Source organism: Duganella sp. Root336D2 (assembly GCF_001425005.1).
Taxonomy (GTDB): domain Bacteria; phylum Pseudomonadota; class Gammaproteobacteria; order Burkholderiales; family Burkholderiaceae_D; genus Rugamonas.
The window spans coordinates 735,062-790,871 of record NZ_LMDB01000012.1 but is presented as its reverse complement, the minus strand read 5'-3'; the positions used below and the strand labels follow the sequence as shown (position 1 = coordinate 790,871).

Below are 55,810 nucleotides of genomic sequence, written 5' to 3'. Positions count from 1 at the left end.
CAGGGTCACTTCCAGCACGCGGATGCCGCCTGCCACCAGGGCTTTCGCCAGTGGCACGGCGTGGTCAGGGTCGTCAATCGCGATCACAGGGATCACGGCCGAGGTACGCATAATTTCGAGCAGGGTCATTTCAAGCTTTCTTTGCGAGGAAATCTTCATCGGAACCGGGCACGGTATTGCCCACATTGTCTTCGCCGTGCAGCGGCACGGTGGTCGGGATCGGGGACGGCAATGGGAACATGGTCGCCCCCTGCTCCGCCGCGCAGACGCTGGTGCGGAACATGGAGAACAGCTCGCGGCCCATGCCGATCTGGTTTGGCGACAGGTCGGCCAGCGCCAGCGAGCGGCCATGCCATACGTCCGACGACACCAGCGCTTCCAGCGTACCGCTTGCCGCATCGAGGCGGATGATGTCGCCGTCGCGCACCAGGCCCAGCGGGCCGCCGGCCAGGATTTCCGGCGACACGTGGATCGCGGCCGGTACCTTGCCCGAGGCGCCGGACATGCGGCCATCGGTCACCAATGCCACCTTGCGGCCGGCATCCTGCAGGTTCGCCAATGCCGGGGTCAGTGCGTGCAGCTCCGGCATGCCGTTGGCTTTGGGACCCTGGAAGCGGAGCACCGCCACGAAGTCGCGGTCCAGTGTGCCGGCCTTGTAGGCAGCCATGAAGGCTTCCTGCGAATCGAACACCAGCGCCGGTGCTTCAACCATGCGGTGCTCTTCCTTCACGGCCGAGACCTTCATGATGGCGCGGCCCAGGTTACCCTGCACCAGCACCATGCCGCCGTCTTTCGAGAACGGATCGGCAGCGCCGCGCAGCACCTTCTCGTCGGCGCTCCTGAGCGGCGCTTCCTTGAAGATCACGCCGCTGGCATCGTCGCTCAGGAACGGTTCGGCGCAATGCGCGCGCAGGCCTTTGCCCAGGATGGTGTTCACGTCATCGTGCAGCAGGCCGGCATCCAGCAGTTCGCGAATCACGAAACCAGTGCCGCCGGCGGCGTGGAAGTGGTTCACGTCGGCATCGCCATTCGGATAGATGCGGCACAGTAGCGGCACCACGGCCGACAGCTCGTTGAAATCGTCCCAGTCGATCACTACGCCGGCCGCCTTGGCAATCGCCACCAGGTGCAGGGTGTGGTTGGTCGAACCGCCGGTAGCCAGCAGGCCGACCACCGCGTTGATGATGGACTTCTCGTCCACGATATGGCCAACCGGGATGTACTCATTGCCCATTTCCGTGATCTGCGCCGCGCGCTGTGCCGCAGCAGCAGTCAGCGCATCGCGCAGGGGCGTTCCCGGGTTGATGAACGCGGCGCCCGGCAGGTGCAGGCCCATGATTTCCATCAGCAGCTGGTTGGAGTTGGCGGTACCGTAGAAGGTGCAGGTACCGGCGCCGTGATAGGACTGCGACTCGCCTTCCAGCAGTTCTTCGCGGCTCGCCTTGCCTTGCGCATAGCGCTGGCGGATAGCAGCTTTGTCTTTATTCGACAGGCCGGAAGTCATCGGGCCGGCGGGCACGAACACCGCCGGCAGGTGGCCAAAGTGCAGCGCGCCGATCAGCAGGCCCGGCACGATCTTGTCGCATACGCCCAGGTACAGCACCGAGTCGAACATATTGTGGGACAGGCCGATCGCCGCCGACATCGCAATCGCGTCGCGCGAGAACAGCGACAGCTCCATGCCCGGCTGGCCCTGCGTCACGCCGTCGCACATGGCCGGCGTACCGCCCGCGTACTGCGCCACCGCGCCAACCTTGCGCACAGCATCCTTGATGATGGCCGGGAAGGTCTCGAACGGCTGGTGTGCCGACAGCATGTCGTTGTAGGCAGAGATGATCGCCACCGAAGGCTGCTTCACTTCCTTCAGGATCAGCTTATCGTTTGCCGGGAACGCGGCAAAACCGTGCGCCAGGTTCGTGCAGGACAGGGTGCCACGCTGGGTGCGGCCTTTGACGCGGGCCGCCTGGAGGTGCGCCAGGTAGGCGCCGCGGGAAACGCGGCTGCGCTGGATGACGCGTGCGGTGACTTTTTCCAGGACTGGATGCAACGGCATGATCGTTCCTTATCAATGAATTTCAGGAAATTTTACTACAAAATTTCCAATTGCGAGCGCTCCCATTGGGTCGAATTACACTGCAAAGCCCCTGGATATGCCGACGCACAAAAAGATTTGTAGTGAATTTACCTGTTTTTCCTGTATAGTTAAACACAATTCATAAATCCCTATGCCACAGGACATTATGCGCTTGCCCGCCCTGACCTCCACCGCCGCCTACCAAGCCCTCGAAATCCACGCCCACGATGCCCGCGAATGGCAAATGCGCCAGCTGTTCCAGAAGGACCCGGGCCGCTTCCCGCGCATGACGGTCGATGCGGCAGGCCTGTTCCTGGACTACTCCAAGAACCGCGCCGACGACGAGACCATCAATCTGCTGGTGCACCTGGCCCGCACGCGCGGCGTGGCAGAGCAGCGCGACGCCATGTTTGCCGGCGAAAAAATCAATATTACCGAACGCCGCGGCGTGCTGCACACCGCCCTGCGTATGCCGCGCGGCAAGGTGCAGAAAGTCGACGGCCAGGACGTGAACGGCAACGTGCACGCAGTGCTGGACCGCATCAAGGTGTTTACCGACAAGGTGCGCAATGGCGGCTGGCTGGGCCATACCGGCAAGCCGATCACCGACGTGGTGAATATCGGCATCGGCGGCTCCGACCTGGGCCCGAAGATGGCTGTATTGGCCCTGCGCTCATACTGCCATCCGCGTATGAAGATGCACTTCGTTTCCAACGTCGACGGCCATGATATGGATGCGGTGCTGGCGCAGGTCAATCCCGAGACCACCCTGTTCATCGTCGCCTCGAAAACCTTCACCACTGCCGAAACCATGCTGAACGCGCAAACGGCGCGCAGCTGGTTCCTGGCCAAGGCCAAGGAAGCCGACCTGCCGCGCCATTTTGTCGCGGTCTCCACCAATACCGACGCCGTGCGCACCTTCGGCATTGATCCCGAAAACATGTTCCCGTTCTGGGACTGGGTGGGCGGCCGTTACTCCGTCTGGTCGGCAATCGGCCTGTCGGTTGCGATAGCGATCGGCTTCGGCTACTTCCAGGCATTCCTGGAAGGCGCGCACGCCATGGATGAACACTTCCGCGAAGCGCCGCTCGAGGCGAACATGCCGGTGCTGCTGGCCCTGGTCGGCTTCTGGAACCGCCAGTTCCTGGGCGCGACTTCGCTGTCCATCGCCCCTTACCACCAGGACCTGAACCGCTTCCCGGCCTACCTGCAGCAGCTCGACATGGAAAGCAACGGCAAGCGCGTGACCAGGAACGGCCAGCCGGTCGACACGCCGACCTGCCCGATCGTCTGGGGCGAGTGCGGCACCAACGCGCAGCACGCCTACTTCCAGCTCCTGCACCAGGGCACCGACGCAACGCCGATCGACTTCATCGCCGCCCTGCGCGCAACCCACGACCTGCCGGGCCACCACGACGCCCTGCTGGCCAACTGCTTCGCCCAGTCGGAAGCCTTCATGAAGGGCAAGACCGAAGATGAAGTGCGCGCAGAACTGAAAGGCGCCAACGTGCCGCCAGCCGAAATGGAAGAACTGGTGCCGCACAAGACATTCCCAGGCAACCGTCCTTCCAACACCATCCTGATGGACCAGCTGACGCCGTCCACGCTCGGCGCGCTGATCGCGTTGTACGAGCACAAGACTTTCGTGCAAGGCGTGATCTGGAATATCGCCAGCTTCGACCAATGGGGCGTGGAACTGGGCAAGGTGCTGGCCAGGAAAATCCAGTCCGAATTGACCGGCAAAGTCGATCCGGAAGCCCATGACAGCTCGACCAACGGCCTGATCGTGATGGCCAAGTCGGCCCAGATCGAATGAACAGCTACCAGGTCGAAGTCGCCTGCAACGCCACCATGACCGTGGGCGAGAGCCCGCTGTGGGCGCCGGACGAAAATGCCCTGTACTGGGTCGATATCGAAGGCTTTGCCATCCACCGCCTGTGCCCCGCCAGCGGCCAGCACGAACAATGGAAAGTGGACAGCGAAGCGTCGTCGCTGGCGCGCGCTGCCAATGGCGGCCTGATGGTCGCCCAGCGCCGCGGCTTCTCCCGCTTCAACCCCGGCACCGGCGAATTGACACTGGTGGCGGAAGCGCCTTTCGACCAGTCCACCACCCGTTTCAACGACGGCAAATGCGACGCGGCAGGCCGTTTCTGGTGCGGCACCATCTACGAGCCGCGCGACAAACCGGCGGCGGAAATGTATGTCCTCGAACGAGGCAATGTGCGCAAGGTCTGGTCCGGCGGCATGGTCAATTCGAATGGCCTGGGATTCAGCCCTGACAACAAAACCATGTTCCATGCCGAAACAGCGAGCCACCGCGTCACGCGCTTTGCGTTCGACCTGCTGTCCGGCACCGTCAGCGATGAACGCGACGTGCGCCGCTTCAGCACCGACAAATCCGCCGCAGACTACGGCGGCCGCCCGGACGGTGCGGCAGTCGACAGCGAAGGCAACTACTGGGTCGCCATGTTCGAAGGCGGCCGCATCCTCAAGCTGTCGCCGCAGGGCGACCAGCTTGACGAGATCCGCCTGCCGGTACGCTGCCCGACCATGGTGGCTTTCGGCGGCCCGGACTTGCGCACCCTGTACATCACCACGGCCGGCAAACGCCCGGCCGAGGAACTGGCGGCCTTCCCGCTCAGCGGCAAATTGCTGTCGGTGCGCATGCCCGTGGCGGGCCGCATCGAGCCCGCTTACTTGGATTGAAGTACGTAGACCGAAGTAAACCCTGTAACTCACCTGAAAACGATTATGGCTCTCTCTGATTTCGACCTGGTTCTGTTTGGCGGCAGCGGCGACCTCGCAATGCGCAAACTGCTGCCCGCTATGTTTAGCCGCGATATTTGCGGCGACCTGCCGCCGACCGCGCGCATCGTTTGCGTCGGCCGCCAGGAGAGCACACAGGAAGAGTTCATCAATATGGTGACGACCACCTCGCGTCCCCATATCAAATCAGCCAAAGCTACCGACGAGAACTGGAGCCGCTTCACCGCGCGCATCGTCTATGTCGCACTCGATGCCACCGACTCAACCACCTACAAAGGCCTGGTCGAAGCGCTGCGCACCGATCCCGCAATTACCCGCGTCTACTACCTGGCCACCCCGCCGGCCCTGTTCTCGCGCATCTGCGACAACCTGAAGGACAACGGCCTGGCCACCGCCAACTCGCGCGTGGTGCTGGAAAAGCCGCTCGGCCGCGACCTGGCATCGGCCAAGCAGATCAACAAGGAAGTTGGCCAGGTCTTCGAGGAACAGCAGATCTACCGTATCGACCACTACCTGGGCAAGGAGACCGTGCAGAACCTGCTGGCCCTGCGCTTCGGCAACATCCTGTTCGAACCGCTGTGGCGCCGCGAGTGGATTTCCGACGTACAGATCACCATCGCCGAGAAACTGGGCGTGGGCAACCGCATCGGCTACTACGACACCTCCGGCGCGCTGCGCGACATGCTGCAGAACCACCTGCTGCAGTTGCTTTGTATCGTCGCCATGGAGCCGCCCACCTCGATCGCGCCGGACGCCGTGCGCGACTCCAAGCTGCAGGTGCTGCGCTCCCTGAAACGCTTCACCGCGACCACCCTGGCGCAGAACATCGTGCGCGGCCAGTACCGCGCCGGCCACGTCGAAGGCAAGGCGGTGCCAAGCTACCGCGACGAGCCGGAAGCGCCGCAGAATTCGAAGACCGAAACCTTCGTCGCCATGAAAGTGGAAATCGACACCTGGCGCTGGGCCGGCGTGCCGTTCTACCTGCGCACAGGCAAACGCATGGCCGACTCGCTGGCCGAGATCGTGGTGCGCTTCAAACAGATCCCGCACTCGATCTTCAACCAGCCGACCTCCAGCTTCCAGCCGAATTCCCTGGTGATCCGCCTGCAGCCGGACGAAGGCCTGCGCATGAACCTGATGGCCAAGACCCCGGGCGAAGGCATGCGCCTGAAACCGGCGGAACTGGAACTGGACTTCCGCGAAACCTTCAAGATGCCGCGCATGGACGCTTACGAGCGCCTGCTGCTGGATGTGCTGCGCGGCCAACTGACCCTGTTCATGCGCGGCGACGAGCTGGAAGCCGCCTGGGAATGGGTCGAACCGATCCTGAACAACTGGGAGCAGGACGATTCCGCGCCGCTGCCATACGCCTCCGGCACCTGGGGCCCGGCCGCCGCCAGTGCCCTGATCGGCCGCGACGGGCTACAATGGCGCGAAGAAGCACTGCCGGAAGACTAATGCTGCTCGATTCCATCCGCACCCAGCTCGACTCGCTCTCCAAATCGGAGCGCAAGGTCGCGCTGGCCGTGCTAGACAACCCAGCCCGCACCGTGGGTGCCAATATCACGGCGCTGGCCAAGAGTGCGCAAGTGTCCGAGCCGACCGTGGTGCGCTTCTGCCGCACGCTCGGCTACGACGGCTGGCATGAATTCAAACTGAAGCTGGCGCAAGGCCTGGCCCTCGCCCTGCCCGGACTGAACGACCAGCCGGCGCAGGACGACCTGGCAGCCGACCTGGTAAACAAGATTTGCAGCCGCTCCATCAACACGCTGCTGGACCTGCGCAATAACCTCAACGCAGAACCGGTGCAGAAAGCGCTCGACATCCTGTCGCGCGCACGCAAGATCGAATTCTACGGCCACGGCACCTCCGGCATCGTAGCCGCCGATGCGCAGCACAAGTTCTTCCGTTCCGGCGTGCCGACCGTGGCCTACGCCGACCCGGCCATCCACAGTATTTCGGCGGCATTGCTGCATGAAGGCGACGCGGTGGTGGCGATTTCCCAGCGCGGCAACAGCCCGGCGCTGGTGCGCTCGGCCAAGCTGGCGAAAGAAGGCGGCGCCGACGTGATCGTGCTGGCGCCCTCCGGCACCCCGCTGGCGGAAGCGGCCACGGTACTGATCCCGATCGACCTGATCTTCAACACCGACCCATACACACCGATCTCGGCGCGCCTGGCTTACCTGGTAGTGATCGACGTACTGGCCGTAGGCCTGGCCCTGAAACGCGGCCCCGAATTCCGCAAGAAAATGCAGAACGCCCAAAAGGCCCTGCAGGAATTCGACATGCAGTTCGACTCCTTCATCGGTTAACGTTTATTTCTGCAGCGAGCGCAGGGTGGCTTCGGCTTCTTCGCGCCATGGGCCGCCGAGCTTGATGGCGGTCTGCGCGGCGGTGCGCGCTTCGTCCATTTGGCCCAGCTCGCCCAGCACGACGGCCAGGTTGTTGAAGGCGGCGCCGTTGTCCGGGTGCGCTGTGGCGGCGCTGCGGAATGCTTCGGCTGCGGCCTTGCGGTCGCCGCCGGCGTACGCGCTGTTGCCGAGGCCAAGTTGCAGCGGCAGTGCGTCCGGCCAGCGCTGCAGGGCGGCGCGATACGACTTTTGCGCTGCCTGCGGCGGCGCCGACTTTTCAAAGGCCACCAGTGCAGTCTGCAGCTCCGCCAACTCGGTGGTGGCAGGCATCTGGCCTGGCGCGAGCGCCACCATGCCCCAGTAGCCGCTGCGTTTCCATGTGTGTTCGAAAGTAGAAAGCGGCATCGTCAGGCGCCGCGTAGTTCCTGAGCGCAGGATCACTTCGCCGCTGTCGATGTCATAGCCGATGACCACCGCGTAGTGCCACTTCGGGAAAATTGGAAGGCTCAGGTTTTGCAGTACCAGCACGGGATGGCCGGCGTCAAGTTCCGCCAGCAGTGCGTCCATGCGGGGCGGAATGCGTGCGGTCACAACGCCATGGCGGCGCCCGGCGGCCTGCAGTTCGATTTGCAAGCTGCCTTCACGTCCTGGCAGGTACACCTCGGGCACCAGGGCCTCGGGCGAAACCTCGGCGCCCGCTGCGCCCAGCATCATTGCCAGCGCGGCAGGCCCGCATTGATAGCGCTCCTGGGCGTGGAAGGGGGTCGAGCTGAGTTCCTGCTGGTGCGGCCCGGTGCGCGGCCCAGCGAGCAGCGCACGGGTCTGGGTGGCGCAACCTGCCAGCAGCAGGACTACTGCTGCCGTGGCAAGCAGGCGCCGTGTCATCAACGTGCGGAGCGGGTGAACGGGAAGACTTTGGTCAGGCCGAGGATGTCGGTCACCAGCAGCACCACGAAGATGAAGACCAGGGCGCCGATCAGGCCATCACCGCCGGCTGGCAGGGAATCAACCTGCTGCGCCAGGGATGCGGCTTCGGCATCGGTCAGCGCAGCCACGCGGGCTTGCGCTGCTTCCATGGTGATGCCGTTGCGCTCCAGTGCTATTTGCACGTCGGCGCGTTGCAGTTCAGCTACCAGGCGTGCGCGGACTTGCGCCGCTGCGTCTGCTGCTGCAACTTGTGCGGTGCCGATCATGGCGGCCTGGGCAGTTTGCTGGAAGCCCACGACGACGAAGGCCGACATCAGGAAATGTACGATGAATTTTTTCATTTAAATTACTCCAAGGATATAAATCTCACCAATTATATCCAAGGAGCAACTCACCTGACGCACGATTGATGAATTAGAGGCCTTCTCGCAACATTTTTTCCATGGCGACGCGCGACACGTGCGGCGTGTCCTTGCCGGATTCCACCTGCCACTGGCCGCCCTTCTGCAGAACGATGTACTCGACTTGCGCGCTACCGCCCTTCGGGTGGGGTACGGCCTGCTCCATATCGAGCCCGGTTGTCGGGGTGTAGGTGAAAGTGACGGTGGCCTTGCAGCGCGCGCCTTCGCAGCTCACGGCGTCAGTCTTCCAGCCGTCGACCAGGTGCACCTGTTCGTAATAGCCTTCGGTATCGTTGTGGAGGCGGCCGCCGTCCAGTTCGAATTTCAGGAAATGATCGAGTGCCGCTTGCGGGGTAGCTTCTGCAGCGTGCGCGGAGAAGGCGGCGCACAGCGCGGCCAGGATGGTAAGTTTTTTCATAGCGGTATTATATTTTTCTGTAGAGCAATTGCTCAACACTAAAATCCGACGCAAAACTCTAAAATCCATATAATGCCTTTCATGCAAGAATCGACACTATATGGCCGTGTTTTAGGCCTCGCCAACCTCGGCTTGATGGTGCTGGACGCCGACCAACGCATCGTTTTCTGGAACCAATGGCTGGCCAGCCGCTCCGGCATGGCCCCACCCCGCGTGCTGGGACTGACCCTGGTTGAAGCTTTCCCCGAATTGTCGGGCAAGCGCATCGAACAGTCGCTGCACACTGCCCTGGCCAACAATCTGCCGTCCGTGCTGCCGCAAAACCAGGACCGCACGCCCTTCCCGCTGTTTGCCGCCGGCACCTGGGGCGGCGAACGTATCGAGCAGTCCGTTACGCTCACGCCCTTCAACGAAGGCAAGGAGCGCTTTTGCCTGGTCGAGGTGGCGGACGTCAGCAATACCGTCGGCCGTGAACGCCAACTGCGCGGCCAGGCCGAAGCGCTGCGCGCGCAATCCTATGTCGATGGCCTGACCGGCATCGCCAACCGCCGCCACTTCGACGTGGCATTGGATCGTGAACTGCGCCGCGCCCAGCGCCAGGGTGCCAGTCTGTCGCTGCTGCTGATGGATATCGATTCCTTCAAGGCCTATAACGACCACTTTGGCCACCAGCAAGGGGACGCCTGCCTGACCATGGTGGCGGAAGCCTTCGCCTCGCGGCTGCAACGGCCGGCCGACCTGGCTGCGCGTTACGGCGGCGAGGAATTTGCAGCCATCCTGCCGGATACCACGCCGGAACAGGCAGCACAGCATGCGGAAGTGATCCGCGCCTACGTGGAATCGCTGAACATGGCGCACGCGCCCAATGCCGTTCACCCGCACGTCACGCTGAGCATCGGTGTCGCCAGTTTCGACAAGGATCACCTGGAAGACGCCAAGGCGCTGCTGGAAGCGGCCGACCGCGCACTCTATGCCGCCAAACGCGAAGGCCGCAACCGCGTGATCGTCGGGCAGCCCGCCTAACCTTTGTAGAAGTAAGGATCGAGCGAAGTCACCTGGGTGATCTTATCCACCGGCAGCTGGTTCATTTCCGCCGTCTCGCGGATCGCTTCCGGCGACGGGGCTTCATACAGGCAGTAAGTCTTGCGCAGGTCGTCGCTCACGTAGGAATGGATCCAGGTGACGCCGCTGCGGGCATTGGTGCCGATCACGGCGTCGCAGGCTTTGGCGCCATCGGCGTTGACAGGAATGTGCAAGCCGTCCGGGAAAGTGCGCTCAACAATATAGCGGGGCATGATGATCTCCTTGGGTTCCCTGATTCGCGGCCGAGCCGCCAATCTTCACCATAGACCATCCTGCCGCGCTGTCCAGTCACGCTGCCAACGGTGCGCGCCCGCGCTGCGCGCCCGGTTCGAGCGCCGCCTGCACCTGCCCGGCAATGATCTCAGCAGTAGCAGCCGACATGGTCCATCCCAGGTGGCCATGGCCCGTGTTGTAAAACACGCCCGGCCGCCTGCCCGCCCCGACACGCGGCATCAGGTCCGGCATCATCGGCCGCAAGCCTGCCCACGGCACCACCTGCCGCGTGCTGACGCCGGGAAAGCACTGCTGCACCCAGTTCACCAGCGGCGCGATGCGGTCGGCGCGGATGTCGCGGTTAAAGCCGTTGAATTCCGCCGTTCCCGCCACGCGGAAGCGGTTGCCGCCCAGCCGGCTGCTTACCAGCTTGGCCGCATCGTCCACCAGGCTGACAGTGGGCGCCGCAGCGCGGCTTGGCGCGTCCTCCAGCATGACCGTGATCGAATAGCCTTTTACCGGATAGACGTTGACGCGGTCGCCCAGCATGGCGGCAATCTCGCGGCTGGCCGTACCGGCGCAGACAACCAGCGCATGGAAGCAACGCTCCTCCTCCACGCCGTCCAGCGCGAACCTGAGCCGCGCACTATCGCCGCCCGCCCCTACGCTGCGCACGTCGGCGCCGTACACCATCTGCACGCCGCGCGCTTCAGCGGCTTGCGCCAGTCCCACCGTGAATTTGTGGATGTCGCCCGTACTGTCGCTCTCGGTAAAGAAACCGCCGTAGAAGCGCTCCTCCAGCGCCGGCTCGATCGCCCGCATCTCGTCCGGCGTAACGGCGCGCCGCTGCAAGCCGCCCTGCTCCAGCAAGCCGGTTACCCGCGCCGCATGGTCGAAACCGGCCTTGTCGCGGTAGACATGCAGGATGCCCTCATGCCGTGCGTCGAAATCGATGCCCTCTTCGCGCGCCCAGCCAAACAGGTGCTCGCGCGCCGCAATCGCCAGCCGCGTGCTGGTGATTGTGTTGGCTTCGTAACGGGGAATGGCGGCCAGGAATTCGGCGAACCAGGACAGCTTGTGCCAATTCGGCTTCGGGTTGACCAGCAGCGGCGCATCGCTGCGCAGCATCCACTTCAGGCCTTTGCCTACCGTGCTCCAGCTATTCCACGCTTCGGCATGGGAGGCCGAAAGCTGGCCGCCGTTGGCGAAAGAGGTCTCCATCGCGGGATAGCGATGGCGCTCGAACAAGGTGACCTGGAGGCCGCGGCGCGCCAACGCGTAAGCCGTCGTAACGCCGCTGATGCCACCGCCGATGACCGCGACTGATTTCATGAGGGTGCCAGCTACTTACTGCGCCGCCGTCCTTCCATGCGATGCGGCGCCGCTGGCGCCCAGCACGCCGGCAATCAGCAATACATACCACAGCGCACCGGTACCGCCGTGCAGCGCCATCAGAGCAGTAGCATCGGCCACCAGGGCTACAGCGCAGCCCAGCGCCAGCAGCAGCAAGGCGATCGACACGGCAAACGACAGCACGCGGAAATTGGCCACGCGTGCGCCGGTGGCAAACAACAGGTAGCCCGCTACGCTGAACAGCGGGAACATCAGCCACAGCGAAACGCCGGCCACCAGTCCACCGACGCCCAGCTGCGCCAGGACCAGCGCAGCTCCAGAAAACAGACCCAGCGCCAGCAGCAGCGCTCCAACGATTGCCAAAACCATGGCTAACTCCTCAGACCAAAATATGAAAATACTAATAGTCCCCATTGTAAACGCAACATGGCGGGCCGCGCTGATTTAGTACAATAGGTTTTTTGTCCCTCACGTATCCAGGACTGCAATGAACCAGCTCGAACAGCTCAAGCAATACACTACCGTTGTTGCCGACACCGGCGATTTCCAGTCGATCAAGGCTTATGCGCCGCAAGACGCAACCACCAATCCCTCGCTGATCCTGAAGGCGGTGCAGAAGGATGAATACAAGCCGCTGCTGGAAAAAGCCGTGCGCGACAACCCGAACGCTCCCACCGGCGAAATCATCGACAAGCTGCTGATCGCCTTCGGCACCGAGATCCTGAAGTACGTGCCAGGCCGCGTTTCGACTGAAATCGACGCCGCCCTGTCCTTCGACGTGGCGGGCAATGTGGCCAAAGGCCGTGAGCTGATCGCCCTGTATGAAAAGGCCGGCATTCCACGCGAACGAGTGCTGATCAAGATTGCCTCTACCTGGGAAGGCATCCGCGCTTCCGAGCAACTGGAGAAGGAAGGCATCCGCACCAATATGACCCTGCTGTTCTCGCTGTGCCAGGCCATCGCCTGCGCCGAAGCGGGCTCGCAGCTGATTTCCCCGTTCGTCGGCCGCATCTACGACTGGTTCAAGAAATCCACGGGCATCGACTACCTGGGCGCCGAAGATCCGGGCGTGCAGTCGGTCAAGCGCATCTACAACTACTACCGCAAATTCGGCTACAAAACCGAAGTGATGGGCGCGTCCTTCCGCAACACCAGCCAGATCCTGGAACTGGCCGGCTGCGACCTGCTGACCATTTCGCCGGACCTGCTGCAAAAACTGGCCGACACCCAGGCACCGGTCGAGCGCAAGCTGTCGCCGGCCGATACCGGCACCGCCGTCAAGATTTCGATGGACGAGAAGACCTTCCGCTTCATGCTCAACGAAGATGCGATGGCGACTGAGAAGCTGGCCGAAGGCATCCGCGCCTTCGTGGCCGACTCCAATAAGCTGAAGCAGATGATCTCGGCAATTCGCTAAGCGCCGCCCGGTTCTTTGCAGGCAAAGGACGCTTCGGCGTCCTTTTTTGTTATTTTTGGCTGTACAAAACGTTACAATTGACAGTGTTATACAATTTTCGGCGCAGTCCCACCCTCCCAAAACGAGACGCCAATGAAACCTGTATTGCGCACCCTGCCGCTGGCAATTGCCCTGTCGCTTACCCTTGCGGCCTGCGGCGATAAGAAAGACGCCAACAAGGCCGCCCCGCCCCCTCCCACCGTATCCGTGATCACCGCCACCAGCGGCGCAGTCACCATCACCAATGAGCTGCCGGGCCGCGTCGAAGCTTCGCGCATTGCCCAGGTGCGAGCGCGTACGCCGGGCATCGTGCTGCAGCGCGTATTCAGGGAGGGCGGCGATGTCAAGGCCGGTGAAGTCCTGTTCCGCATCGATCCCGCGCAATTCCAGGCCAATGTGGAAAGCGCCGATGCCGCCATCGCCCGCGCTGAAGCCAACCTGGCGCAGGCCGACCTCAAGGCCAAGCGCTACAAGCCGCTGCTGGCAGCGCAGGCAGTCAGCCAGCAGGAATACGACGACGCGGTCACCGCGCAGAAGCAGGCTGGCGCCGAATTGCAGTCGGCTCGCGCCGCGCGCAAGAATGCGGGGCTGACACTGGGCTATGCCACAGTCACCGCGCCGATCTCGGGCCGCGTGGGACGCGCCCTGGTCACCGAGGGCGCACTGGTTGGGCAGAACGAAGCGACGCCAATGGCGACCGTGCAGCAACTGGACCCGATTTACGTCACCATCACGCAATCCTCCGCAGAGCTGCTGCGCCTGAAACAGGCACTGGCTGCGGGCACGCTCAAAAGCGCCGGCAAGGACCAGGCGCGCGTCACCCTGCTGACCGAAGACGGACAGGAATATTCTCGCCCCGGCAAGCTGCTGTTCTCCGATGTCGCAGTCGACGAATCCAGCGGCTCGGTATCGATGCGCGCCGAATTCCCCAACCCCGAACGCAACCTGCTGCCGGGCATGTACGTGCGCGCCCGACTGGAACAAGGCGTCAATGAATCGGCCATCACCGTGCCGCAGCAAGCCGTCGTGCGCGGCGCGGAAGGCGCCACGGTGCTGGTGGTCGGCGCCGACAACAAGGTCAGCTCGGTGCCGGTCAAGGCCGACGCCGCAGCCGGCGGCAAATGGGTGGTCAGCTCCGGCCTGAAAGGCGGCGAGCGCATCATCGTGGAAGGCTTCCAGAAAACCAAGCCAGGCGGCACCGTCAATGCGGTTCCGTGGAAAGGTCCGGCATCCGGACCGGCACCGGCAGGCGCTGCGCCTGCCGCATCCGCCCCGGCGGCCAGGTAAAGGGGCCGCCACATGGCAAAGTTCTTTATCGACCGCCCCGTATTCGCGTGGGTGATCGCCCTCTTCATCCTGCTGGGTGGAGCGCTGGCGATCACCATGCTGCCGGTGGCGCAATACCCGACCATCGCGCCGCCGTCCATCGTCGTCAGCGCCACTTATCCTGGCGCCACCGCGCAGGTGCTGGACGATGCCGTCACCTCCGTCATTGAACAGGAGATGAACGGCGCCGACGGCTTGCAGTACGTCGAGTCGCAAAGCGATTCGAACGGTTCCGTCAGCATCACAGTCACCTTCCAGCCCGGCACCAATCCCGACCTGGCGGCAGTGGACGTGCAGAACCGCATCAAGCGCGTTGAATCGCGCCTGCCGCAGGCGGTGATCCAGCAAGGCGTCCAGGTCAACAAGGCGCGTTCCAACATCCTGATGTTCGTCGGCGCCTACTCGACCGACGGCAGCATGGACCCGACTGCGATCGGCGACTACCTGGCGCGCAACGTGCTCAATGAAATCAAACGCCTGCCGGGCGTGGGCCAGGCCCAGTTGTTCGGTACCGAGCGCTCGATGCGGATCTGGGTCGACCCCGACAAGCTAACCGGCTACAAGCTCAATATGAGCGACGTGACGACCGCGATCCGCCAGCAGAATGCCCAGGTGGCAGGCGGCACGGTGGGTGACCTGCCGAACCCGCGTTCGCAGGCCTGGTTCGCGCCCGTGGTGGTAACAGGCCAATTGTCGTCGGTCGAGGAATTCGGCAAGGTCGTGCTGCGCGCCAACCGTGACGGCTCGCTGGTGCGGCTGCGCGACGTGGCCCGCATGGAACTGGGCGGCGCCAGCTACGGCATCCAGGCGCGCCTGAGCGGCCAGCCATTCGTCGCCATCGCCGTGCAGCAATCGCTGACCGGCAACGCCCTGGCCACCGCCACCATCGTGCGGGAAAAGATGGACGAGCTGCAGAAGTACTTCCCGCCGGGCCTGAAATACACCGTGCCGTATGACACCTCGCTGTTCGTCAAGATCTCCATCGAGGAAGTGGTCAAGACCCTGCTGGAAGCTGTGGCCCTGGTGTTCCTGGTGATGTACATTTTCCTGCAAAACTTCCGCTACACCCTGATCCCGACCATCGTGGTGCCGGTCGCGCTGATGGGTACTTTCGCCGCCATGCAGATATTCGGCTTCTCGATCAACGTGCTGACCATGTTCGGCATGGTGCTGGCCATCGGTATCCTGGTGGACGATGCGATCGTGGTGGTGGAGAACGTCGAGCGCATCATGAGCGAGGAAGGCTTGTCGCCGCGCGATGCGACGCGCAAGGCCATGTCGCAGATCACCGGCGCGATCATCGGCATCACGCTGGTGCTGATCGCCGTCTTCATTCCGATGGCATTCTTCGGCGGCGCCGTGGGCGCGATCTACCGCCAGTTCTCGCTGTCGATGGTATCGGCCATGGTGTTCTCCGCGCTGATGGCGCTGTCGCTGACGCCGGCGCTGTGTGCGACCATGCTGAAACCGGTCGAAGCCGGCCACCATCATGCCAAGACCGGCATTTTCGGCTGGTTCAACCGCGGCTTCGCTTCCACCGCCTCGCATTACCAAGGCTGGGTGGCCAAGATCCTGACGCGCACCGGCCGCTTCCTGCTGATCTTCGCCGCGCTGCTGGGTATCGTGGCGTGGCTGTACGTGCGCTTGCCCTCCTCCTTCCTGCCGAACGAAGACCAGGGCTATATCATCGCCAACGTGCAGCTGCCTCCCGGCGCCTCGCGCAACCGCGCCGAGGCCGTGCTGGCCGAAGTGGATTCCTACTTCCGCGCCCAGCCGGGCGTGGCGCGCACCATCGCGGTGGCAGGTTTCAGCTTCTCCGGCAGCGGCCAGAATGCCGGCCTGGTGTTCGTGCCGCTGAAAGACTGGAAAGAGCGCGGACCTGACCAGTCGGCCGATGCGATTGCCGGCCGCTCCTTCGGCGGCCTGGCGCATATCCAGGACGCGCAAGTCTTCGCACTGAGCCCGCCGCCGATCCGCGAATTGGGTAACGCCACCGGTATTACGGCCCGCCTGCAGGACCGGGGCGGCCTTGGCCACGAAGCCCTGCTGGCGGCGCGCAACCAGCTTCTCGAACTGGCGGGCAAGAGCAAGATCCTGGCCGGCATGCGTCCGGAAGGCCTGGAAGACGCACCGCAACTGCAGGTCGATATCGACCGCGAAAAGGCCAATGCGCTGGGCGTGGCCTTCTCGGATATCACGGCCACGCTGGGTACCTCCTTCGGCTCGTCCTACGTGAACGACTTTGCCGCCAGCGGGCGCCAACAGCGCGTTATCGTGCAAGCCGACCAACTGCGCCGCATGCAGCCGGAAGATATCCTGCGCCTGAACGTGCGCAGCAGCACCGGCACAATGGTTCCATTCGCCTCGTTCGCCAATACGCGCTGGGTGACCGGCCCGATCCAGCTGGTGCGCTACAACGGCTATCCGGCTTACCGCCTGAGCGCCAATGCAGCCGCAGGGCATTCTACCGGCGAGGCGATGGAGGAGCTGCTGCGCCTGGCCGAGCAATTGCCGCCGGGCTTCGGCATCGAGTGGACCGGACAATCGGCCGAAGAACGCTTGTCCGGCTCGCAGGCCCCGGCGCTGTTTGCCCTGTCCATGCTGGCCGCCTTCCTGGTCCTGGCCGCGCTGTACGAATCGGAATCGATTCCTGTGGCGGTGCTGCTGGTGGTGCCGCTGGGCGTGCTCGGTGCCCTGCTCGGTGCGCACCTTCGCGACCTGCCGAACGATGTGTACTTCAAGGTCGGCCTGATTGCGATCATCGGCTTGTCCGCCAAGAACGCGATCCTGATCATCGAATTCGCCAAGGACTTGCAGGCGCAAGGCAAAGGGCTGGTTGAAGCGACGCTGGAAGCGGTGCACCTGCGCTTCCGCCCGATCATCATGACCTCCCTCGCCTTCATCCTCGGCGTGCTGCCGCTGGTGATCGCCTCCGGCGCCGGTTCGGCCTCGCAGCGCGCCATCGGTACCGGCGTGATGGGCGGCATGATTACTGCCACCGTGCTGGCCGTATTCCTGGTGCCCGTGTTCTTTGTGGTCGTGCGCCGTATCTTCAAAGGCAGCGAACGGCAACGCCGCCTCGCCGCGCATGAACTCGATCTTCCGGAGTCGAAGCAATGATGAAGCCCTCTCTCTCCAATTCCTCGCCTGCTTCGCGCACCCGCACCCTGGCCGCCGCACTGCTGCTGGCCGGTGCGGTCTCCGGCTGTTCGATGGCGCCTGCCTACCAGCGCCCCGCTGCGCCGGTGGCTGACGCCTTCCCTGCCGTGCAGCCCTCCGCCGGCGCCTCCGGCAGCGCTGCAACGGCCGGCGCAACGCAAACCGCCGCCGAAACCGGCTGGCGCACCTTCTTCCCTGACGGACGCCTCCAGCAGCTGATCACGACAGCGCTGGAAAACAACCGCGACCTGCGCATCGCCGCCCTGCGCATCGAAGAAGCGCGCGGCGCCTACCGCATCCAGCGCGCCGATCGCCTGCCAACGCTGAACGCCACGCTCAGCGAATCGCGCAGCCGCGCGCCCGGCTTTGCCAACTCCAGCGGCCAGGCGCAAATCAACGAACGCTTTGACGCCGGCCTTGGCATTTCAGCCTTCGAGCTCGACTTCTTTGGCCGTGTAAAAAGCCTGAGCGACTCCGCCCTCGCCAGCTACCTCGCCACCGAAGAAGCCAGGCGAGCAGCACAAATCAGCCTGGTCTCCGAAGTCGCAAAGGCCTACTACACCGAACGCGCCTTCGCCGAACAGCAAACGCTGGCCGAAAGCACCTACGACGCCCGCAAGCGCACCTTCGAACTGACGAAGCAACGTGTGGAAGGCGGCGCCTCCTCCCGCCTCGACCTGCGCTCCAACGAGCAGCAGATGGAGACCGCCCGCGCCGCCGCCCTTTCGCTGGCCCGCCAGCGCGCGCAAGCCAGCAACGCGCTGGCCCTTCTGCTTGGCCAAACTCTGCCAGCCGGCATCGCGACCGGCGGCCCGGCCCCGACGGAAGATGCGCAAGCCGACGCCATGTCCGCACTGACCGCCGGCCTGCCATCCGACCTGCTGGCCAACCGCCCCGACATCCGCGCCGCCGAGCAGCGCCTGAAAGCCGCCAATGCCAACATCGGCGCCGCCCGAGCCGCCTTCTTCCCACGCATCACGCTGACCAGCGCGATCGGCAGCGCCAGCCGCGATTTCAGCGGCCTGTTCGAAAGCGGCAGCAGCACCTGGAGCTTCGCCCCGCAACTGGTGCTGCCGATCTTCGACACCGGCCGCAACCTGGCCAACCTCGACGTCAGCCACGCCCGCAAGAATATCGCCGTGGCCGACTACGAGAAGACCATCCAGCAAGCCTTCCGCGAAGTAGCGGACGCACTGGCCGCGCGCAGCTACCTCGGCGAACAGGTGGCCGCCCAGCGCGCAGTGCAGGACGCCCAGGCCGAACGCCTGCGTCTATTACAATTGCGCTTTGAAAACGGGGTCGCCAGCTCGCTCGACGTGCTCGACGCCCAACGCGAATTGTTCACCGCGGAGCAGGCCCTGGTCCAGGCACGCCTGCTGCGCACGACCAGCGCCATCGACTTGTACCGCGCGCTTGGAGGAGGTTTGAAGTAGTGGATTCACCGATCAGTATCCGGCTCGGCCAACGCGCCCGCCAACGCATCGAGCGCGAAGGCTTCCAGGCCTCCGACATCGCCATCATCCCTGCAGCGGCGGGAGGCCCCAAAGGCCTGATCCTGAACGGCATCGACCAATGGATGTTCGGCGATTGGCTGAAACAGGCGCCGCGCAAACGGCGCCTGATCGGCGCCTCGATCGGCGCCTGGCGCATGGCGGCCGGCGCCTTCCACGATCCAGTGGCTGCGCAGCAGCGCCTGGCCCACCACTATGTCCGCCAGACCTACCCAGAAAAGGTGGACGCCGCCTACGTCAGCCGCGTCATTCGCGGCCTGCTCGACTGCGTGCTCGATGGCCGCGGCAACGAAATGCTGACCAATCCCGACTACCTGCTGTCGGTGATCACGGTGCGCGGTATCGGACCGCTGGCCGGCACGCGCGGTAGCCGCTGGCGCGAAATGGCAGGCTTCCTGCGCGCCGCTGCCGGCAATGCCGTCTCGCGCAGCCGCCTGGCCGGCGCCATGGAGCGTGTGGTCTTCCACGACACGCGCGACGATGCGGCCTGGCTGCGCACCAGTTTCGATGCCTTCGCCTCGCACTATATCGGCCTGTCGGAGCAGAACCTGCACTCCGCCCTGCTGGCCTCCGGCTCGATCCCGCTGGTGCTGGAAGCGGTCAGCGACATCCTCGGCGCGCCGCCCGGCGATTACTGGGACGGCGGCCTGATCGATTATCACCTGCACCTGCCCTACCAGCGTGACGTTGGCCTGGTGCTGTATCCGCACTTCACCGACCATATCGTGCCGGGCTGGCTCGATAAATCGATGCCGTGGCGCCGCGCCCGCGACAGCGCACTGGAAAACGTGATCCTGGTTTCACCCTCGCCATCCTTCGTGGCGGGCCTGCCGAACCGCAAACTGCCCGACCGCACGGACTTCAAGCACTACGGCCAGGAGCACGCCGCCCGCATCCGCGACTGGACTTCTGCAATTGGCGAAAGCCAGCGCATGGCCGACGCGTTGGCGCAATGGGCCGAGAAACCGGACCTGAAGATAGCTCAGCAGTTCTAAATCAGGCGTTACTCCTTGTTGCAGCCTTGCAACGGGATATCTACCACGCAACTATTCAGGTGCATACTAGAACTCCAACTCATTGGAGGCTTGTATGCAATTCCTGTCCCGGCTCCGTATTGGGCCCCGCCTCGCGGCGGGCTTCGGCATCGTCCTGCTGCTGTCGGCGATCGGCACCGGCTACGCCCTTTACCATTCCAACGAAACCGCCAACGCTACGCGCGCCATGATGGACCGGCCGCTGGCCAAGGAGCGCATCGTTTCGGACTGGTATGTACTGATCTACTCGGCAGTCGCACGCACGCAGATGATCGCGCGCAGCAGCGACGGCGAACTGTCGAACACCTTCGCCACCGCGATTGCCGACAGTGCCAAGCGCGGCGCCGAGCTGTTGAAGTCCATCGAAGGCTTGCTGGAGTCGGATGAAGAACGCAAGATCTACCAGGACGCAGTCGCCATCCGAGCCAAATACCAGGATGCGAAGAACCAGGTGATGAACGCCAAGAAGGCTGGCGATGCGGCGGAAGGCGAACGCCTGTACCGCGACGTGTTCGAGCCAGCAGCCAAAGCCTACCAGGAGCGGGTCAAGGACTTGCTGGCGCAGCAGCGCAAGGCCATCGACGCCACGGCGGCCGGCATCAACGAAGCCAACGCGCGCAGCAACCGCCTGATGCTTACCCTTGGCATCCTGCTGCTGGCCTTCGGCGCCTGGGCAGCCTGGGTCATCTCGCGCAGCATCACGGCGCCGCTGAATTCCGCACTCGGCATCGCCAACACCGTGGCCGAAGGCGACCTGACCACCCATTTCGACGAACAGACCGCACGCGATGAGATCGGCGACTTGATGAAGGCGTTGCGTGGGATGAACGATGCGCTACGCCGCGTGGTGAGCCAGGTACAGACCGGTACCACCGCAATCGCCACCGCTTCCAGCGAAATCGCAGAAGGCAACCTGGACCTGTCCTCACGCACCGAACAGCAAGCCAGCTCACTGGAGGAAACCGCCTCCTCGATGGAAGAACTGACATCCACCGTGCGCCAGAACGCCGACAACGCGAACCAGGCCAACCAGCTCGCGCAAGCCGCGTCCGACGTGGCCGCACGCGGCGGCGAAATTGTCGGCCAGGTGGTGGTAACCATGGGCTCCATCGACGCCTCCTCGCGCAAGATCGTCGACATCATCGGCACCATCGACGGCATCGCCTTCCAGACCAACATCCTCGCGCTGAACGCCGCCGTGGAAGCAGCACGCGCCGGCGAACAAGGCCGCGGCTTCGCCGTGGTCGCCTCCGAAGTGCGCAACCTGGCGCAGCGCTCCGCCGCAGCAGCGAAAGAGATCAAGGAACTGATCGACAACTCCGTGGTACAGGTCAATACCGGCACCTCGCTGGTGCAGCAGGCCGGCACCACCATGGGTGAAGTGGTAACCAGCGTACGCCGCGTAACCGACATCATGGGCGAGATCACCTCGGCCAGCCGCGAACAAAGCGTCGGCATCGATGAAGTGAACCAGGCCATTGGGCAGATGGACCAGGTGACGCAGCAGAATGCCGCCCTGGTGGAAGAAGCCGCCGCCGCTGCAGCCAGCATGCAGGAACAGGCCGCCCAGCTCGCGCAAGTCGCCGCCTCGTTCAAGCTTGGGACGGAAGCAGTCGCACGCTGGAGCGCCCAGCCCCGCCCTGCCGCCCGCGTCGCAGATCAGGGAGCGGGCACCGCGTCCATCGAAGCTGCTCCGCCCAAGCGCCTGGTCGCACCCGATGCACGAGCCAAGCCACGCAACGCAAATACCACGACCAGCGCCGCAGAGGATCGGACAACGGAACGACGCACCAAGTCGGAACGCCGCACCCCGGCTGCGGCCAATGACGAATGGGAAGAGTTTTAACGCCTGGACGATCGACGCGGGATGGATCGCCAGGTCCATCTACCGCTTAGGTTTCTTAAGGCCTTGGGCTTTCTCCAATAGCGACACTATCGAGGCAGGCGATGCGACGTTTTTTGCGTAGTCGAGCGCGTTACGCTTATGGTCGTTTGCAATGTTGGGATCGGCATGAGTCGGTGCCATGAGTCGGTGCCAGGTCTGTCATTCGGAAATGAGTCGGTGCCACGGGAAATGAGTCGGTGCCAGGTCTGTCATTCGGACAGGCGAGCCGACTCTTTGATAAATATCAATACGCGAAATCGGCCAAATTCGCACTTTGAGATTCGTCAAATGTGAGCGCTAGCTGTCCAAATGACAGACCTGGTACCGACTTGTGGCACCGACTTGGAGGAGTCCTGGGGTAGCCGTTGAAAACGGCCCTGGCGTCCATCAAAGGAACATTTGCTGCAGGTCGTTGAGGAAGCGTTGGCCCAATTCGGTTGGCTTGATCAGCATGTGGTCACGGTAAAGCAGGCCTTTGGCTTCGGCTGCATTCAACTGCTTCTCGATGGTGTTGAGCGCGACGCCGGTACGTTCGGCGAACAGGTTCGGCTCGAAGCCGCCTTGCAGGCGCAGGGTGTTCAACATGAACTCGAAGCCCATTTCGTCGCGAGACAGTTCGCGCTCTTCCTGCACCGGATTGCCAGCTGCCACCGCGTCCATATAGGACTGGGGTTGCTTGTAGCGCGCCTGGCGCAGCACGCGGTGCGGGAAGGACAGCTTGGTGTGGGCGCCGGCGCCGATGCCGAGGTAGTCGCCGAACTGCCAGTAGTTCAGGTTGTGGCGTGCCTGGTGGCCAGGTTTGGCGTAGGCCGATACTTCATAGTGGCCGTAGCCGTTCGAGGTAGTCAGTTCGGCGATCATGTCCTGCATGTCCGCACTCAGGTCGTCGTCCGGCAGCTGCGGCGGATACTTCGCGAATACGGTGTTCGGCTCCATCGTCAGGTGGTACAGCGACAGGTGCGGCGGCTTGAATCTAATCGCGGTCTCGATATCCTGGCGTGCCTGTTCCAGCGTCTGGTTGGGCAGCGCGTACATCAGGTCAAGGTTGAAGTTGTCGAAGTTCGCCAGCGCGATTTCTACCGCGCGCTTTGCTTCGCCGTCGTCGTGGATGCGGCCCAGCGCCTTCAGGTGCTCGCTGTTGAAGCTCTGGATACCGATCGACAGGCGGTTGATGCCGCTGTCGCGGTAGGAGCGGAACTTTTCGGCCTCGAAGGTGCCGGGATTGGCCTCCATCGTGATCTCGCAGGCGCCGTCCAGCGGCAGCAGGCTGCGCAAGTCCGACATCAGGCGCTCCATGCCTGCCGCCGACATCAGGCTCGGTGTGCCGCCGCCGATGAAGATCGTGTAGATCTTGCGGCCCCAGACCAGGGGCAGCGACATTTCCAGGTCGCGCCGCAGCGCGTCCAGGTATGCCTTCTCAGGCACTTCGCCCTTCGCCTCGTGCGAATTGAAGTCGCAATAAGGGCACTTGCGCACGCACCACGGCCAGTGGATGTATAGCGACAATGGCGGCAGGGCTTGCAGGTTCAGCGCGCCCGGGCGCAGGTAGGTAGCAGCGACGCCGGCGGCGCTGTCGATGGTGCGGCTTGGTACGGCATTGCCGACCGGCTTGATCGGGATCATTTCTTCAGCTTCTCTACCAATGCACGCAGGGCCTGGCCGCGATGGGACAGTCGGTTCTTCTCTTCCGGTGCCAGTTCGGCCACGTGCTTGCCCAGCGCAGGAATCAGGAAGTACGGGTCGTAGCCAAAGCCGCCTTCGCCGCGCGCTTCGGCCGAGATCACGCCCTCCCAACGCCCGTCGGCGATCACCGGCTGCGGGTCGTCGGCGTGGCGCACGAACACCAGCACACAGTAATAGTAGGCCGATTTGTCGGCATGCGCTGCCAGGTCGGCGATCAATTTCTCGCTGTTGCGCGCGTCCGATTTCGGCTCGCCTGCATAGCGCGCCGAATACACGCCAGGCGCACCGCCCAGCGCATTGACGCATACGCCCGAATCATCGGCCAGCGCCGGCAAGCCGGTCAGGCGCGCTGCGTGGCGCGCCTTGGTCAGTGCATTTTCGACAAAAGTGTGGAAAGGCTCATCCGCCTCAGGGACGTCGAATTCACCCTGCGGATGGGCAGAGAAACCAATGGTCGAGAGCAGCTCGTTGAATTCCTTGAGCTTGCCCTTGTTGTTCGATGCGAGAACGATGCGTTGTGTCATGAATATCGGCTCTTTTGAAAGAGCCGATATTTTAAACCACTTGCAGCACCAGCTTGCCCTGGTTGGCGCCGGTGAACAGCTTGGCGAAGGTCTCTGGGAAAGTGTCGAGGCCTTGCACCACATGTTCGCGGGTTTTCAGCTTGCCGGCCTGGATCCAGCCGCCCATGGTGGTGATGGCTTCCATCGCGCGGTGATAGTAGTCGCCCACCATCACGCCGCGCATGGTGGCGCGCTTGACCAGCAGTTGCAGGTAATTCGACGGCCCGGCCACGGCATCGGTATTGTTGTACTGCGAGATCGCACCGCAGATCACCACGCGCGCACCATGTGCGAGGTTGGCCAGCGCCGCATCGAGGATGGCGCCGCCCACGTTGTCGAAGAAGACGTCGATACCCTTCGGCGCATGTTGGCGCAACGCTGCCGCCACGTCTTCGGTCTTGTAGTCGATCGCCGCGTCAAAGCCCAGCTCCTCGACCAGGTAACGCACTTTATCGGCGCTGCCTGCAATGCCGATCACCCGCGCACCTTTGAGCTTGGCGATCTGCCCCACCAGGGCACCGACCGCACCGGCCGCACCGGAAACTACAACTGTGTCGCCCTCTTTCGGCTGGCCGACGTCGAGCAGGCCGAAATAGGCGGTGAGGCCCGGCATGCCGAGCGCGCCGAGGAACAATGGCAGTGGCGCCAGCGACGGGTCGACTTTGTTCAGTCCAGCGCCGCTGTGGATCGCGTGTTCCTGCACACCCAGCAGGCCGGTGACATGTTCGCCTGCTGCGAAGCCGGGATTGCGCGATTCGACAACGCGGCCAACTGCAATGGCGCGCATCACCTCACCCAGCGCCACCGGCGGCATGTACGACTCGGTCGACGCGTTCATCCAGCCGCGCATGGCGGGATCCAGCGAAATGTGCGATACCTGGATCAGGATCTCACCGTCCGCCAAGGCGCGCAGCGGCGTTGCGGCAAGTTCGAAATCGGAACGCTGGATGGCGCCTTCTGGGCGGCGGGCAAGCAGGAACTGGCGGTTATTGGTCATGGTGCAGAACTCCTCGGGAGATTGAATGACGCCAGTGTACGGACCTCATTCACGCTTGATAAGTCAACGAACTGGCATTACATTGTTGACCAGGGAGGAACAATGAACCCGCAACGCCTTGCCATTTTTGCCACCATCATCCAGTCCGGCAGTATCAGTGCCGCAGCAGTCAAGCTAGGCTGCGGCAAGTCCGTCGTATCGCGCCAGCTCGCCCAATTGGAGAAAGACCTCGGCGCCCGCCTTATCCAGCGCTCAACACGGCAGCTCGCGCTGACCGAAGTGGGACAACTGGTGCTGGAGGAAGCGCGCCAGATCGAGCGCTCGCTGGACAAGATCGCCCACCTCACTGACAGCTACCAGCAACAAGTGCGCGGCCTGTTGCGCGTCTCCTGTTCGATGGCCGGACGGCGCGTGCTGGTGCCGCTGCTGGCCGATTTCACGGCGCTCCACCCGCAGGTGAAGATTTCGCTGCAGCTGGACGATGCAATGGTGGACCTGATCGCCCAGCAAATCGACGTCGCAATCCGCACTTCCGCCCTGGTCGACTCGACGCTGGTGGCGCGCAAGCTGGCCGAGAGCCCCAGCGTGGTGTGCGCAGCGCCCTCCTACCTGGCCCGCAAGGGCACGCCGCGCACGCCGCAGGAACTGCAGCAGCACGCCTGCCTGGTCTACGCAGTCGGTGCGCGGGTTTATGACGAATGGAATTTCGGAGAAGCCGGCACGGTGCGGGTCGACGGCCCATTACAGATGAACGATGGCGGCGCCCTGGTGACAGCCGCCGCGGGCGGCGCGGGCATCATCAAGGTTCCCTTGCCGATCGTCGCCGACGAACTGGCCAGCGGCCAATTGCTGCGGATTATGGAGGATGTGGACTTGCCGCCGGGCCCCGCTACTTACGCGGTGTACCCGGCGCGCGAATTCCTGCCGTTGAAGACTGCCGCTTTCGTGGACTTCCTGCGGCAGCGCTTGGGAGCAGTTACAGACCCAGCGCCTGCTTCTGCAGCTTGACCAGGTCCTTGATGCCGCCTTCGGCCAGGTCCAGCAGGCGATTCATGGCCGCGCGGTCGAAAGCAGCGCCTTCTGCGGTGCCCTGCACCTCCACGAAGGCGCCGGCGTCGGTCATGATCACGTTCATGTCGGTGTCGCAATCCGAATCTTCCAGGTAGTCCAGGTCCAGCACCGGCACGCCCTTGTACACGCCAACCGAGATCGCGGCCACGAAGTGCTTGACCGGGATGGTTTCGATCATGCCGCGCGCCTTCAGCTTGGAGAAGGCGTCATAGGCCGCCACCATGGCGCCGGTGATCGACGCGGTGCGGGTACCGCCGTCGGCCTGGATCACGTCGCAGTCCAGTTGCAGGGTGCGTTCGCCGAAAGCTTCCAGGTCGAAGGCAGCGCGCAGCGAACGGCCGATCAGGCGCTGGATCTCCTGGGTGCGGCCGCTTTGCTTGCCTTTGGCGGCTTCGCGGTCCATGCGCGAGTGGGTGGAACGCGGCAGCATGCCGTATTCCGCCGTCATCCAGCCCTGGCCCTTGCCCTTCAGGAAACCGGGCACGCGCTCTTCAATGCTGGCGGTGCAGATTACCTTGGTGTCGCCGCACTCGATCAGCACCGAACCTTCGGCGTGCTTGGTGTAGTCGCGGGTGATGCGGATATTGCGCAGCGCATCGACGGCGCGGCCGCTCGGGCGGTTGACAGTGGTCATGGATTTCCTATTTCAGTAACTGGGTAGATTTCTCGATGGCGCCGCGGATTTCCGCAATCGCCTTTTCAATTTCGTCATCGTCGAACACGTCGGTTTCAGTCTTGGCGCCGTGAATGGTCGTGCTGACCACATCGTCCGGCAACTGCTCGGTCGAAATCACGGTCGAACCGGCGTGCGTGGTCGGTGCGCCATCGGCCACCAAAGCGCCCTGCCACATGATGGCCAGCGCCGTCACGTTGTCGCTGGTGTCGCCGGCGCGGCGCAGCGCAGTGGCCAGCATGTCCGGCACCGCCCGCACCACGGTCTGCGTGGTCAGCATCTGCACCAGCTCTTCGTCGGTGACCACCGACCACAGGCCATCGGAGCACAGCATCAGCGTATCGCCCGGCAGCAGGTTGGCGCGGCCCGAAATCTCGATGCGCGGCGCGCTGCTGGCACCCAGGCAGGCATACAGCTTGTTGCGGTCCGGGTGGGTATTGCGCGCCGACGCCGGGATCAAACCCTTCTCGATCATGTTCTCGACGTGTGAATGGTCGCGCGTGCGGCCATGCACCTGGCCGTTGCGCACCCAGTACAGGCGCGAATCGCCGCAATGGGCCCACACGGCGGTATTGTGCTGCACCAGGCAAGCCACGATGGTCGTACGCGGCGACTCCGGCATATTGTGGGTCATCGTGTACGTGTGGATGTCGTTGTGCGCAGCAGCCAGCGCCTCTTCGAGGAAGCGCTCCGCCCCCTTCACGTAAGGGGTGGCCTGTTGCTGGAACATCTGGGAAATGGTGCGGGTGGCGATGGCGGCAGCGATCTCGCCGCGCGCATGGCCCCCCATGCCGTCGGCAAGCACCAGCAACAGCGCGTCGCGCGTGAAGCTGTAGCCCATCCGGTCCTGGTTAACCTTGCGGCCCCCGATATGCGTTTCCTGGTAAACGGCGAATTGCATGGCATGGGCTCCTTATTGTTGGCGCGGGGCCGTCTCTTTTTTACGGCCAAATCCGAGCTTGCCTGCCAGCTTGCCCAGCTTTTCTAGTGCCCCCGGCGGAGGCGGCGGTTCCTTCGGTGCCGGCGCCTGGGCCAGCATTTTTTGCAGCTCAAACAGGCTTTGCGGACGGGCCAAAGGATCGATTTCCAAAGTCCATCGTACCAGTTTCACCAGCTCCGGCGAATAGAGGATTTCCAGCTTCTGGAAATGCGGCTCCATCTTGTCTTCCTTGCGGCGCTGGTCGGCCGGCTGCGGCGGCTGGCCGAGCATGCAGGCGAAAATCGACGCACCGATCGAATAAACGTCGGTCCACGGACCCAGCGCCTCGGTCTTCGAGTACAGCTCCGGCGGCGCAAAGCCGGGGGTGTACATCGGCATCAGCTTCGGACTGTCCGTGTTCACGGTCTGGCGCGCCGCACCGAAGTCCAGCAGCATAGGCGTGCCGTCCGTGCGCAGGTAGATATTGGCCGGTTTCAGGTCCAGGTGCAGCAGCTTGTTGGTGTGCACCTCGCGCAGGCCTTTCAGCACCTGCGTGAAGATCTGGCGCACGAAGGCCTCGCTGCAATTGCGACCCCTGCTGCGTTGCCGCTGGATGTGATCCTGCAGCGAATGGCCCGATTCGTAGGCCATTACCATATAAACAGTTTCGTTAGCACGGAAGAAATTCAACACCCTTACAACATTCGGATGTGAAATCTTTGCTAATGCACGGCCTTCTTCAAAAAAGCACTTCAGCCCGATCCTGAAGACCGCCAAATTCGATTTTGTGACCACCGGTACCATCTCGCCCTCTTGACGCAATGCAAGGCTGCTTGGTAAATATTCTTTTATCGCTACCGCATTACCTTCGGCGTCGTAGGCCAGGTACACAATACTGAACCCGCCTGACGCAATTTTCTTTACAATGCGGTATCCAGCAATTTCCAGACCATCCGGTAATGGAGCGTTGTTCTGAGCTGCCATAAGTTTCCTCGCTTCAACTAAACCGGATTGTGTGGGACAAAGCAATATATTGTAAAGACAAAGACAAAATCGGGGATATCCTTTGAGCATTTCCAGCATGACTGGCTACGCCGTAGCCACCAGCGAAAGCGCGGCGGGCACGCTGACAATTGAGGTAAAAAGCGTCAATTCGCGCTTTTTGGACCTTCAATTCCGCATTAATGACGACTTACGCGCGCTCGAACCCGATTTACGATCTGCCATCATGGGCGCCATCACCCGTGGCAAAGTGGAACTGCGACTGAGCTTCGGCCGCAAAGCCGCCGCTGCTGGCACGCAGGCCCTGAATGTAACCCTGCTCAACGAGCTGGCGCGCCTGCAAGGCGAAGTCAGCAAGCACTTCAGCGGTGCCGCGCAGATGAGTGTTGCTGAACTACTTCGCTGGCCGGGTGTTGTCGAAGAGGCACAAATCGGCCAGGAATCGCTGCAGGCCGACGTTTCCGCCCTCATGAACAAGACTGTGGAAGCCTTTGTCCAGAGCCGCCAGCGTGAAGGCGCCGCACTGGAAGCGATGCTGGTTTCCCGCATCGATGCCATGGAAGCCATCGTTAAACGAATTACCCCTCTAATTCCTCAGGTAGTTGCACAATTCCAACAAAAAGCGGTGGAACGCATGCAGGAGGCGCTCGGTTTGGCCTGCACCGGATCGAATACCTCGATGTCGCGCCAGGACGCGATGGAGCGCATCCGCCAGGAAGTGATCCTGTACGGCATCCGCATCGACGTCGCCGAAGAGCTGGGCCGCCTGTCGGCGCACCTGGCCGAAACCCGCCACATCCTGAAAAAAGGCGGCCAGGTCGGCAAACGCCTGGACTTCATGATGCAGGAACTGAACCGCGAAGCGAACACCCTCGGCGCCAAAGCCTCGGTCAAGGAACTGGCCGACGCCTCGATGGAGCTCAAGCTACTGATCGAGCAGATGCGCGAACAGGTCCAGAACCTAGAATAAAGAAAGTCGGGGTCAGGTCTGACCCCGACTTTTATCTTGTAAGACGGTACAGCAGCACCGCAGTCCTGATTGCTCCCTGCTCGATCGAGCGCACATCCAGATCTTCTCCCGGCGCGTGGGCGCCTTTGCCGGTGGCGCCCAGGCCGTCCAGGCTGTCGACATATGGCGCGACGAATTGCACGTCGCCGGCGCCGCGCAATCCTGGCGGTAGCGCGGCGATCTCGCCCAAGCCGGCGTCGGCGCTGGCTTTCGAATATTGCTCCAATACTTTCAGGTTGCCGTTTGTCGGCGCCATTGGCGGGTAGCCGTCGTGGAAACGAATCTGTGCGCTGGTGCCGGGCAGGCTTTGCGCGACGATGGAACGCATGCGGGTGCGTGCTTGCTCCCCCTGCTCCGGCGTCAGGAAGCGCAGGTCACCCTTCACCGTTGCGCTGTTGGCGATTACGTTGGACTTGCCGAACGCCGTGCCCTTGGCTGCCGTGGCGTCGTACGTGACTTCGGTACCGCCCAGGATCAGGCCGGGGTTAAACGTCAGGTTCGGCTCCTGCAACTGCTGGCGGAAGGTATCCAGGATGCGAGCCGTTTCGTATACCGCACCAAAACCGGCACTGGCATTGAAGATGCCGGAGGAATGGCCTTGCTTGCCTTTCACCTCGAGCTGCCATGAAGTTGATGAGCGGCGGCCAATGGTGCCGGTGGCCTTGCCGTTTTCGTCGAGTACCGTGGCTTCAAATGCCAGCGCGACGTCGCTGCGCTTGGCAAGGTTGACCATGTCGCGCCGTGAGATTTCTTTCGGGTCGCCGGCACTTTCTTCGTCGCCGGTGAAGATGACGCTGATGGTGGTGTTGTCCAGCGCACGCGCTGCGTGCAGCGCGCGCAGCGCTTCGATGATGATGACGTCGCCGCCCTTCATGTCGTTGACGCCCTGCCCGCTGGCGCTCTCGCCTTGGCGCTCCCACTTCTGCATCGGGGCATTCGCTTCGAATACGGTGTCGAGGTGGCCGATCAGCAGCACGCGCTTGCCCTGCTTGCCCTCACGCGTGGCGACCAGGTGGCCGGCACGCTGCATTTCCTTCGGCATGTCGATCCACTGCGTCTTGAATCCCAGCTTGTCCAGTTCGGCACCGAAAATTTTGCCGACTTCGCGTATGCCTTTGTGATTCATGGTGCCGCTGTTGATGTTGACTGTCTTTTCCAGCAGCGCCAGCGCCGTGCCGGAATTCGCCTTGACCAGGCCGACGATGCGTTCTTCTTCGGGTGACAGCGATTGCGCCGCGGCGCCTCCCATTAATCCAACAGCGATCAGTGAAACGAACAGGCGGGGCATACGCATTTCTGGCATCCTCCTTGAGGTGTGTTCGCAACAACTCTACTACGGAAAATTGAAATGAACATTCGCGTTGGCATCGGCGGCTGGGACTTTGCTCCCTGGCGCGACACATTTTACCCGCCCGAAGTTCCCCTCAAGCGCGCGCTGGAATACGCCAGCAGCGTGCTGACCAGCATCGAGATCAACGGCACCTTCTACCGCAATGCCAAGCCGGAGCATTTCGCCGGCTGGGCCGAGCGCACGCCGGATAATTTCGTGTTTGCGGTGAAGGCTTCGCGCTACGCGACCAATCGCAAGGTGCTGGGCGAGGCGGGGGAATCGATCGAACGCTTCATGGATAGCGGTTTGACGGAATTGGGCGACAAGCTTGGCCCGATCCTGTGGCAATTGGCCGCCACCAAGCGCTTCGACCCCGACGACCTGGAAACTTTTTTCAAGCTGCTGCCAAAGAAGCTGGGCAAGCGCAAGCTGCAGCACGTGCTGGACGCGCGCCACGACAGCTTCATGTGCCCGGAGTACCTGAAGCTGGCGCGCAAATACAAGGTCGCGACTGTGATCACCGATACACCCAAGTTTCCCAATTTCGCGGAAGTGACAGGCGATTTCGTCTATGCGCGTTTGATGGATGCGCAAAGCGCGATTGCCACCGGCTACACCAGGCCTGCCTTGAAGAAGTGGGCGGCCCAGGCACAGGAGTGGACCGGCGACGGCAAACGCGACGTGTTTGTCTACTTCATCAATGGCGCCAAGGAGCGTGCGCCGGCGGCAGCGCAGGAGCTGCTGCGCGTGCTGGGCAAGAAGCGTTAACGCGCCAGTCCGTCGAACCATTCCAGCGTGCGTACCCACAGCGGCTGGGCATGCTGGCGGAAGTAGCCCATGTGCCCAAGCTTGCCCAGGCCTGAGGCGGCCGGGTCGATATCCACGCCATGCCATGGCGCGTTGCGGTAGCCGGACATCAGCGCATCGCGCGACAGCGGCGGCGCCCACAGGTCGTCCGTCGCGTTCAGGGCCAGGATCGGCGTGCGCACTGTCGCGAAGCCCTCCGCAATCTCCGGCACTTGCGGGTCATCCAGGAAGTAGCGCGGGAATTTGCACCAGTGTTTCCACTGGCGGTACACGCCCAGCGGCAGGTCCTCGCCCATGCCCAGCTTGCTCCAGGCCAGGCGCCCCTTCCAGCGCGTGACAAGCGGGCCGATCACGTGCCACATGGCCAGCACGCGCAGGCGTTCCAGGCGCGGCATCCAGCCATGCCACCCGGCGCCGACGCCGAACAGGTAGACGCCGGCAAATTTCGCATGGTTCGGCACCAGGCCCAGCGCATGGCCGCCGTAAGAATGACCCACCATGTACAGCGGCGTGCTGTCGGCAGGCGCGAAGAATTCGATGACGGCGTTCAGGTCCAGCCGCGCCCAGTCGAGGAAGCTGGCCTCGAAGCCGCGCAGGGTTTTCGGCGCCGAGCCGCCGACGCCGCGGTAATCGAAGGTCAGCACCGTGTAACCCTGCCCTGCCGCGAATTCGGCGAAGCGGCGGTAGAAGGCTTGCGGCACGCCGGTGGCGCCGGCCACCAGCAAGCGTGCCTTCTCCGGGCCGCGGGCGCGGTAGCGCATGGCCGACAGCGGGTAGCCGTCGACTGCGCGCAGTTCCAGTTTTTCCGCCAGCAGCAAGACGGCGGCAGGCATATGGCTCATGTTCTTTTCTCAACTTTCAACATTGGCATCAGGGCATCCATGGTTTGCACCATCGGCGCGGTGTCGCCCGCCACCCGGGCTTGCAACAGGCCGCCTTCGTAAGCGGCGAGGATCAGGGCGGCGATGCCTTCGGCGCGGTGACGCTCGTGGCCGGCCTGCTCGAGGGCGTCGGCCATGCGGCCACGCAGGGCGGCGAAACCGGTTTTCAGCGCGGTCCGGATCCCGACGTCGTCGGCAGTGGACTCCAGCGCCACGGCAGCCAACGGGCAGCCCAGTTCGAACGCGCTGTCGTCCAGGCCGCGCAGGGCGCGCAGGATCCAGGCTTGTAGCGCGGTGACGACATCGGCTTCGCGCTCCATATAGCTGTCGAGCTTATGGACCAGGAAACTGAATGTGGCTTCAATGGCGGCCACGGCCAGTTGGTCTTTACCGCCGGGGAAATGGTGGTACATCACGCCTTTCGGCGCCTTGGCGGTGGCCAGGATCTCGCTCAGGCCGGCGCCATGCAGGCCGCGGTGCTGCAACGTGGTGATCATGGCGTTGATCAGGCGTTCGCGGGTGGTGAGGGTTTGCGTGCTCATGCGGTTTACTCTATAGACCGGTCGGTCCAGTGTCAAGAACGGCCTGCACACCGGGTTTCAACTCTGCTTGCTCCTTGGTAAAATGCTTCTTTGGGCGACAGCCTAGTTTTCGAGAATTGCAAATGAGCCAACATTTTTCCGGCAGCCTGTTCATGGTTGCTGCACCATCCGGCGCCGGCAAATCTACGCTGGTCAATGCCCTGCTGGCACAGGAACCGGCCATCAAGCTGTCGATCTCGACCACCACGCGCCAGCCGCGTCCGGGCGAGCAGCATGGCCGCGAGTACTTCTTCACCACGGCCGAAGACTTCCGCAAGCGTGCTGCTGAAGGCGAGTTCCTGGAATGGGCCGAAGTGCACGGCAATTACTACGGCACTTCGCGCATCTTCGTGGAAGAGCAAATGAAGGCCGGCACCGACATCCTGCTGGAGATCGATTGGCAGGGCGCGCGCCAGGTCAAGAAGCAATTCCCGCAAGCGGCCGGCATCTTCATCCTGCCGCCATCGTTCGCGGCGCTGGAAGAACGACTGCACAAGCGCGGCCAGGACGAAGTGCATGTGATCAACCGCCGCCTGCTGGCTGCGGGGGGCGAAATCGCCCACGCGCCCGAGTTTGAGTATGTTATTATCAACGAAGAGTTCCCGGTCGCCTTGTCGGAGCTAAGCGCGATCGTCCGATCGGCCCGTTGCCGGTTTGCGCAACAAGCCGCCCGCAATGCCAGGTTGATGTCCGAGCTGGGCATCCACGCCGACCACGCAGAATAATCACTGACACATCAAGTACCGCATTTACCCAGGAGTTAAGCATGGCCCGTATTACTATTGAAGATTGCCTGAAAAATGTCCCTAACCGCTTCCAGCTGACCCTGGCAGCCACCTACCGCGCACGCCAGCTGCTGCAAGGCCACACCCCTAAGGTCGAAGCCAAGGACAAGCCAACCGTCGTCGCCCTGCGTGAAATCGCCGCCGGCAAAGTAGGCCTGGAAATGCTGAAAAAGGTCCCTATGTAAGCTGGGAACCTTTTTGTTCCCGATATGAACCAGACTTCCGCCGATCCCAACATCAGCGAACAGCCCGCACGGCGGGCACGGCGCCCGGCTAAGCAACAGCCGGGCGTTGACGTTTCTGCACCAACAGTTTCCACTTCTGCACTAGCCGCGCCAACCGTGGCCACAGGCGTTGCGACCATCACCCACCTGACCGAAAAGCTCGCCGAGTACATGGGCGAGGCCGACCTGAAAAAGGTCAAGGAAGCCTATCGCTTCTCGGACGAGATGCACCTGGGCCAGGTCCGCAAGTCGGGCGAGCCGTATATTTCCCATCCGATCGCGGTGGCCGAGATCTGCACCGAGTGGAAACTGGACGCGCAAGCCATCATGGCCGCGCTGCTGCACGATGTGATGGAAGACCAGGACGTCAAGAAGGACGAGCTGATCGAACGCTTCGGCGCCCAGGTGGCGCACCTGGTCGATGGCTTGTCCAAGCTGGAAAAGATCGAGTTCCAGAGCCAGATCGAAGCGCAGGCGGAAAACTTCCGCAAGATGCTGCTGGCCATGGCCTCGGACGTGCGCGTGATCCTGATCAAGCTGGCCGACCGCCTGCACAATATGCGCACGCTGGAAGTGATGGTGCCGGCCAAGAAGCGCCGTATCGCGGCCGAGACGATGGAAGTCTACGTGCCGATCGCGCACCGCCTTGGCCTGAACAACATCTACCGCGAACTGCAGGACCTGTCCTTCTCCCACCTGTACCCGGTGCGCTACCACGTGCTGCACAAGGCCGTGAAGGCGGCACGCGGCAACCGGCGCGAGGTGGTGTCGAAGATCCTGGACGCGGTGAAGAACACCCTGTCGATGGCAGGCATCGAGGCCGAAGTCTACGGCCGCGAAAAGACCCTGTACGGCATCTACAAGAAGATGCGCTCCAAGCACCTGTCGTTCTCGCAGGTGCTGGACGTGTATGGCTTCCGCGTGGTGGTCGACAGCTTCCCGAACTGCTATGTGGCGCTGGGCACCCTGCACTCGCTGTACAAGCCGATGCCGGGCAAATTCAAGGACTACATCGCGATCCGCAAGCTGAACGGCTACCAGTCGCTGCACACCACGCTGATCGGCCCCTACGGTACCCCGGTGGAATTCCAGATCCGCACCCAGGAAATGCACCGCACCGCCGAATCGGGCGTGGCGGCGCACTGGCTGTACAAGAGCAACGACGCCAATATCTCGGACATGCAGCAGCGCACGCACGCCTGGCTGCAGTCGCTGCTCGACATCCAGCAGCAGACCGGCGACTCGGCCGAATTCCTGGAGCACGTCAAGGTCGACCTGTTCCCCGACTCGGTCTACGTGTTCACGCCGAAATCGAAGATCATCGCGCTGCCGCGCGGCGCCACGCCGATCGACTTCGCGTATTCGATCCACACCGGGATCGGCGACCATACGGTATCGGTCAACATCAACGGCGAAGCAGCCCAGTTGCGCACCGAACTGCGCAACGGCGATATCGTGGAAATCGTCACCGACCCGAGCTCGCGCCCGAGCCCGACCTGGCTGTCCTTCGTTCGTACCGGCAAGGCGCGCTCCGCCATCCGCCACCACCTGCGCACCATCAACCTGCCGGAATCGATCGGCCTCGGCAGGCAATTGCTGGCGCAGGCGCTGGATGCGATCAATGTGCCGGGCGAATTGCCGGCGCCGCTGATAGAACGCCTGCTGAACGAATCCTCGGCCAAGTCGATGGAAGAACTGTATGCCGACATCGGCATCGGCAAGCGCATGGCCGCGCTGGTGGCACGCCACATCTTCGGCCTGCTGGGCGGCGAATCGGCCAGCGCTCCGATCGAGCACACCAGCTCGAAAGAACTCGACCCGGTCACGATCTACGGCAGCGAAGGCGTGTCGGTGCAGCTGGCGCCATGCTGCCTGCCGATTCCGGGCGACCATATCGTCGGCCAGTTGCGGCGCGACCAGGGCTTGCAGGTGCACACCGGCGACTGCTCGGTGGCCAAGCGTTCGAAGCAGAAAGAACCGGAACGCTGGATCGCGGTCAAATGGGGCACCGAAATCAACCGCCGCTTCGACAGCCGCATCCGCCTGATCATCAATAATGAGAAGGGTATTCTGGCGCGCGTCGCCGCCGAAATCGGCGAAAGCGACGGCAACATCACCTTCGTCGGGATGGATGAAGACCGCGAGCACGTCCTGCACCAGCTCCGCTTCACGATCCAGGTGAAAGACCGCGTGCATTTAGCGGCCCTGATCCGCAACGTCAGAAAAGTCGCAGGCGTCAACCGCGTCACCCGCGAGCGCGCTTAGTCGGGTCTGACCCTTGGGTCAGACCCTGGTTTACCGGTTTTCCTAAGCGCAAAATCATTCTTCACTGCAAATCGGATCCGCTGCAATTCCTTCTCAGACAACGGCATATCAAACAGCGCCCGATATGCCAACTGGCGAGCAGCGTCATTCTTCCCTAGTCCTAAAAAAACCGGATGGGGTGTAAGAATGGAGCTTTCCCTGCCCTCTGCATTTGCCCGATAGCTGGACCATTTATACGCTGAAGGCAACTCTACCATTCCCGCACGCACGGGATTGAGCTCAATGTATCGCTGGCAGGCCAAGAGGTAGGCATCGCTATCGATAATAGAGGAGTGATACCTCCCATCCCACATCGTTCCCGACCCGCCTTGCCGCATATGAACCCAATGCGCTGTCTGCTGCGACAAGTCCTTCATGAATAAAGATTGGGCATTATGTTCGCGCACTGTCAGCAAAATGTGGACGTGATTGCTCATTAGGACGTAAGCATGCAGGTCGCAGCAGTACTTTTTCCCATAATGCTCCATGAGTTCGAGGTACCGTTGACGGTCTTGCTCGTCTTGGAAACAAGTGCGGCGATTGTCGCCTCTTTGAACTATGTGCAGGCAACTTCCAGCGGGGTAATTGCGGAGGGGACGGACCATTTTGCGCTCCTTTTAAACCGGTAAACCTGGGTCTGACCCAAGGGTCAGACCCCGCCTGCTCAAAGGATAGCGGTACTGCGTGTAGACTCTTTGTGCAGCCTCAATTTCCGCCTACTCGTAGCGCAGGGCCTCGATCGGGTCGAGCTTGGCAGCTTTGGCGGCCGGCAGGACGCCGAAGATTACGCCTACGCCGGCGGAGAATATGACCGACAATGCCACCGCCCACCACGGCACATACGCGCCGGGGAAATCGGGAATCACGCTGGCGATCGCATGGCCCATGCCATATCCCAGCAGCACGCCTAGGGCGCCGCCGAGCATCGACAAGGTCACCGCTTCAATCAGGAACTGCATCAGGATGTCGCGGCTGCGCGCGCCGATCGCCTTGCAGATCCCGATTTCGCGCGTGCGCTCGCTGACCGACACCAGCATGATGTTCATGATCCCGATGCCGCCCACCAGCAGCGCAATGCCCACCACCCCGCCCATCACCAGCGTGACCGTGGTGGTCACCGTCTCGAAACTCTTGAGGAACTGGTCGGAAGACTGGATCTCGAAATCATCCTTCTGCTCGGCATGCAGGCGGTGCGATTGCCGCATGACCGTGGCAATGCGTTCCTTGAGTTCTTCGGTACGTCCAATGTCGTTGATCGACAGCGTGATCGACATGCTCGGCTTTTGGGTATTCCCGATCAGGCTTTGACCGGTACGGAACGGCACCAGCACCTGGTCGTCCTGCGACATGCCCAGAATCTCGCCTTTCTTCTCCAGCACGCCGACAATCTTGAACCACTCGCCGGAGAACTGGATGAACTCTCCCAGCGGGTTATCCGGCAAGTGCAGCATTTCAATGATCTTTTCGCCGACCACGCAAACGCGCCGTGCACCCGCATTATCGGGCTCGCTGAGGAAACGCCCCAGCCGCGGATAGCTGCCATTCACCTCCATGAACGCCGCAGTCACCGCCAACTGCTGGCGGCTGGAAGCAGTCTGGTTGCCGTAGCGGATCTCGCCGCCAGGGAACATGAAGGCCGGGCTCAATTCGCGAATGCCGTCCACGTGCCCGCGCAACTGCTCCACGTCTTCGAACTGCAGGTGGTTGACCTTGCCCCGCATGACGTCCTTGAAGTCGTTCTTCGCGTGCACCGTCAATGCATTGCCACCCAGGCCCTCGAACTGGCGCGTGATCGATTGCGACAAGCCCTGGATCAGTGAAATCACGGTGATCACCGAGGCCACGCCAATGATGATGCCCAGCGACGTGAGGAAGCTGCGCATGCGGTGCGCCCGGATTGCCGCCATGGCCGAACGCAGTGCTTCGATAAAGATATACATGCCCTATGCCCCCGCCGCGCGCTGGTCGGACAGGACACGTCCATCCTGCAAGCGCACGATGCGCTGGCATTGGTCGGCGATGTCCGGTTCGTGCGTCACCATCACCACGGTCTGGCCGTTGCGGTGCACGTCCTTGATCAGCGCCATGATCTCGCGCGTAGTGGCCGAATCCAGGTTGCCGGTCGGTTCGTCGGCCAGCAGGATCGACGGCTTGCCCACCAGCGCGCGCGCAATCGCCACCCGTTGCCGCTGCCCGCCCGACAGCTCGTTCGGCCGATGGTGCATGCGCTCGCCCAGCCCCACATGCTCCAGCGCTTCGCGCGCCATGCGTTTGCGTTCCGTAGGTGGAATGCCGCGATAGATCAGCGGCTGCGCCACATTGTCCAGCGCCGTATGGCGCGGCAGCAGGTGGAAGCTCTGGAAGATGAAGCCGATTTCCTCGTTGCGCACCTGGGCCAGGTCGTCGCCGGCCATGGTCGCCACATCCTTCCCGTTCAGGAAATAGGTACCGCTGCTTGGCCGATCCAGGCAGCCGACGATATTCATCATGGTCGACTTGCCGGAACCGGAAGCGCCGATAAAGGCCACCAGTTCATTGCGCTCGATATGCAGGTCGACGCCCTGCAATGCATGCACGGTCTGGTCGCCCATCTGGTACTGCTTGGTGATGCCGGTCAGCGCAATCACTGCTTGCTTCCATCGGCGACTTTGAGCGGCTTGGCTTCCACCGCCCTGGCCTTCACGGCTACGCCCTCGCGCAAGTCGCGCAGGATACGCGCCGGGCCGACAGCCACGGTCTCGCCCAGCGCCAGGCCCTTGGTGATTTCCTGGTTGCTGTCGTCCGACAGGCCCAGTTCCACGGTGCGTTTCTTCGCCACGCCGTCGACAATCGCGAACACATAGTTGCTGCGCTTGCCCTTGCCTTCCGGCGCTTCGGTCAATTGCACCGCCTGCAGCGGAACCACCGGCCGCGGCGCACCGTCGCCGGTCACGATCTCGGCGCGGCAGGTCATGCCGGAACGCAGCGCCAGCTGGTGCGGCGCCAGCTTCACCTTGACCACATAGCTGCGGCCCTGGCTTGCCGCCTGGCCCAGGCCCTGCGGTTTCGGCGCCAGCGAGACAGATTCCACCGTACCGGCCAGCGGGCGGTCGGCATAGGCCGACGGGAAGATGCGGGTCTTCAGGCCTGCCGCGACGTTGGCGATATCGCCTTCGTCGACATTTACCTCCGCGATCATCGAACTGACGTCGGCAATGGTCATCAGGCTGGAGCCGGCAATGCCGGTGGCGCTGGCCACGGCCGTTTCACCGGCCTTGATCGAGACGCTGGTGGCAGTGCCGGAGATCGGCGCCCTGACCTCGGTCTTGGCCAGGCGTTCCTGCGCCAGCGCCAGCATGGCCGCAGCCTGCTGCCGGCTTTCGCGCGCACTGCGCAGCGCCACCACCGCCAGGTCCACCGCCAGCTTCGCATCGTCGAGGCGCGACACGTCGATGAATTTCGCTGCTGCCAGCTGGCGCGAGCGCTCCAGTTTGCGCTGCTGGTTATCGATGTCGATCTGCGCGCGATCGACGCTGACGGCAGCGTTGCGCACCGCGGCTTCCTGCTGCGCCACGTCGGCCTTGTAGGTGCTCGGGTCAAGGCGCAGCACGACCTGCCCTTTCTCGATCCTGTCGCCTTCCTTCACCAGTACTTCGGACACCTTGCCGATCACCTCCGGCGAAAGCTGGACCTCCTGGCGGAACACCAGGCTGCCCGATGCCAGGACCGCCGGGTAAATCGCCTTGTTCTCGACCTTGGCCAGTTCGGCCTCGATTTTTGCCGGCGGGCTGCCGAACTTGATCGCCACGGGAATGCCAATCGTGGCCGCGACCACGGCCAATGCAATCAGTTTGCGCTTCATAGCCACCTCAGTTCTTGAACAGGATCCAGGCAGCCCAGCAGCCGTAGATCAGGACATACGGCAGCGCGGCGATGATGGCGCAGGTGGTAGTGCTCTTGCCGGTCCAGGTGCGCAGGCCGATCGTGCTCAGCACGATGACCCAGATATCGGTGACTTTGAGCGCGCTGGCAATACCGACCCATGGCGTATGCGGCGCGGCATGCACCAGCAGGAAGTTCAGCGACAGCATGTCGGCGTTTTCAAGGGCCAGTTGGCCCTTGCTGGTGGCGATCTGCAGCGCCATCAGCGGCACGCCGATCAGGCTTGGCAGCGAGGCCCAGGCCACCAGTGCAAAGCCGGATTTGAAGCCCAGTTCCATGCCGGCCAGTTTCCCCGCCAGCCAATAGTAGAAGCCGTACAGGCTGAAGATCACCAGCGTGCCGATCACCACGCCGGCAATGCCGAATCCCATCATCATGCCGCGCGACATGGCATGGGCGGCGGCTTCGCGCTGCTCGGCAGGCATGTCCGGCGGCAGGGAAGCCACCCGCATCCAATCCCAATCAACCGCCTGGAAGTACCAGACCACGATGCCGATCCCGGCCAGGTAAAGCAGGAACAGCGGCAGCCAGGCCCGCGGCCGCTCCTTCAGCGCGGCGAAGGCGGCCGCCGGTTCATAGAAGACTTGCGTCAGTTGAGCGAATGCCATGCACGCACCTTGCCATAAATTTAATTAAAAATTTATTATAACAACTTGGCAAGTTTGCACTGATAGAACTTTGGCGGGCATCGCCCGCGACGCAGCGCTGTTTGGCTATCGCTTTGCTCAGGCGTCCGGGGCGGGATAGCTGACTTCGAGGATTTCCAGCTCTTCCGCGCCGTTCGGCGTATGCAGCAGCACCGTGTCGCCTTCGCGCGCCTTGGTCAATGTGCGGGCGACAGGGCTGATCCAGCTCACCTTGCCCTTCAGCGGATCGAACTCGTCGATGCCGACGATGGTGATCGTGTGCTCTTCGCCATCGCGTTTGGCATAGGTGACGGTGGCGCCGAAAAACACCTGGTCGTTGCCATGGTGGATGCTCGGGTCCACCACCTCGGCCAGGTCCATGCGCTTGGTCAGGAAACGGATACGGCGGTCGATCTCGCGCAGGCGGCGCTTGCCGTAAATATAGTCGCCGTTTTCAGAACGGTCGCCATTCGACGCGGCCCAGTGCACCACCTTCACGACTTCCGGACGCTCGACATCGATCAACTGCAGCAGCTCGTCCTTGATGCGCTGGTAGCCGGCCGGCGTAAGGTAATTCTTGGAGCCGGGAGGAATCGGCGGCGCGCCCGGCGGCAGGTCGTCGTCATCGTCCTGTTCGCCCTCTTTGACAAAAGCTTTGTTCATAACCGTTTTCTAATTATTTGGTGCAATAATGGCACTCACATGAAGCGATTGTACACACTCAGGCGGCGCCTGTTCGCCCCCCTCGTCTACCTGGCGGCCCTGTTCCTGATCTTCGAGGAATGGCTGTGGGATCTCGGTGCGCGCCTGATGCTCAAGCTCTCCGCGTTCCCGCCGCTGCGGGCGCTGGAGCGCATCATCTGCAGCCTGGGCCCGGCCGCCGCCATGGCCGTGTTCCTGCTGCCGGCACTGATGCTGTTCCCGGTCAAGCTGCTGGCCCTGTTCGCCATGGCGCGCGGCCATGCCTTCATGGGCATCAGCGTCTTCGTGCTGGCCAAAGTGGCCGGCACCGCGGCAGTCGCGCGGCTGTATGCCCTGACCCGCCCAGCCTTGCTGCGCCTGCGCTGGTTCGCCTGGCTGCATGGCCGCTTCATGGAAGTGAAACAACGCTGGATCGCCCGCCTCAAGGCCAGCGCTGCCTGGCGCGAATGCCGCGCCCTGGTCGACAGCGCGCGCGAGCGCCTGCGCCGCTGGCGTGCCGGCTGGCGCCGCGGCCGTTTCGCGGCCCGCCCGATGCGCGTACTGCGCCGCTTCAGCGCGTTCTGGCGCATGCGCCGCCGCTGACCGTTCAACCACCTCGTGCGCCCTGCCTTGCCGACCGCCCTCCACAACATCGCCGCCAACGCTCCCGGGCTGGTCTACCAGTTCCGCCGTCATGCAGACGGCAGCGTGTCCTTTCCCTATTTAAGCGACGGCTGCCTGGCCCTGCTGGGCATCAATGCCGCAGAGTTGCAGGCCGAACCGGAACGCTTCCTGTCGCTGGTACTGCCGGAAGACCGGCCCGCCTACCTGGAGTCGATGCAGTCTTCCGCCAATGCGCTGTGGAGCTGGAACTGGGAAGGCCGCATCTGGGTCGAGGCCTGGAAAGACGTGAAATGGATCAACCTGCGCAGCACCCCGCACGCCCTGCCCGATGGCGGCGTACAGTGGGAAGGGATGATGTCCAACATCACCGAGAGCAAGCAGGAGCAGCTTGAAGTGCGTGCCAGCCGCGCCCGCCTGGCCGAGCTGACCGCCCACATCGAACGGGTCAAGGAGCAGGAACGCGAACGCATCGCGCGCGAAATCCACGACGACCTGGGCGGCAACCTGACCGCCATCAAGATGGCCCTGGCGATGCTTGCTTCGCGCCTGCCGCAGGGCGATGCAACGCTGCAGCAAAAGGCCGCCTACGTCGACTCCCTGGTCGACCGCACCATCGACGCGGTGCACCGCCTGACGCTCGACTTGCGCCCTTCCGTGCTCGACTTCGGCCTGCTGCCCGCGCTCGAATGGCAGGTCAAGGAATTCGAAGCCCAGGCCGGCATTGCCTGCACCCTGCAGGCCAGCATGAAAGAGCTCGAACTCGATCCCGAGCAGGCGGCGGCCCTGTTCCGCATCGCGCAGGAAGCACTGACCAATATCGCCAAGCACGCGCAAGCCAGCGCCGTGGCAGTCAAGCTGACGCGCAGCCGCGGCATGCTGACCCTGAAGATTATCGACAACGGCCGCGGCATCCACCCGGCCGACCGCGCCAAGCCCGACTCCTTCGGCCTGCGCGGGATGGCCGAGCGTGCGCGGGCACTGGGCGGTACGCTGAACCTGGTCCACGCTGCCGGCGGCGGCACCGAAGTGGCGATCAAAATCCGCCTCCCGGCCAGCGCCCCAGACGTTACAATGGGCCATGAGTGAAAAAGCCGTCATCAAAGTTTTTATTGCCGACGACCATGCCATCGTGCGCGAAGGCTTGAAGCAAATCCTGGCCGAAACCAGGGACATTGTCGTTGCCGGCGAAGCGGAAAATGGCCTCGATGCGATCAAGCTGTTCCGCAAGTCCGGCTGCCATGTTTTACTACTCGACATTTCCTTGCCAGATCGCAACGGCATCGAAGTATTGAAGCAGGTCAAGAAGGACAAGCCTGAACTGTCCGTGCTGATGTTGTCCATGCACCGGGAAGACCAATACGCCATCCGCTCACTCAAAGCCGGCGCCTCCGGCTACCTCACCAAACAAAGTGCACCGAAAGAGTTAGTAAATGCAATCCGCCAGTGCGCAGCGGGGTTAAAATATGTTAGCCCGGCATTGGCCCAGGAATTAGCCAACCATGTCGGCGAGGACCACCAGACTGCGCCGCACGAAACGCTGTCAGACCGCGAGTACCAGACCCTGACCATGATCGCCTCCGGCAAAACCGTAGGCACCATCGCCAAGGAGCTGTCACTCTCGGTCAAGACCGTCAGTGAATACCGCTCCCGCCTGCTGGCCAAGATGAACCTGAAGAACAGCGCCGAGCTCACGCACTATGCCATCAAGAACCAGCTGATCGATTAGAAAATGATGCCAGGAAGTAAGCACATTTACTCCCGTTTATCACTAAATCGCGCAACTGGGCAGTGGCTTAATATGCTGGTAATCGGTAAACCTTAGTAAAGGCTGTACGTCAGATGTCTAGCAAACCCACCAATCCAGCCGCGGCGGACATGAATCCGGCTGATATCGCTCGCGAGGCATTCCGCCGCCTCGCTGTGCGCCGGATTGCCCCTACGCCAGACGCGTATCGCGACATCTACAATGAAATCGCCGGCATCGTGCCGGTACCGCCGGCACCTGTGGTGCAGGAAAGCCCCGCAGAATCCATGCTGGCCCAGTTCGCCGCCCGCCTGACCGACCAGCCGGGCGACCTGGCCGACTTCGGCCGTCGCTTCAACCGCGCCGTCAAGGCGCGCGACTGGGATACCTATGCCCGCACCCTGGCCGCGCTGGCCGAACGCCCGCTGGTGAAAGTGGGCGCGGGCGGCCTGGTGCCCGAAGAGAATAACGAGCAGGCACGCCTGCTGCGCGAACTGCTGAGCCGCACCCTGACCTTTGCCGTCGCCTCACTGCTGTCGGACAGTCCCAACCTGGTGGCGGAAGCCGAATCGCTGGGCGCCGCGACCAAGGAAGCCCATACCGAAGCTTCACTGGCCGAGATCGGCACGCGCCTGAAGGAACTGTGCTACCAGATCGAGATCCGCAGCGGCGACACTGCCGAGCAGCAGGAATTGCTGCTGCGCCTGTTCCGCCTGCTGCTGGAAAACGTCAGCGAACTGCTGGACGACGACTCCTGGCTGCGCGGCCAAATCGACGCCGTGCAAAACCTGATTGCCGGCCCGATTGACCAGCGCGCGCTGGAAGAAGCCACGCGCAGCCTGAAAGACGTCATTTATAAGCAGAGCCAGCTCAAGCACTCGATCACCGACGTCAAGGCCACCGTCAAGAATATGATGATGACCTTCATCGACCGCCTTGGCGCAGTAGCGACCTCGACCGGCGACTTCCACGAAAAGATCGGTGGCTATTCCGACAAGATCCGCGCTGCGCGCGATATCGGCGAGCTCAACCAGATCCTCGACGACGTGCTGAAGGAAACCCGCCAGGTGCAGAGCGAGGCGCTGAAGGCACGCGACAATATGATGGTGGCGCGGCAGGAAGTGCAGGACGCCGAAGCGCGCATCCACGCGTTGGAAGCGAAGCTGCAGCACTTGAGCGAACTGGTGCGCGAAGACCAGCTGACCGGCTCGCTGAACCGGCGCGGCCTGGACGACGTGTTCGAACGCGAAACCGCGCGCGCCGACCGTCGCGGCACCCCGCTCTGCATTGCCGTGCTGGACCTGGACGACTTCAAGAAGCTCAACGACACCATGGGCCATATCGCCGGCGACAATGCGCTCAAGCACCTGGTCAAGGTGGTCAAGGAAACCCTGCGCTCGATGGACGTGATCGCCCGCTTCGGCGGCGAGGAATTCCTGATCCTGCTGCCGGAGACCACCATTGAGGCCGCCGAGGCCACCATGACCCGCCTGCAGCGCGAACTGACCCGCCACTTCTTCATGCATGAAAACGAGAAGGTGCTGATCACCTTCTCCGCCGGCGTCGCCCTGCGCCGCCCGCACGAAGGCCAGTCCGACCTGGTGAAACGCGCCGATGAAGCCATGTACAAGGCCAAGAAGTCCGGCAAGAACCGCGTCGTTGTAGCGGGATAACAAGCCAGCGCTAAAGCTGAAGAGCCCGCACATAGCGGGCTCTTTTCATTTAGTGCACGCGGCGCGCCGGAAAGCGCCGTGCCAGCGCCAGCATCGCCAAGCCCAGCAGTGTAAGGATGCCGGCCCCAGGAGCCGGCACATCAGCAGTCGGGTCGGGCACGGCCGGGTCCGGGATCATCCAGGTGGTGAAGGCCAGCGAGCGGCCGGTCTGACGCGAAGGAAAATCCGAAAAGTTATTCTTTTCGTACAGCGCCCCCAAGCCATGCTGCACCATGAAGGCGCTGCCACCGCCGCCCACGTCAAAGACAATATCGTCGCCGGCATTGACGTGCAAAGCAAACCCCGTCAAATCCACCAGCGAGCCGTCCAGGCTCGGGGTGATCTGGGCCAGCCAGCCATCGGTCTGCCAGTGGTCGCCGCCGCCGATCTTGATCTTGACGCTGGTCCTTTGCCAGGTATAGCCAGGCGCTGCGAAGATACCGAAACCCGACAGGAGCCCGGACTGGGTGGCCGAAAAATGCTGCTGGTAATGGTTATGGATCACATCGACCGCAGCGCCCGGCCAGCTGACCGGATTATTGACATCGACCACCGGCAGGACACCGGCGGAAGCCTGGGTACAGGCCGCCAGCCACAAGGCTGCAGCCCATTGCTGAGAAATTTTACGCATCATGGTTAATAAAGAGTTATCGAAATTGCATAATACCTAATATATTTCCCATTATAAATGTTAATTACCCACAATAAACACCTTCATTTCACGGCCCGCGAAAACTTTTTTGCGCGTGAAAAATATTTTTTTTCGGTCTAAAGTTCACCAAAAGCCCGCCGTTTAAGCGGCACTGCGTAGGCAACTTGAGGGTAAGAACAGCACGATTTAGCAGCTAAATCGCGCTAAAGGTTCCCATGCGGCAACCGTTACCCATTACAACAGCGGCTTGATCGTCACAGCACAGCGTGGCGGGCCAAAGTGAATGAGCAAATTGCCCAATCAGTAGTACCGAATGGAGAAACACCATGGCTTCCGTAATTAACACCAACATCTCGTCCCTGAACTCGCAGCGCAACCTGAACGCATCCCAGAGCAGCCTGTCGACCTCCCTGCAACGTCTGTCCTCCGGCCTGCGTATCAACAGCGCTAAGGACGATGCTGCTGGCCTGGCAATTTCGGACCGTATGAATTCCCAGATTCGCGGTATGAACCAGGCAATGCGCAACGCCAACGACGGCGTTTCGCTGGCCCAGACCGCTGAAGGCGCGCTGGCTTCTTCCGGCGACATCCTGCAGCGTATCCGTGAACTGGCGGTGCAGTCGTCCAACGCCACCAACTCGGCTTCGGACCGTCAAGCCCTGCAGACTGAAGTTGGCGAACTGGCATCGGAACTGAACCGCGTTGCCCAGACCACCAACTTCAACGGCAAAAACCTGCTGGACGGCTCGATGGGCACCGCGACCTTCCAGGTCGGTGCTGACGCGAACCAGACCATCCAGGCTGTTGGCGCCAACTTCCTGACCAGCACCTACGGCGACAACCGTATTGAAGGCGCTCCAGCTGCTGTGACCGCTGCCAACACCTCGGCTGCTACCACCGCTACCATCAACGGTTCCCGCGGTTCGGCAACCATCACCACCTTGGCCGCTACCAGCACCGCCAAGTCGGTCGCTGCCAGCATCAATGCGCAGACCGCCAACACCGGCGTCACTGCTTCGGCCAAAACCGACGCGGCACTGACCCTGGGCGCTGAGTCCTACACCATGACCGTCGAAGGCGACAACGCTGGCTCCCCAGTGACCGTGTCCTTCACCGTCGGCACCGGTGCCAACTCGGCTGACGACTACGCTTCGGCGATCAATGCCTTCAATGCGCAATCGTCCAAGACCGGCGTTACCGCCCAGTACGACGAGACCAACAACAAGCTGAAGCTGTCGCACTCGACCGGCTCCGACATCAAGCTGACCAACACCAAAGTTGGCGGTAACACGGTGGCCAGCGCACAGAACTACACCGCTACCGGTACCCTGAACGGTGCTGCCAACGCGATGACCGCTGCTGCTGCTGTCTCGACCGTGATGGGCCGCGTGACGATGGACTCCGAGAACTCGTTCTCGGTGACTGAAGCCGCTGCAACCGGCTTCAGCCTGGCGGGCGGTTCGACCCTGAAGTCGGTCGCAACCCTGGACGTGACCACCTTCGACAACGCCCAGCTGGCAATCAAGATCGCTGACGCCGCCCTGGCATCGGTGAACAGCCAGCGCGCTTCGTTCGGTGCACTGCAGTCCCGCTTCTCCTCGACGATCTCGAACCTGAGCGCGACGACTGAGAACCTGTCTGCATCGCGTAGCCGTATCGTGGACACCGACTTTGCTGCAGAAACCGCAAGCCTGACCCGCGGCCAGATCCTGCAACAAGCTGGTACCGCCATGTTGGCCCAGGCTAACTCGCTGCCTAACGGCGTACTGAGCCTGCTGCGCGGCTAATCGCCAGACAGCTAGCTAAAAAAGCGGTTCCCCGCTCCGGTTCGCCGGACCGGGGAATTTTCCGTAGGAGGTCTGTATGACTATCGATTCAATTACTGCTACTGCGCCGCGGGCTGAGCGTGGCATCGCGGTCCCGGATTTCGTGGCCCTCCCGGTGGCAGGCCGCAGCCCAGCTGCCGCGGTGGAAACCGTCGATGCCGTCAAGGCCAAGGAGGCGACGCCTTCCAAGCAGGATGTGGAAGACGCGGTCGCCAAGCTGAACAAGTCGGTGCAGGAGCGCGGCCAAGGCCTGGAATTCTCCATCGACGACGACAGCAAGCGCACCATCGTGAAAGTGATCGACCAGCGCACCAAGGAAGTACTGCGACAGATTCCGACCCCGGAAGCGTTGCAGATCGCCAAGTCGATCGATGCCCGCAAGGGCGGCCTGCTGGTCGACCAGCAAGCCTGACCCGGCAGCTTCGCGAAGGCCCGGCCTGCCCATGCGGCAGCCCGGGCTTTTTTACGTTATGCTTTCCTGGCCAGATTGTCATTTCGGACAGGAATAAACAGGTATTTCCCCCTCTCAAGTCCCCTTTGAATCTGCCGTAAACAAGTTAGACTTATCTTGTTTCCTCAGGAGTTTGCCGTGGCCCTTTCCAGCACCCCAGCACTGTCATCCCCCGGTATCGGATCCGGTTTGCAGGTCAACGACATCGTCGACAAACTGATGGCAGCCGAAGCGGCGCCGTTGGCGGGCTACGACCGCAAGGCCGCGTCCTACCAGGCCAAGGTCAGCGCCTTCGGTTCGCTGACCGCCGCCGTCGGCGTGTTCCAGAGCGCATTGGGCGGCCTGACCTCGGCCAACGCCTTCAAAGGCTTCTCGACCACGGTAGGCAACAAGGACCTGCTGACTGCCAGCGCTTCGGGCAAGGCGGTGGCGGGCAACTACAAGATCAATGTCAGCCAGCTGGCCCAGGCGCAGACCCTGATGACCACCGGCCTGGCGAGCAAGACGTCGACCATCGGCCTGGGCGGCTCGACCACCCTGTCTTTCCAGTTCGGTTCGGCCAGCGGCAGCTTCGGCCTGCAAGGCACGGGTTTGAGCTCATCAATGCTGAGCAACGGGCTGGCCAACGGCTCGCTCAGCATCAACGGCACCGCCATTGCAACCTCAAGCGGGACCAATAGCGCCACCGCGCTGGCCAATGCCATCAATGACAAGACCAGCACCACCGGCGTCACCGCCAGCGTGGCGAATATTTTCTCGACCTTTGGCGACGTGGCCACCGATGGCAGCGGCTCCTACGCGCTGAAAGTAGGCAACGTCACAATCGCCAGCCAGGGTGCTGGCGTCGCCGCCGGTGCCGGCGTCACGGCCGCGTCCCTCGATGCCGACCTGGCCAATGCCGGCGGCGCCACCGCGACCGCCCTCGCAGCCGCAGGCATCACCTTTACCGGCACTGCCGCTGCCGGCACCCTGGAATTCCGCAGCGCCAGCGGCGCCAGCGTGGGCATCACCGAAACGGCAAGCGGTACCACCGGCGGCGCCAAGACCGCGGCCGGCGCCGCGAATGCCGGTGCCACGTACGCGTCGGCCAGCAGCGTCACCCTGACCTCGGCCAACGGCAGCCCGATTACCATCGCCGGCAACAATCCGGCCGCAGCCGGCCTGACTGCCGGCACCGGCGGCAGCATGCTGGGCGGCGGCTTCAGCCAGGATGCCAGCCAGCCATCGGGCTCGGTCGTCATCGACAGCACCAACAACACCCTGCAAGGCGTGGCCGACGCCATCAACAAAGCCAGCATGGGTGTGACCGCCACCATCGTCTCCGATGGCAGCGCGAGCCCGTACCGCCTGGTGCTGACCTCGAACAAGACCGGCGAAAACGCGGCCATGAAGATCAGCCTCAGCGGTGACGGCAGCAACCCGCCGGACTCCGCCCTGAGCAGCCTGCTCAGCTATGACCCGGCCGGCACCCAGTCGATGCAGCAGACCAGTGCCGCCCAAGATACCAAGTTGACCGTCAACGGCATTGCCGTCAGCAGCCACTCCAACACCGTCAACGAATCGATCCAGGGCGTAGGCCTGACGGTCAACCAGGTCGGCAGCACGACGCTCAATGTTGCGCGCGATACCAATAGCGTCAAGACCAACCTGACGGCCTTCGTCAAGGCATACAACGAACTCAACGGTGCGCTGAAGAAACTCACCGCCTACGACCCGGAAACCAAGAAAGCCGGCGCGCTGCAGGGCGACCCGACCGCCCAATCGATGCAGGCGCAACTGCGCCGCATGATGAGCGGGCAGGTCACCGGCCTGTCCGGCAGCCTGACCAATATGGGCCAGGTGGGCATTTCCTTTGCCAAAGATGGCACGCTGAGCCTGGACGACGCCAAGCTGAACAAGGCAATCGAGAAGAATTTCGGCGACATCGCCGGCCTGTTTACCGCCATCGGCAATGCGACCGACCCGAACGTCAGCTTTGTCAGTTCGACCGCGAAAACCAAGCCGGGCAGCTACCCCCTGAACATCACGGCGCTGGCCAGCCAGGGTGCACTGACCAGCTCGGCAGCGCTGGGCAGCACGACGATTGCCGCCAACACCACCTGGGCGGTGACCTTGAATGACACGACGCCCAGCAACTCGAAGAATATCGCCACTGTCACCATCCCGGCCGGCACTTACGCGCCGGCCGAACTGGCCAAGATCGTGCAGTCGTCGATCAACGGCACGGCAGCCTTCTCGGATACCGGCTCCAGCGTCACCGCCGCCATCGACGGCAGCGGCAAACTGGTGCTGTCGTCCAGCAAATACGGCTCGGCCTCGAATATCGCCCTGACCAGTGTCACCGGCAGCAGCGTCGACAGCGTGTTCGGCGGCGCCGCGGCGGTGGCCGGCACCGACGTCGCGGGCACCCTGGGCGGCAAGGCCGTGGTCGGCACCGGCCAGTCGCTGACCGGCGCCGAAGGTACCGACGCGGAAGGCTTGAAGATCGATATTACCGGCGGTGCCCTGGGCGACCGCGGCACCGTCTCGTTCTCCCAAGGCTATGCCTACCAGCTCAACAACCTGGCCACTTCCTTCCTCGGCAGCAAGGGCTTGCTGACCACCGTGACCGACGGTTTGAACAAGAGCATCAAGGACGTGACCAAGCAGCGCGACGCTTTCTCTTCCAAGCTGGACGACATCGAAAAACGCTACCGCACGCAGTTCACCCGGCTCGATGCCACCCTGGCGAAAATGCAAAGCACGCAAGCGTATTTGACTCAGCAACTGGCGGCCATCGCCTCCAACGGCTGAGCGCAGGAATAAGGAGAGATTATGTTTGGAACTACTTCACGCGGCGTCAACGCCTACGCGAAAGTCGGCCTGGAAACCGGCGTCAGCTCCGCCTCGCCGCACAAGCTGATCGTCATGCTGTATGACGGTGCCCTGGCTGCGATCATGACTGCGGCGACCCAGATGAATGCCGGGAATGTGCAGGAAAAAGGCAAGGCGATCTCGAAAGCCATCCGCATCATCGACGACGGCCTGCGCGCCAGCCTGGACAAGGAAGCCGGCGGCGAGATCGCACGCAACCTGGACGCCCTGTACGACTACATGAGCCGCCGCCTGCTGGAAGCGAACATCCAGAACAGCCCGGAACTCCTGGAAGAAGTGCGCAGCCTGCTGGCCGACCTGCGCGACACCTGGAACCAGATCGGCGGCAACCCGGCCGCAACCAATAATACCCAGACTGCTGCCTTGGCCAGCATGTAATAGAGGACGACAATGACGAACGTGGAAGTATTGACCGCCTACGGCGCCATGGCAGCACTGACCCACAAGATGGTGGCGGCAGCAACGATGTCCGACTGGGACGGACTGGAAGTGCTGGAAAGCCAGGTAGCGGCCCAGGTCGCCCTGCTGCGTGGCAATGAAGAAACCGTGGTGCTGGACGCCGGCGAGCGCCAGCAAAAGCTGGGCCTGATCAAGCAGATGCTGGACGACGACCGCCAGATCCGCGACCTGACCATGCCATGGATGGCGCAGCTGTCCAAACTGATCAACAACACCGGCACTGAACGGCGCCTGGCCGCCGCCTACGGCGCCGTCTGAGCGGGGCGGCTGCCATGCTGCCCCCGCGCCTGGATGTCCGCGGTGTCGGTGCAACGACTGCGGCATCGGCCGCGCCGGCCGTTGCCGCACCGCGCCAGGAAGCCTTCCAGCGCGCCCTCTCGCAAATGGTCGGGCAAACCCTGCCCGCCCAGGTCCTCAGCAAATTTTCAGATGGCAGCTTCCTGGTGCGCGTGGCTGACACCAATGCGCGCATGCTGCTGCCGAACGGCATCAGCAGCGGCGATGAACTGCCGCTGACCGTTGTCAGCGGCCAGCCGCGCGCCACCCTGCAGGTGGGCGCCGGCAATCCGCAGGCAGGCCAGATGGCCACTTTTGTCAGCGGCGACCTGATGCCCGACATGCCGGCCGAGAACGCCCGCCTGCCCTCGCAGGAAGCGGCCATCCTCAACCTGAGCGGCAAGCAGCCGCAGGCAGCGGGCGGGGCCGAGGCCGGCCAGGCCGGCGCCGCGCAAGCCCAGGGCCGTGCGCTGAGTCCGGGTGCCGCCCTGCTCAGCAAAGCCCCGCTGGTGCCGGCCGACCAGCTGCCTTCGCTCGGCAAGGACACCCCGCAAGCCGCACTCAGCCCGGCCGCGCGCGCCATCGCCAGCGCATTGGCCTCGGCCTACACCACGCCCGGCGTGCCGGTCACCATCAACGGCAAGACGGCGCTGAGCGCAGGCGGCCCGCCCGACACCGGCAAGCTCAGCCAGGGCTTGCAGCGCGCCCTCGGCGACAGTGGCCTGTTTTACGAATCGCACGTCGCCGAATGGGCTGAAGGCAAGCGACCGCTGCAGGACTTGCAGCGCGAACCGCAGATGCAGCGCCATGCCGCCGCACAGGGCGCGGCCCAAGGCCAGGCCGATGCGGTAGCGAAGGCATTGGCCGGCCCCGACCTGTCCGCCGCACAGATGATCAACCAGCAGTTGCACACCCACGAACAGGGCAAGGTCATGTGGCAAGGCGAAGCCTGGCCCGGCCAGCAGATGCAATGGCTGGTGGAACGCGAGCAGCAAGGCGAAGCCGGCGGCAAAGGCGGTCGCGGCGAAGGCCGCGAGGGTGAAGCCGACCCGGTCTGGCGCAGCGGTGTGCGCTTCCGCTTCCCGATGCTGGGCAAGGTCGCCGCCAACGTCACCCTGGTCGGCGACCAGGTGCACATCGCGGTACAGTCCGGCTCGGAAGACACGGCCGCCACGCTGCGCGCCTGGGCCAGCGCCTTGCAGCAAGCCATGGACGCCGCCGGTGCACCGCTGGCCTCGCTTGCCATCAATGCGGAGAACAAAGATGGCGCCGAGTGACAATAGCGAGCAGCCGCGCAAGCCGCTGCAAAGCGCGGTGGCCCTGGCCTACAAGAGCGGCGAGGCGGCGCCGAAAGTCGTCGCCAAAGGACGCGGCCTGGTAGCGGAGCAAATCATCGCGGTTGCCGCCGAGCACGGCGTGCACATCCACGAGTCGAAGGAGCTGGTATCGCTGCTGATGGAAGTGGACCTGGACCACCAGATCCCGCCACTGCTCTACCGTGTAATTGCGGAACTGTTAGCGTGGCTTTATCATATTGAAGCAGCGCAAAAGACTGGCCAGCCCGCGCCCGCGGCACCCGATCTCAGCGTACCGACTGAAGCGCCCAAAAACGGACTTTGATGCACAGCTATATTTCGGAATCGGACATGGAAAACTGGCATGATTTCGAGGTTGCTTCGCGCCGCGAGATCGCCGCGCTATTGCGCAGTATCGGCGAGAAGAACCAGTTGATTCGCATGCTCATCAAAGGCGAGTCCGATGTGTGCGTCACGTCCATCCTGGACGTCGATGCCGAGGGCGGCAACGTGATCCTCGACTGCTCCATCAGCCCCGACCAGAACCGCCGCATCCTTGGCGCCAAGCGGCTTTCCTTCGAAACCACGCTGGACAAGATCCGCATCATGTTCAGCGGCGAGCAGATCGAATCGACCACCTTTGAAGGCAGCCCGGCCTTCAGGATGCCGCTGCCGGCCAGCCTGGTGCGGCTGCAGCGGCGCGAGTACTACCGCATTGCCACACCGGTCACCAATCCTGTGCGCGTGCTGATTCCGCAGCCGGCGGAACTGGGTGGCGGCAGCAAGCCGTTCCCGCTGTCCGACATCAGTTGCGGCGGCATAGCGATCCTCGACAACAGCCTGGAATTGGGCGACACGATCGGCAAGGTCTACAGCGACTGCCGCATTGAATTACCTGAAGTGGCCACGATTACCACTGGCCTGCAGATCCGCAACTCGCTGGACCTGACGCTTTTAAACAACAAAACCAACCGCCGCCTCGGCTGCCAGTTCGTCGACATGCCGCGCTCCTCGCTGACCGCCGTGCAGCGCTACATCACCAAGCTCGAGCGCGAACGCAACGCCCGCATCGCCGGCCTCGAATAAAGTCGGTGCCAAGTCTGTCATTTGGACATTTCGCAAGCGAAATGTCCAAATGACAGACCTGGCACCGACTTTTTACACCTGCATGTTCATGATGTCGTGGTAGGCCTGCACCAGCTTGTTGCGCACCTGCACCGTGGCCTGGAAGTTGATGCTGGCTTTTTGCATCGAAATCATCACGTCCGACAGGTTGACTGAATCGTCCCCCATCTGGAAGCGCTTGGTCAGGCCTTCGGCCTTGTCCTGGCTGGCCTGCACCGCGTCCAGCGCCCCTTTCAGCGCATTGGTGAAGTCGGGCTTCTCTGCCACCTTCTCGGTCTGGACCGCCGGCGGCGTCGCTGCCGGCCGTGTCGCCGCCGCATGAAGCTGGGCGATCATGGCCTGGATTTGGCTAGAATCAATTCCGCCTGTTCTCATTAGTTGACTCCAAGATACAATATTCCTGTTTTCAGGCTTCCAGAATACCCGTGTGAAAGCAAGGGGATAGCCTTGAGCAGGATGGCAAACGACCGCCTGTTCAGGCATTTAAAGGGCGCAACATCGCCTGATAATGTGCAACAGGCCCATTAACCCACAGTGATAACCCATGGCTGCAGCCGCCGAACAAATCGATATTGACGATCCCGAAGCCCAGCAGGCCCCCAAGGGCCGCTTCGCCTTCTTCCGCACCCCAATGGGCAAGATGGTGGTCCGCGGCGCCGCTGTGGCGGGCATCCTGGCGCTGATCCTGATCCTGTGGATGTGGAACAAGGAGCCGGACTACAAGGTCCTGTTCGCCAATTACACCGACAAGGATGGCG

Annotated in this window: 55 protein-coding genes (2 of these 55 cut by a window edge); 30 read left to right on the top strand and 25 right to left on the bottom strand. The window is 62.9% G+C overall.

What is annotated here, in order from left to right; genetic code table 11:
• Positions 1-129, bottom strand: the 5' end (the start) of a protein-coding gene (gene eda, locus ASD07_RS13775) for a bifunctional 4-hydroxy-2-oxoglutarate aldolase/2-dehydro-3-deoxy-phosphogluconate aldolase (RefSeq protein WP_082507298.1). 492 nt of this gene lie to the left of the window's left edge; only the first 129 of its 621 coding nucleotides appear in the window; it begins with the start codon at positions 127-129; the stop codon falls past the left edge of the window.
• 1 nt (position 130) lies between these two features.
• On the bottom strand, positions 131-2,053 hold the full coding sequence (gene edd / locus ASD07_RS13770; RefSeq protein ID WP_055930873.1) for a phosphogluconate dehydratase: 1,923 nt from the start codon (positions 2,051-2,053) through the stop codon (positions 131-133).
• Between the two features lie 187 nt (positions 2,054-2,240).
• On the opposite strand from edd, the gene pgi reads away from it, so the two are divergent.
• Genes pgi through ASD07_RS13750 form a run of 4 tightly spaced genes read left to right on the top strand, consistent with a single transcriptional unit; the run spans position 2,241 to position 7,152 of the window.
• Complete coding sequence (pgi, locus tag ASD07_RS13765) at positions 2,241-3,890, top strand: glucose-6-phosphate isomerase (protein WP_055930870.1); 1,650 nt, start codon at positions 2,241-2,243, stop codon at positions 3,888-3,890.
• Complete coding sequence (locus tag ASD07_RS13760) at positions 3,887-4,780, top strand: SMP-30/gluconolactonase/LRE family protein (RefSeq protein ID WP_055930867.1); 894 nt, start codon at positions 3,887-3,889, stop codon at positions 4,778-4,780. The genes pgi and ASD07_RS13760 overlap by 4 nt, the downstream gene beginning before the upstream one ends.
• 45 nt (positions 4,781-4,825) lie before the next feature.
• Entirely contained in the window at positions 4,826-6,298 is a 1,473-nt protein-coding gene (gene zwf / locus ASD07_RS13755; protein WP_055930864.1) for a glucose-6-phosphate dehydrogenase, read from the top strand.
• Entirely contained in the window at positions 6,298-7,152 is an 855-nt protein-coding gene (locus tag ASD07_RS13750) for an SIS domain-containing protein (RefSeq protein ID WP_055930861.1), read from the top strand. Before zwf ends, ASD07_RS13750 begins: the two co-directional genes overlap by 1 nt.
• Before the next feature lie 3 nt (positions 7,153-7,155).
• Here the strand turns inward: ASD07_RS13750 and ASD07_RS13745 are convergent, their stop codons facing one another.
• The 3 genes from ASD07_RS13745 to ASD07_RS13735 form a co-directional block, all read right to left on the bottom strand.
• A complete protein-coding gene (locus ASD07_RS13745) occupies positions 7,156-8,076 on the bottom strand; it encodes a PA2778 family cysteine peptidase (RefSeq protein WP_055930858.1) in 921 nt (306 codons plus the stop codon).
• Positions 8,076-8,459: a PA2779 family protein gene (locus ASD07_RS13740; RefSeq protein WP_055930854.1), complete on the bottom strand. Its 384-nt coding sequence runs from the start codon at positions 8,457-8,459 to the stop codon at positions 8,076-8,078. Before ASD07_RS13740 ends, ASD07_RS13745 begins: the two co-directional genes overlap by 1 nt.
• A 73-nt stretch (positions 8,460-8,532) precedes the next feature.
• The gene (locus ASD07_RS13735) at positions 8,533-8,937 is read right to left on the bottom strand and encodes a hypothetical protein (RefSeq protein WP_055930852.1); all 405 of its coding nucleotides are present in this window, start codon (positions 8,935-8,937) and stop codon (positions 8,533-8,535) included.
• Positions 8,938-9,018: 81 nt separating this feature from the next.
• Here ASD07_RS13735 and ASD07_RS13730 point away from each other — a divergent pair, with 81 nt between their 5' ends.
• Positions 9,019-9,960, top strand: a complete 942-nt coding sequence (locus ASD07_RS13730; RefSeq protein ID WP_229207142.1) for a GGDEF domain-containing protein — start codon at positions 9,019-9,021, stop codon at positions 9,958-9,960.
• Here ASD07_RS13730 and ASD07_RS13725 read toward each other — a convergent pair.
• From ASD07_RS13725 to ASD07_RS13715, 3 genes are all read right to left on the bottom strand, one after another.
• Positions 9,957-10,232 (bottom strand): DUF4242 domain-containing protein, encoded by a 276-nt coding sequence (locus tag ASD07_RS13725; protein ID WP_055930847.1) that lies wholly within the window; start codon positions 10,230-10,232, stop codon positions 9,957-9,959. The two genes, ASD07_RS13730 and ASD07_RS13725, sit on opposite strands and share 4 nt — an antisense overlap.
• A gap of 76 nt (positions 10,233-10,308) precedes the next feature.
• Positions 10,309-11,565, bottom strand: a complete 1,257-nt coding sequence (locus ASD07_RS13720; RefSeq protein WP_055930844.1) for a D-amino acid dehydrogenase — start codon at positions 11,563-11,565, stop codon at positions 10,309-10,311.
• 15 nt (positions 11,566-11,580) lie between these two features.
• Positions 11,581-11,955, bottom strand: coding sequence for a hypothetical protein (locus ASD07_RS13715; RefSeq protein WP_055930841.1), 375 nt, complete (start codon positions 11,953-11,955; stop codon positions 11,581-11,583).
• A gap of 118 nt (positions 11,956-12,073) precedes the next feature.
• Here ASD07_RS13715 and tal point away from each other — a divergent pair, with 118 nt between their 5' ends.
• From tal to ASD07_RS13685, 6 genes are all read left to right on the top strand, one after another.
• Positions 12,074-13,003 (top strand): transaldolase, encoded by a 930-nt coding sequence (gene tal, locus ASD07_RS13710; RefSeq protein ID WP_055930838.1) that lies wholly within the window; start codon positions 12,074-12,076, stop codon positions 13,001-13,003.
• A 132-nt stretch (positions 13,004-13,135) separates the two neighbouring features.
• Positions 13,136-14,329, top strand: a complete 1,194-nt coding sequence (locus ASD07_RS13705; RefSeq protein ID WP_055930835.1) for an efflux RND transporter periplasmic adaptor subunit — start codon at positions 13,136-13,138, stop codon at positions 14,327-14,329.
• Between the two features lie 12 nt (positions 14,330-14,341).
• The gene (locus tag ASD07_RS13700) at positions 14,342-17,488 is read left to right on the top strand and encodes an efflux RND transporter permease subunit (RefSeq protein WP_055930832.1); all 3,147 of its coding nucleotides are present in this window, start codon (positions 14,342-14,344) and stop codon (positions 17,486-17,488) included.
• The gene (locus tag ASD07_RS13695) at positions 17,485-18,960 is read left to right on the top strand and encodes an efflux transporter outer membrane subunit (protein WP_082507297.1); all 1,476 of its coding nucleotides are present in this window, start codon (positions 17,485-17,487) and stop codon (positions 18,958-18,960) included. The genes ASD07_RS13700 and ASD07_RS13695 overlap by 4 nt, the downstream gene beginning before the upstream one ends.
• A complete protein-coding gene (locus ASD07_RS13690) occupies positions 18,960-20,033 on the top strand; it encodes a hypothetical protein (protein ID WP_055930829.1) in 1,074 nt (357 codons plus the stop codon). The genes ASD07_RS13695 and ASD07_RS13690 overlap by 1 nt, the downstream gene beginning before the upstream one ends.
• 94 nt (positions 20,034-20,127) lie before the next feature.
• Positions 20,128-21,918, top strand: coding sequence for a methyl-accepting chemotaxis protein (locus ASD07_RS13685; RefSeq protein ID WP_082507296.1), 1,791 nt, complete (start codon positions 20,128-20,130; stop codon positions 21,916-21,918).
• Positions 21,919-22,344: 426 nt separating this feature from the next.
• On the opposite strand, the gene hemW is transcribed toward ASD07_RS13685, so the two are convergent.
• Genes hemW through ASD07_RS13670 form a run of 3 tightly spaced genes read right to left on the bottom strand, consistent with a single transcriptional unit; the run spans position 22,345 to position 25,200 of the window.
• Positions 22,345-23,580 carry a radical SAM family heme chaperone HemW gene (hemW, locus tag ASD07_RS13680; protein WP_055930826.1) on the bottom strand — a complete coding sequence of 412 codons (1,236 nt, stop codon included), beginning with the start codon at positions 23,578-23,580 and terminating at the stop codon, positions 22,345-22,347.
• Positions 23,577-24,164 carry an RdgB/HAM1 family non-canonical purine NTP pyrophosphatase gene (gene rdgB / locus ASD07_RS13675; RefSeq protein WP_055930823.1) on the bottom strand — a complete coding sequence of 196 codons (588 nt, stop codon included), beginning with the start codon at positions 24,162-24,164 and terminating at the stop codon, positions 23,577-23,579. The genes hemW and rdgB overlap by 4 nt, the downstream gene beginning before the upstream one ends.
• Positions 24,165-24,195: 31 nt before the next feature.
• Positions 24,196-25,200 (bottom strand): NADP-dependent oxidoreductase, encoded by a 1,005-nt coding sequence (locus ASD07_RS13670; RefSeq protein ID WP_055930820.1) that lies wholly within the window; start codon positions 25,198-25,200, stop codon positions 24,196-24,198.
• A gap of 102 nt (positions 25,201-25,302) precedes the next feature.
• Between ASD07_RS13670 and ASD07_RS13665 the strand changes: the two genes are divergently transcribed.
• Positions 25,303-26,208, top strand: coding sequence for a LysR family transcriptional regulator (locus ASD07_RS13665; protein ID WP_055930818.1), 906 nt, complete (start codon positions 25,303-25,305; stop codon positions 26,206-26,208).
• Here the strand turns inward: ASD07_RS13665 and rph are convergent.
• From rph to ASD07_RS13650, 3 genes are read right to left on the bottom strand one after another with little or no spacing between them, the layout of a single operon-like run.
• Positions 26,177-26,905, bottom strand: a complete 729-nt coding sequence (gene rph / locus ASD07_RS13660) for a ribonuclease PH (RefSeq protein ID WP_055930814.1) — start codon at positions 26,903-26,905, stop codon at positions 26,177-26,179. The two genes, ASD07_RS13665 and rph, sit on opposite strands and share 32 nt — an antisense overlap.
• A gap of 7 nt (positions 26,906-26,912) precedes the next feature.
• Positions 26,913-27,845 (bottom strand): PP2C family serine/threonine-protein phosphatase, encoded by a 933-nt coding sequence (locus ASD07_RS13655; RefSeq protein ID WP_055930811.1) that lies wholly within the window; start codon positions 27,843-27,845, stop codon positions 26,913-26,915.
• A gap of 12 nt (positions 27,846-27,857) precedes the next feature.
• Entirely contained in the window at positions 27,858-28,847 is a 990-nt protein-coding gene (locus ASD07_RS13650; RefSeq protein WP_055930808.1) for a serine/threonine-protein kinase, read from the bottom strand.
• Positions 28,848-28,944: 97 nt separating this feature from the next.
• Between ASD07_RS13650 and ASD07_RS13645 the strand changes: the two genes are divergently transcribed.
• Positions 28,945-29,835, top strand: coding sequence for a YicC/YloC family endoribonuclease (locus ASD07_RS13645; protein WP_055930805.1), 891 nt, complete (start codon positions 28,945-28,947; stop codon positions 29,833-29,835).
• A gap of 31 nt (positions 29,836-29,866) precedes the next feature.
• On the opposite strand, the gene ASD07_RS13640 is transcribed toward ASD07_RS13645, so the two are convergent.
• Complete coding sequence (locus tag ASD07_RS13640) at positions 29,867-31,168, bottom strand: M20/M25/M40 family metallo-hydrolase (RefSeq protein WP_055930802.1); 1,302 nt, start codon at positions 31,166-31,168, stop codon at positions 29,867-29,869.
• 54 nt (positions 31,169-31,222) lie between these two features.
• Here ASD07_RS13640 and ASD07_RS13635 point away from each other — a divergent pair, with 54 nt between their 5' ends.
• Entirely contained in the window at positions 31,223-31,972 is a 750-nt protein-coding gene (locus ASD07_RS13635; RefSeq protein ID WP_055930799.1) for a DUF72 domain-containing protein, read from the top strand.
• Here ASD07_RS13635 and ASD07_RS13630 read toward each other — a convergent pair.
• A complete protein-coding gene (locus ASD07_RS13630; protein WP_229207141.1) occupies positions 31,969-32,853 on the bottom strand; it encodes an alpha/beta fold hydrolase in 885 nt (294 codons plus the stop codon). The two genes, ASD07_RS13635 and ASD07_RS13630, sit on opposite strands and share 4 nt — an antisense overlap.
• The gene (locus tag ASD07_RS13625; RefSeq protein WP_055930797.1) at positions 32,850-33,434 is read right to left on the bottom strand and encodes a TetR/AcrR family transcriptional regulator; all 585 of its coding nucleotides are present in this window, start codon (positions 33,432-33,434) and stop codon (positions 32,850-32,852) included. The genes ASD07_RS13630 and ASD07_RS13625 overlap by 4 nt, the downstream gene beginning before the upstream one ends.
• Before the next feature lie 122 nt (positions 33,435-33,556).
• Between ASD07_RS13625 and gmk the strand changes: the two genes are divergently transcribed.
• From gmk to ASD07_RS13610, 3 genes are read left to right on the top strand one after another with little or no spacing between them, the layout of a single operon-like run.
• The gene (gene gmk / locus ASD07_RS13620) at positions 33,557-34,198 is read left to right on the top strand and encodes a guanylate kinase (protein ID WP_156397989.1); all 642 of its coding nucleotides are present in this window, start codon (positions 33,557-33,559) and stop codon (positions 34,196-34,198) included.
• A gap of 41 nt (positions 34,199-34,239) precedes the next feature.
• Positions 34,240-34,443 carry a DNA-directed RNA polymerase subunit omega gene (gene rpoZ, locus ASD07_RS13615; RefSeq protein ID WP_005665923.1) on the top strand — a complete coding sequence of 68 codons (204 nt, stop codon included), beginning with the start codon at positions 34,240-34,242 and terminating at the stop codon, positions 34,441-34,443.
• A gap of 24 nt (positions 34,444-34,467) precedes the next feature.
• Positions 34,468-36,747: a bifunctional (p)ppGpp synthetase/guanosine-3',5'-bis(diphosphate) 3'-pyrophosphohydrolase gene (locus tag ASD07_RS13610; protein WP_055930791.1), complete on the top strand. Its 2,280-nt coding sequence runs from the start codon at positions 34,468-34,470 to the stop codon at positions 36,745-36,747.
• On the opposite strand, the gene ASD07_RS13605 is transcribed toward ASD07_RS13610, so the two are convergent.
• The 6 genes from ASD07_RS13605 to greB all read right to left on the bottom strand — a co-directional run bounded on the left by ASD07_RS13605 (position 36,744) and on the right by greB (position 41,996).
• A complete protein-coding gene (locus tag ASD07_RS13605; RefSeq protein ID WP_082507295.1) occupies positions 36,744-37,391 on the bottom strand; it encodes a transposase in 648 nt (215 codons plus the stop codon). The two genes, ASD07_RS13610 and ASD07_RS13605, sit on opposite strands and share 4 nt — an antisense overlap.
• Positions 37,392-37,502: 111 nt before the next feature.
• Positions 37,503-38,726: an ABC transporter permease gene (locus ASD07_RS13600; protein WP_055930788.1), complete on the bottom strand. Its 1,224-nt coding sequence runs from the start codon at positions 38,724-38,726 to the stop codon at positions 37,503-37,505.
• A gap of 3 nt (positions 38,727-38,729) precedes the next feature.
• Positions 38,730-39,413, bottom strand: a complete 684-nt coding sequence (locus ASD07_RS13595; RefSeq protein ID WP_200953794.1) for an ABC transporter ATP-binding protein — start codon at positions 39,411-39,413, stop codon at positions 38,730-38,732.
• Positions 39,410-40,627 (bottom strand): efflux RND transporter periplasmic adaptor subunit, encoded by a 1,218-nt coding sequence (locus tag ASD07_RS13590; protein WP_055930785.1) that lies wholly within the window; start codon positions 40,625-40,627, stop codon positions 39,410-39,412. The genes ASD07_RS13595 and ASD07_RS13590 overlap by 4 nt, the downstream gene beginning before the upstream one ends.
• Before the next feature lie 7 nt (positions 40,628-40,634).
• Positions 40,635-41,315 carry a YIP1 family protein gene (locus ASD07_RS13585; RefSeq protein ID WP_055930782.1) on the bottom strand — a complete coding sequence of 227 codons (681 nt, stop codon included), beginning with the start codon at positions 41,313-41,315 and terminating at the stop codon, positions 40,635-40,637.
• A 117-nt stretch (positions 41,316-41,432) separates the two neighbouring features.
• Positions 41,433-41,996 (bottom strand): transcription elongation factor GreB, encoded by a 564-nt coding sequence (greB, locus tag ASD07_RS13580; protein ID WP_055930779.1) that lies wholly within the window; start codon positions 41,994-41,996, stop codon positions 41,433-41,435.
• A 39-nt stretch (positions 41,997-42,035) separates the two neighbouring features.
• Between greB and ASD07_RS13575 the strand changes: the two genes are divergently transcribed.
• From ASD07_RS13575 to ASD07_RS13560, 4 genes are all read left to right on the top strand, one after another.
• Positions 42,036-42,617, top strand: a complete 582-nt coding sequence (locus tag ASD07_RS13575; protein WP_055930776.1) for a hypothetical protein — start codon at positions 42,036-42,038, stop codon at positions 42,615-42,617.
• A gap of 27 nt (positions 42,618-42,644) precedes the next feature.
• Positions 42,645-43,724 carry a sensor histidine kinase gene (locus tag ASD07_RS13570; RefSeq protein WP_229207140.1) on the top strand — a complete coding sequence of 360 codons (1,080 nt, stop codon included), beginning with the start codon at positions 42,645-42,647 and terminating at the stop codon, positions 43,722-43,724.
• Entirely contained in the window at positions 43,717-44,364 is a 648-nt protein-coding gene (locus ASD07_RS13565) for a response regulator transcription factor (protein ID WP_055930770.1), read from the top strand. The genes ASD07_RS13570 and ASD07_RS13565 overlap by 8 nt, the downstream gene beginning before the upstream one ends.
• 113 nt (positions 44,365-44,477) lie before the next feature.
• Positions 44,478-46,055 carry a GGDEF domain-containing protein gene (locus ASD07_RS13560; protein ID WP_055930767.1) on the top strand — a complete coding sequence of 526 codons (1,578 nt, stop codon included), beginning with the start codon at positions 44,478-44,480 and terminating at the stop codon, positions 46,053-46,055.
• 49 nt (positions 46,056-46,104) lie between these two features.
• Here the strand turns inward: ASD07_RS13560 and ASD07_RS13555 are convergent, their stop codons facing one another.
• Complete coding sequence (locus ASD07_RS13555) at positions 46,105-46,728, bottom strand: hypothetical protein (RefSeq protein WP_055930765.1); 624 nt, start codon at positions 46,726-46,728, stop codon at positions 46,105-46,107.
• Positions 46,729-47,072: 344 nt separating this feature from the next.
• On the opposite strand from ASD07_RS13555, the gene ASD07_RS13550 reads away from it, so the two are divergent.
• The 8 genes from ASD07_RS13550 to ASD07_RS13515 all read left to right on the top strand — a co-directional run bounded on the left by ASD07_RS13550 (position 47,073) and on the right by ASD07_RS13515 (position 55,013).
• Entirely contained in the window at positions 47,073-48,533 is a 1,461-nt protein-coding gene (locus ASD07_RS13550) for a flagellin (RefSeq protein WP_055930762.1), read from the top strand.
• Between the two features lie 76 nt (positions 48,534-48,609).
• The gene (locus ASD07_RS13545) at positions 48,610-48,984 is read left to right on the top strand and encodes a flagellar protein FlaG (protein WP_055930759.1); all 375 of its coding nucleotides are present in this window, start codon (positions 48,610-48,612) and stop codon (positions 48,982-48,984) included.
• A gap of 177 nt (positions 48,985-49,161) precedes the next feature.
• The gene (fliD, locus tag ASD07_RS13540; protein WP_229207139.1) at positions 49,162-51,816 is read left to right on the top strand and encodes a flagellar filament capping protein FliD; all 2,655 of its coding nucleotides are present in this window, start codon (positions 49,162-49,164) and stop codon (positions 51,814-51,816) included.
• Between the two features lie 21 nt (positions 51,817-51,837).
• Positions 51,838-52,275: a flagellar export chaperone FliS gene (fliS, locus tag ASD07_RS13535; protein ID WP_055930756.1), complete on the top strand. Its 438-nt coding sequence runs from the start codon at positions 51,838-51,840 to the stop codon at positions 52,273-52,275.
• A 12-nt stretch (positions 52,276-52,287) separates the two neighbouring features.
• On the top strand, positions 52,288-52,614 hold the full coding sequence (locus ASD07_RS13530; RefSeq protein WP_229207138.1) for a flagellar protein FliT: 327 nt from the start codon (positions 52,288-52,290) through the stop codon (positions 52,612-52,614).
• Positions 52,615-52,628: 14 nt separating this feature from the next.
• On the top strand, positions 52,629-53,909 hold the full coding sequence (locus ASD07_RS13525; RefSeq protein WP_055930753.1) for a flagellar hook-length control protein FliK: 1,281 nt from the start codon (positions 52,629-52,631) through the stop codon (positions 53,907-53,909).
• Positions 53,896-54,252: an EscU/YscU/HrcU family type III secretion system export apparatus switch protein gene (locus ASD07_RS13520; protein WP_055930750.1), complete on the top strand. Its 357-nt coding sequence runs from the start codon at positions 53,896-53,898 to the stop codon at positions 54,250-54,252. The genes ASD07_RS13525 and ASD07_RS13520 overlap by 14 nt, the downstream gene beginning before the upstream one ends.
• 26 nt (positions 54,253-54,278) lie before the next feature.
• A complete protein-coding gene (locus tag ASD07_RS13515) occupies positions 54,279-55,013 on the top strand; it encodes a flagellar brake protein (RefSeq protein ID WP_082507339.1) in 735 nt (244 codons plus the stop codon).
• 72 nt (positions 55,014-55,085) lie between these two features.
• Here the strand turns inward: ASD07_RS13515 and fliE are convergent, their stop codons facing one another.
• The gene (gene fliE, locus ASD07_RS13510; RefSeq protein ID WP_055930745.1) at positions 55,086-55,427 is read right to left on the bottom strand and encodes a flagellar hook-basal body complex protein FliE; all 342 of its coding nucleotides are present in this window, start codon (positions 55,425-55,427) and stop codon (positions 55,086-55,088) included.
• A gap of 169 nt (positions 55,428-55,596) precedes the next feature.
• Between fliE and fliF the strand changes: the two genes are divergently transcribed.
• Positions 55,597-55,810: the beginning of a flagellar basal-body MS-ring/collar protein FliF gene (fliF, locus tag ASD07_RS13505; protein WP_055930743.1), read on the top strand. The gene runs 1,523 nt beyond the window's last position; only the first 214 of its 1,737 coding nucleotides appear in the window; the start codon lies at positions 55,597-55,599; the stop codon falls past the right edge of the window.

Bases quoted from the DNA above. Each gene is read 5' to 3' on its own strand.
- edd (WP_055930873.1), bottom strand. From the start codon at position 2,053: ATGCCGTTGCATCCAGTCCTGGAAAAAGTCACCGCACGCGTCATCCAG.
- pgi (WP_055930870.1), top strand. From the start codon at position 2,241: ATGCGCTTGCCCGCCCTGACCTCCACCGCCGCCTACCAAGCCCTCGAA.
- ASD07_RS13760 (WP_055930867.1), top strand. From the start codon at position 3,887: ATGAACAGCTACCAGGTCGAAGTCGCCTGCAACGCCACCATGACCGTG.
- zwf (WP_055930864.1), top strand. From the start codon at position 4,826: ATGGCTCTCTCTGATTTCGACCTGGTTCTGTTTGGCGGCAGCGGCGAC.
- ASD07_RS13750 (WP_055930861.1), top strand. From the start codon at position 6,298: ATGCTGCTCGATTCCATCCGCACCCAGCTCGACTCGCTCTCCAAATCG.
- ASD07_RS13745 (WP_055930858.1), bottom strand. From the start codon at position 8,076: ATGACACGGCGCCTGCTTGCCACGGCAGCAGTAGTCCTGCTGCTGGCA.
- ASD07_RS13740 (WP_055930854.1), bottom strand. From the start codon at position 8,459: ATGAAAAAATTCATCGTACATTTCCTGATGTCGGCCTTCGTCGTCGTG.
- ASD07_RS13735 (WP_055930852.1), bottom strand. From the start codon at position 8,937: ATGAAAAAACTTACCATCCTGGCCGCGCTGTGCGCCGCCTTCTCCGCG.
- ASD07_RS13730 (WP_229207142.1), top strand. From the start codon at position 9,019: ATGCAAGAATCGACACTATATGGCCGTGTTTTAGGCCTCGCCAACCTC.
- ASD07_RS13725 (WP_055930847.1), bottom strand. From the start codon at position 10,232: ATGCCCCGCTATATTGTTGAGCGCACTTTCCCGGACGGCTTGCACATT.
- ASD07_RS13720 (WP_055930844.1), bottom strand. From the start codon at position 11,565: ATGAAATCAGTCGCGGTCATCGGCGGTGGCATCAGCGGCGTTACGACG.
- ASD07_RS13715 (WP_055930841.1), bottom strand. From the start codon at position 11,955: ATGGTTTTGGCAATCGTTGGAGCGCTGCTGCTGGCGCTGGGTCTGTTT.
- tal (WP_055930838.1), top strand. From the start codon at position 12,074: ATGAACCAGCTCGAACAGCTCAAGCAATACACTACCGTTGTTGCCGAC.
- ASD07_RS13705 (WP_055930835.1), top strand. From the start codon at position 13,136: ATGAAACCTGTATTGCGCACCCTGCCGCTGGCAATTGCCCTGTCGCTT.
- ASD07_RS13700 (WP_055930832.1), top strand. From the start codon at position 14,342: ATGGCAAAGTTCTTTATCGACCGCCCCGTATTCGCGTGGGTGATCGCC.
- ASD07_RS13695 (WP_082507297.1), top strand. From the start codon at position 17,485: ATGATGAAGCCCTCTCTCTCCAATTCCTCGCCTGCTTCGCGCACCCGC.
- ASD07_RS13685 (WP_082507296.1), top strand. From the start codon at position 20,128: ATGCAATTCCTGTCCCGGCTCCGTATTGGGCCCCGCCTCGCGGCGGGC.
- hemW (WP_055930826.1), bottom strand. From the start codon at position 23,580: ATGATCCCGATCAAGCCGGTCGGCAATGCCGTACCAAGCCGCACCATC.
- rdgB (WP_055930823.1), bottom strand. From the start codon at position 24,164: ATGACACAACGCATCGTTCTCGCATCGAACAACAAGGGCAAGCTCAAG.
- ASD07_RS13670 (WP_055930820.1), bottom strand. From the start codon at position 25,200: ATGACCAATAACCGCCAGTTCCTGCTTGCCCGCCGCCCAGAAGGCGCC.
- ASD07_RS13665 (WP_055930818.1), top strand. From the start codon at position 25,303: ATGAACCCGCAACGCCTTGCCATTTTTGCCACCATCATCCAGTCCGGC.
- rph (WP_055930814.1), bottom strand. From the start codon at position 26,905: ATGACCACTGTCAACCGCCCGAGCGGCCGCGCCGTCGATGCGCTGCGC.
- ASD07_RS13655 (WP_055930811.1), bottom strand. From the start codon at position 27,845: ATGCAATTCGCCGTTTACCAGGAAACGCATATCGGGGGCCGCAAGGTT.
- ASD07_RS13650 (WP_055930808.1), bottom strand. From the start codon at position 28,847: ATGGCAGCTCAGAACAACGCTCCATTACCGGATGGTCTGGAAATTGCT.
- ASD07_RS13645 (WP_055930805.1), top strand. From the start codon at position 28,945: ATGACTGGCTACGCCGTAGCCACCAGCGAAAGCGCGGCGGGCACGCTG.
- ASD07_RS13640 (WP_055930802.1), bottom strand. From the start codon at position 31,168: ATGCGTATGCCCCGCCTGTTCGTTTCACTGATCGCTGTTGGATTAATG.
- ASD07_RS13635 (WP_055930799.1), top strand. From the start codon at position 31,223: ATGAACATTCGCGTTGGCATCGGCGGCTGGGACTTTGCTCCCTGGCGC.
- ASD07_RS13630 (WP_229207141.1), bottom strand. From the start codon at position 32,853: ATGAGCCATATGCCTGCCGCCGTCTTGCTGCTGGCGGAAAAACTGGAA.
- ASD07_RS13625 (WP_055930797.1), bottom strand. From the start codon at position 33,434: ATGAGCACGCAAACCCTCACCACCCGCGAACGCCTGATCAACGCCATG.
- gmk (WP_156397989.1), top strand. From the start codon at position 33,557: ATGAGCCAACATTTTTCCGGCAGCCTGTTCATGGTTGCTGCACCATCC.
- rpoZ (WP_005665923.1), top strand. From the start codon at position 34,240: ATGGCCCGTATTACTATTGAAGATTGCCTGAAAAATGTCCCTAACCGC.
- ASD07_RS13610 (WP_055930791.1), top strand. From the start codon at position 34,468: ATGAACCAGACTTCCGCCGATCCCAACATCAGCGAACAGCCCGCACGG.
- ASD07_RS13605 (WP_082507295.1), bottom strand. From the start codon at position 37,391: ATGGTCCGTCCCCTCCGCAATTACCCCGCTGGAAGTTGCCTGCACATA.
- ASD07_RS13600 (WP_055930788.1), bottom strand. From the start codon at position 38,726: ATGTATATCTTTATCGAAGCACTGCGTTCGGCCATGGCGGCAATCCGG.
- ASD07_RS13590 (WP_055930785.1), bottom strand. From the start codon at position 40,627: ATGAAGCGCAAACTGATTGCATTGGCCGTGGTCGCGGCCACGATTGGC.
- ASD07_RS13585 (WP_055930782.1), bottom strand. From the start codon at position 41,315: ATGGCATTCGCTCAACTGACGCAAGTCTTCTATGAACCGGCGGCCGCC.
- greB (WP_055930779.1), bottom strand. From the start codon at position 41,996: ATGAACAAAGCTTTTGTCAAAGAGGGCGAACAGGACGATGACGACGAC.
- ASD07_RS13575 (WP_055930776.1), top strand. From the start codon at position 42,036: ATGAAGCGATTGTACACACTCAGGCGGCGCCTGTTCGCCCCCCTCGTC.
- ASD07_RS13565 (WP_055930770.1), top strand. From the start codon at position 43,717: ATGAGTGAAAAAGCCGTCATCAAAGTTTTTATTGCCGACGACCATGCC.
- ASD07_RS13560 (WP_055930767.1), top strand. From the start codon at position 44,478: ATGTCTAGCAAACCCACCAATCCAGCCGCGGCGGACATGAATCCGGCT.
- ASD07_RS13555 (WP_055930765.1), bottom strand. From the start codon at position 46,728: ATGATGCGTAAAATTTCTCAGCAATGGGCTGCAGCCTTGTGGCTGGCG.
- ASD07_RS13550 (WP_055930762.1), top strand. From the start codon at position 47,073: ATGGCTTCCGTAATTAACACCAACATCTCGTCCCTGAACTCGCAGCGC.
- ASD07_RS13545 (WP_055930759.1), top strand. From the start codon at position 48,610: ATGACTATCGATTCAATTACTGCTACTGCGCCGCGGGCTGAGCGTGGC.
- fliS (WP_055930756.1), top strand. From the start codon at position 51,838: ATGTTTGGAACTACTTCACGCGGCGTCAACGCCTACGCGAAAGTCGGC.
- ASD07_RS13530 (WP_229207138.1), top strand. From the start codon at position 52,288: ATGACGAACGTGGAAGTATTGACCGCCTACGGCGCCATGGCAGCACTG.
- ASD07_RS13525 (WP_055930753.1), top strand. From the start codon at position 52,629: ATGCTGCCCCCGCGCCTGGATGTCCGCGGTGTCGGTGCAACGACTGCG.
- ASD07_RS13520 (WP_055930750.1), top strand. From the start codon at position 53,896: ATGGCGCCGAGTGACAATAGCGAGCAGCCGCGCAAGCCGCTGCAAAGC.
- ASD07_RS13515 (WP_082507339.1), top strand. From the start codon at position 54,279: ATGGAAAACTGGCATGATTTCGAGGTTGCTTCGCGCCGCGAGATCGCC.
- fliE (WP_055930745.1), bottom strand. From the start codon at position 55,427: ATGAGAACAGGCGGAATTGATTCTAGCCAAATCCAGGCCATGATCGCC.